This is a genomic window from Enterobacter sp. EGD-HP1 (assembly GCF_000733275.2).
Classification (GTDB): Bacteria; Pseudomonadota; Gammaproteobacteria; order Enterobacterales; family Enterobacteriaceae; genus Enterobacter.
In genome coordinates, this window is record NZ_AVOP01000034.1 from 1 (window position 1) to 55,463 (window position 55,463).

60 protein-coding genes, 3 tRNA genes and 3 pseudogenes (1 of these 66 running past the window's edge) are annotated in these 55,463 nt (G+C 52.8%); 36 read left to right on the forward strand and 30 right to left on the reverse strand.

All coding sequences use genetic code 11. The features are described 5' to 3' along the window. Positions 1-85: 85 nt before the first annotated feature. The 3 genes from araH to araF all read right to left on the reverse strand — a co-directional run bounded on the left by araH (position 86) and on the right by araF (position 3,663). Entirely contained in the window at positions 86-1,072 is a 987-nt protein-coding gene (gene araH / locus N037_RS18775; protein ID WP_023336141.1) for an L-arabinose ABC transporter permease AraH, read from the reverse strand. Positions 1,073-1,086: 14 nt separating this feature from the next. Then, the gene (araG, locus tag N037_RS18780; RefSeq protein WP_032642758.1) at positions 1,087-2,601 is read right to left on the reverse strand and encodes an L-arabinose ABC transporter ATP-binding protein AraG; all 1,515 of its coding nucleotides are present in this window, start codon (positions 2,599-2,601) and stop codon (positions 1,087-1,089) included. A gap of 72 nt (positions 2,602-2,673) precedes the next feature. Further along, positions 2,674-3,663, reverse strand: coding sequence for an arabinose ABC transporter substrate-binding protein AraF (araF, locus tag N037_RS18785; RefSeq protein WP_008500409.1), 990 nt, complete (start codon positions 3,661-3,663; stop codon positions 2,674-2,676). A gap of 788 nt (positions 3,664-4,451) precedes the next feature. Between araF and N037_RS18790 the strand changes: the two genes are divergently transcribed. Beyond that, entirely contained in the window at positions 4,452-4,955 is a 504-nt protein-coding gene (locus N037_RS18790) for a non-heme ferritin-like protein (RefSeq protein WP_032642759.1), read from the forward strand. A 396-nt stretch (positions 4,956-5,351) separates the two neighbouring features. Beyond that, positions 5,352-6,695, forward strand: coding sequence for an anaerobic C4-dicarboxylate transporter (locus N037_RS18795; RefSeq protein WP_032642760.1), 1,344 nt, complete (start codon positions 5,352-5,354; stop codon positions 6,693-6,695). Between the two features lie 42 nt (positions 6,696-6,737). Here N037_RS18795 and N037_RS18800 read toward each other — a convergent pair whose 3' ends face one another. Both N037_RS18800 and azuC read right to left on the reverse strand, forming a co-directional pair. Then, positions 6,738-6,989, reverse strand: a complete 252-nt coding sequence (locus N037_RS18800) for a DUF2766 family protein (RefSeq protein WP_008500405.1) — start codon at positions 6,987-6,989, stop codon at positions 6,738-6,740. Between the two features lie 109 nt (positions 6,990-7,098). Continuing rightward, positions 7,099-7,182, reverse strand: coding sequence for a stress response protein AzuC (gene azuC / locus N037_RS24950; protein ID WP_014884364.1), 84 nt, complete (start codon positions 7,180-7,182; stop codon positions 7,099-7,101). Between the two features lie 234 nt (positions 7,183-7,416). On the opposite strand from azuC, the gene yecR reads away from it, so the two are divergent. The 3 genes from yecR (at position 7,417) to tyrP (ending at position 9,920) form a co-directional block, all read left to right on the forward strand. Next, entirely contained in the window at positions 7,417-7,755 is a 339-nt protein-coding gene (gene yecR, locus N037_RS18805; protein ID WP_023336145.1) for a YecR family lipoprotein, read from the forward strand. Positions 7,756-7,959: 204 nt separating this feature from the next. Then, the gene (gene ftnA / locus N037_RS18810; protein WP_023336146.1) at positions 7,960-8,457 is read left to right on the forward strand and encodes a non-heme ferritin; all 498 of its coding nucleotides are present in this window, start codon (positions 7,960-7,962) and stop codon (positions 8,455-8,457) included. Positions 8,458-8,768: 311 nt separating this feature from the next. Further along, positions 8,769-9,920 carry a tyrosine transporter TyrP gene (gene tyrP, locus N037_RS18815; RefSeq protein ID WP_231686699.1) on the forward strand — a complete coding sequence of 384 codons (1,152 nt, stop codon included), beginning with the start codon at positions 8,769-8,771 and terminating at the stop codon, positions 9,918-9,920. A 36-nt stretch (positions 9,921-9,956) separates the two neighbouring features. Here the strand turns inward: tyrP and N037_RS18820 are convergent, their stop codons facing one another. Then, positions 9,957-10,625 (reverse strand): YecA/YgfB family protein, encoded by a 669-nt coding sequence (locus N037_RS18820; protein WP_023336148.1) that lies wholly within the window; start codon positions 10,623-10,625, stop codon positions 9,957-9,959. A gap of 425 nt (positions 10,626-11,050) precedes the next feature. On the opposite strand from N037_RS18820, the gene N037_RS18825 reads away from it, so the two are divergent. The 5 genes from N037_RS18825 to N037_RS18845 all read left to right on the forward strand — a co-directional run bounded on the left by N037_RS18825 (position 11,051) and on the right by N037_RS18845 (position 16,057). Beyond that, positions 11,051-12,172 (forward strand): branched-chain amino acid ABC transporter substrate-binding protein, encoded by a 1,122-nt coding sequence (locus tag N037_RS18825; protein ID WP_023312277.1) that lies wholly within the window; start codon positions 11,051-11,053, stop codon positions 12,170-12,172. 99 nt (positions 12,173-12,271) lie between these two features. Continuing rightward, positions 12,272-13,186, forward strand: a complete 915-nt coding sequence (locus tag N037_RS18830) for an ABC transporter permease subunit (protein ID WP_023336149.1) — start codon at positions 12,272-12,274, stop codon at positions 13,184-13,186. 11 nt (positions 13,187-13,197) lie between these two features. Beyond that, the gene (gene livM, locus N037_RS18835; RefSeq protein ID WP_032642762.1) at positions 13,198-14,472 is read left to right on the forward strand and encodes a high-affinity branched-chain amino acid ABC transporter permease LivM; all 1,275 of its coding nucleotides are present in this window, start codon (positions 13,198-13,200) and stop codon (positions 14,470-14,472) included. Continuing rightward, complete coding sequence (locus N037_RS18840) at positions 14,469-15,344, forward strand: ATP-binding cassette domain-containing protein (protein WP_023336151.1); 876 nt, start codon at positions 14,469-14,471, stop codon at positions 15,342-15,344. Before livM ends, N037_RS18840 begins: the two co-directional genes overlap by 4 nt. Next, entirely contained in the window at positions 15,341-16,057 is a 717-nt protein-coding gene (locus N037_RS18845; RefSeq protein WP_032642763.1) for an ABC transporter ATP-binding protein, read from the forward strand. Before N037_RS18840 ends, N037_RS18845 begins: the two co-directional genes overlap by 4 nt. 83 nt (positions 16,058-16,140) lie before the next feature. Here the strand turns inward: N037_RS18845 and N037_RS18850 are convergent. The 6 genes from N037_RS18850 to uvrY form a co-directional block, all read right to left on the reverse strand. Continuing rightward, positions 16,141-16,227: transfer RNA gene (locus N037_RS18850), tRNA-Leu, on the reverse strand. An 11-nt stretch (positions 16,228-16,238) separates the two neighbouring features. Next, a tRNA-Cys gene (locus N037_RS18855) sits at positions 16,239-16,312 on the reverse strand. 46 nt (positions 16,313-16,358) lie between these two features. Beyond that, a tRNA-Gly gene (locus tag N037_RS18860) sits at positions 16,359-16,434 on the reverse strand. Positions 16,435-16,586: 152 nt separating this feature from the next. Next, positions 16,587-17,135 (reverse strand): CDP-diacylglycerol--glycerol-3-phosphate 3-phosphatidyltransferase, encoded by a 549-nt coding sequence (gene pgsA, locus N037_RS18865; protein WP_032642764.1) that lies wholly within the window; start codon positions 17,133-17,135, stop codon positions 16,587-16,589. A gap of 56 nt (positions 17,136-17,191) precedes the next feature. Then, positions 17,192-19,024 carry an excinuclease ABC subunit UvrC gene (gene uvrC, locus N037_RS18870; protein WP_032642765.1) on the reverse strand — a complete coding sequence of 611 codons (1,833 nt, stop codon included), beginning with the start codon at positions 19,022-19,024 and terminating at the stop codon, positions 17,192-17,194. After that, positions 19,021-19,677, reverse strand: coding sequence for a UvrY/SirA/GacA family response regulator transcription factor (gene uvrY, locus N037_RS18875; protein WP_013096026.1), 657 nt, complete (start codon positions 19,675-19,677; stop codon positions 19,021-19,023). The genes uvrC and uvrY overlap by 4 nt, the downstream gene beginning before the upstream one ends. Positions 19,678-20,144: 467 nt before the next feature. Between uvrY and N037_RS18880 the strand changes: the two genes are divergently transcribed. Further along, the gene (locus N037_RS18880) at positions 20,145-20,369 is read left to right on the forward strand and encodes a DUF2594 family protein (protein WP_008500345.1); all 225 of its coding nucleotides are present in this window, start codon (positions 20,145-20,147) and stop codon (positions 20,367-20,369) included. Positions 20,370-20,435: 66 nt separating this feature from the next. Here the strand turns inward: N037_RS18880 and sdiA are convergent, their stop codons facing one another. The 9 genes from sdiA to N037_RS18925 form a co-directional block, all read right to left on the reverse strand. After that, positions 20,436-21,158, reverse strand: a complete 723-nt coding sequence (sdiA, locus tag N037_RS18885; RefSeq protein ID WP_023336160.1) for a transcriptional regulator SdiA — start codon at positions 21,156-21,158, stop codon at positions 20,436-20,438. 221 nt (positions 21,159-21,379) lie between these two features. Further along, the gene (gene tcyN / locus N037_RS18890; RefSeq protein WP_023336161.1) at positions 21,380-22,132 is read right to left on the reverse strand and encodes an L-cystine ABC transporter ATP-binding protein TcyN; all 753 of its coding nucleotides are present in this window, start codon (positions 22,130-22,132) and stop codon (positions 21,380-21,382) included. Continuing rightward, positions 22,129-22,797 (reverse strand): cystine ABC transporter permease, encoded by a 669-nt coding sequence (gene tcyL, locus N037_RS18895; RefSeq protein WP_014884380.1) that lies wholly within the window; start codon positions 22,795-22,797, stop codon positions 22,129-22,131. Before tcyL ends, tcyN begins: the two co-directional genes overlap by 4 nt. Before the next feature lie 21 nt (positions 22,798-22,818). After that, positions 22,819-23,805: a D-cysteine desulfhydrase gene (dcyD, locus tag N037_RS18900; protein ID WP_032642766.1), complete on the reverse strand. Its 987-nt coding sequence runs from the start codon at positions 23,803-23,805 to the stop codon at positions 22,819-22,821. 106 nt (positions 23,806-23,911) lie between these two features. Then, positions 23,912-24,712 (reverse strand): cystine ABC transporter substrate-binding protein, encoded by an 801-nt coding sequence (gene tcyJ / locus N037_RS18905; RefSeq protein ID WP_023336163.1) that lies wholly within the window; start codon positions 24,710-24,712, stop codon positions 23,912-23,914. A gap of 86 nt (positions 24,713-24,798) precedes the next feature. Then, the gene (gene fliZ, locus N037_RS18910) at positions 24,799-25,350 is read right to left on the reverse strand and encodes a flagella biosynthesis regulatory protein FliZ (protein WP_008500339.1); all 552 of its coding nucleotides are present in this window, start codon (positions 25,348-25,350) and stop codon (positions 24,799-24,801) included. A 54-nt stretch (positions 25,351-25,404) separates the two neighbouring features. Further along, positions 25,405-26,124 carry an RNA polymerase sigma factor FliA gene (locus tag N037_RS18915; protein WP_014170714.1) on the reverse strand — a complete coding sequence of 240 codons (720 nt, stop codon included), beginning with the start codon at positions 26,122-26,124 and terminating at the stop codon, positions 25,405-25,407. Positions 26,125-26,253: 129 nt separating this feature from the next. Beyond that, complete coding sequence (gene fliB, locus N037_RS18920; RefSeq protein ID WP_032642767.1) at positions 26,254-27,459, reverse strand: flagellin lysine-N-methylase; 1,206 nt, start codon at positions 27,457-27,459, stop codon at positions 26,254-26,256. 62 nt (positions 27,460-27,521) lie between these two features. Then, positions 27,522-28,334 carry a flagellin N-terminal helical domain-containing protein gene (locus N037_RS18925; protein ID WP_032642768.1) on the reverse strand — a complete coding sequence of 271 codons (813 nt, stop codon included), beginning with the start codon at positions 28,332-28,334 and terminating at the stop codon, positions 27,522-27,524. A 401-nt stretch (positions 28,335-28,735) separates the two neighbouring features. Between N037_RS18925 and fliD the strand changes: the two genes are divergently transcribed. From fliD to amyA, 4 genes are read left to right on the forward strand one after another with little or no spacing between them, the layout of a single operon-like run. Continuing rightward, complete coding sequence (fliD, locus tag N037_RS18930) at positions 28,736-30,160, forward strand: flagellar filament capping protein FliD (RefSeq protein ID WP_032642769.1); 1,425 nt, start codon at positions 28,736-28,738, stop codon at positions 30,158-30,160. Between the two features lie 21 nt (positions 30,161-30,181). Further along, the gene (fliS, locus tag N037_RS18935; RefSeq protein ID WP_023312296.1) at positions 30,182-30,586 is read left to right on the forward strand and encodes a flagellar export chaperone FliS; all 405 of its coding nucleotides are present in this window, start codon (positions 30,182-30,184) and stop codon (positions 30,584-30,586) included. A gap of 5 nt (positions 30,587-30,591) precedes the next feature. After that, positions 30,592-30,966: a flagella biosynthesis regulatory protein FliT gene (gene fliT, locus N037_RS18940; RefSeq protein ID WP_032642770.1), complete on the forward strand. Its 375-nt coding sequence runs from the start codon at positions 30,592-30,594 to the stop codon at positions 30,964-30,966. A 51-nt stretch (positions 30,967-31,017) separates the two neighbouring features. Then, positions 31,018-32,505, forward strand: a complete 1,488-nt coding sequence (gene amyA / locus N037_RS18945; protein WP_032642935.1) for an alpha-amylase — start codon at positions 31,018-31,020, stop codon at positions 32,503-32,505. A gap of 43 nt (positions 32,506-32,548) precedes the next feature. Here amyA and yedD read toward each other — a convergent pair whose 3' ends face one another. From yedD to N037_RS24955, 4 genes are all read right to left on the reverse strand, one after another. Further along, complete coding sequence (yedD, locus tag N037_RS18950) at positions 32,549-32,962, reverse strand: lipoprotein YedD (protein WP_023336171.1); 414 nt, start codon at positions 32,960-32,962, stop codon at positions 32,549-32,551. A gap of 97 nt (positions 32,963-33,059) precedes the next feature. Further along, positions 33,060-33,188 carry a hypothetical protein gene (locus tag N037_RS25345; protein ID WP_269432647.1) on the reverse strand — a complete coding sequence of 43 codons (129 nt, stop codon included), beginning with the start codon at positions 33,186-33,188 and terminating at the stop codon, positions 33,060-33,062. 97 nt (positions 33,189-33,285) lie between these two features. Further along, positions 33,286-34,476, reverse strand: coding sequence for an acyltransferase family protein (locus N037_RS18955; RefSeq protein WP_032642771.1), 1,191 nt, complete (start codon positions 34,474-34,476; stop codon positions 33,286-33,288). A gap of 59 nt (positions 34,477-34,535) precedes the next feature. Further along, on the reverse strand, positions 34,536-34,745 hold the full coding sequence (locus N037_RS24955) for a hypothetical protein (protein WP_156369743.1): 210 nt from the start codon (positions 34,743-34,745) through the stop codon (positions 34,536-34,538). 385 nt (positions 34,746-35,130) lie between these two features. Between N037_RS24955 and N037_RS24700 the strand changes: the two are divergent. Continuing rightward, a pseudogene (locus N037_RS24700) lies at positions 35,131-35,298 on the forward strand (SOS response-associated peptidase); the annotation flags it as partial. 299 nt (positions 35,299-35,597) lie between these two features. On the opposite strand, the gene N037_RS25120 reads toward N037_RS24700, so the two are convergent. Next, a complete protein-coding gene (locus N037_RS25120; RefSeq protein ID WP_197278585.1) occupies positions 35,598-35,765 on the reverse strand; it encodes a hypothetical protein in 168 nt (55 codons plus the stop codon). A gap of 116 nt (positions 35,766-35,881) precedes the next feature. Here N037_RS25120 and N037_RS18960 point away from each other — a divergent pair, with 116 nt between their 5' ends. The 3 genes from N037_RS18960 to N037_RS18970 are packed head-to-tail and all read left to right on the forward strand — an operon-like array spanning position 35,882 to position 38,639. Further along, complete coding sequence (locus N037_RS18960; protein ID WP_032642937.1) at positions 35,882-36,244, forward strand: GtrA family protein; 363 nt, start codon at positions 35,882-35,884, stop codon at positions 36,242-36,244. Further along, complete coding sequence (locus tag N037_RS18965) at positions 36,241-37,152, forward strand: glycosyltransferase family 2 protein (RefSeq protein ID WP_032642772.1); 912 nt, start codon at positions 36,241-36,243, stop codon at positions 37,150-37,152. Before N037_RS18960 ends, N037_RS18965 begins: the two co-directional genes overlap by 4 nt. A 14-nt stretch (positions 37,153-37,166) precedes the next feature. Beyond that, the gene (locus N037_RS18970) at positions 37,167-38,639 is read left to right on the forward strand and encodes a hypothetical protein (RefSeq protein ID WP_032642773.1); all 1,473 of its coding nucleotides are present in this window, start codon (positions 37,167-37,169) and stop codon (positions 38,637-38,639) included. Positions 38,640-38,776: 137 nt separating this feature from the next. On the opposite strand, the gene N037_RS18975 is transcribed toward N037_RS18970, so the two are convergent. Then, positions 38,777-39,748 carry an acyltransferase gene (locus tag N037_RS18975; RefSeq protein ID WP_032642774.1) on the reverse strand — a complete coding sequence of 324 codons (972 nt, stop codon included), beginning with the start codon at positions 39,746-39,748 and terminating at the stop codon, positions 38,777-38,779. Positions 39,749-40,361: 613 nt separating this feature from the next. Between N037_RS18975 and N037_RS25290 the strand changes: the two are divergent. Then, positions 40,362-40,522, forward strand: a pseudogene (locus tag N037_RS25290) (integrase); the annotation flags it as partial. Between the two features lie 81 nt (positions 40,523-40,603). On the opposite strand, the gene fliE reads toward N037_RS25290, so the two are convergent. Further along, a complete protein-coding gene (gene fliE / locus N037_RS18980; RefSeq protein WP_008500329.1) occupies positions 40,604-40,918 on the reverse strand; it encodes a flagellar hook-basal body complex protein FliE in 315 nt (104 codons plus the stop codon). Between the two features lie 228 nt (positions 40,919-41,146). Between fliE and fliF the strand changes: the two genes are divergently transcribed. The 14 genes and pseudogenes from fliF to rcsA all read left to right on the forward strand — a co-directional run bounded on the left by fliF (position 41,147) and on the right by rcsA (position 52,678). After that, a complete protein-coding gene (gene fliF / locus N037_RS18985) occupies positions 41,147-42,823 on the forward strand; it encodes a flagellar basal-body MS-ring/collar protein FliF (protein ID WP_032642775.1) in 1,677 nt (558 codons plus the stop codon). Continuing rightward, the gene (fliG, locus tag N037_RS18990) at positions 42,816-43,814 is read left to right on the forward strand and encodes a flagellar motor switch protein FliG (RefSeq protein WP_008500327.1); all 999 of its coding nucleotides are present in this window, start codon (positions 42,816-42,818) and stop codon (positions 43,812-43,814) included. The genes fliF and fliG overlap by 8 nt, the downstream gene beginning before the upstream one ends. Next, positions 43,807-44,514 carry a flagellar assembly protein FliH gene (gene fliH / locus N037_RS18995; protein ID WP_023336181.1) on the forward strand — a complete coding sequence of 236 codons (708 nt, stop codon included), beginning with the start codon at positions 43,807-43,809 and terminating at the stop codon, positions 44,512-44,514. The genes fliG and fliH overlap by 8 nt, the downstream gene beginning before the upstream one ends. After that, a complete protein-coding gene (fliI, locus tag N037_RS19000; protein WP_023336182.1) occupies positions 44,514-45,884 on the forward strand; it encodes a flagellar protein export ATPase FliI in 1,371 nt (456 codons plus the stop codon). Before fliH ends, fliI begins: the two co-directional genes overlap by 1 nt. Before the next feature lie 21 nt (positions 45,885-45,905). Beyond that, a complete protein-coding gene (fliJ, locus tag N037_RS19005; RefSeq protein WP_023312304.1) occupies positions 45,906-46,349 on the forward strand; it encodes a flagellar export protein FliJ in 444 nt (147 codons plus the stop codon). Next, positions 46,346-47,578, forward strand: coding sequence for a flagellar hook length control protein FliK (fliK, locus tag N037_RS19010; protein ID WP_032642776.1), 1,233 nt, complete (start codon positions 46,346-46,348; stop codon positions 47,576-47,578). Before fliJ ends, fliK begins: the two co-directional genes overlap by 4 nt. Before the next feature lie 106 nt (positions 47,579-47,684). Next, entirely contained in the window at positions 47,685-48,155 is a 471-nt protein-coding gene (gene fliL / locus N037_RS19015) for a flagellar basal body-associated protein FliL (protein WP_023312306.1), read from the forward strand. A 4-nt stretch (positions 48,156-48,159) separates the two neighbouring features. Next, positions 48,160-49,164: a flagellar motor switch protein FliM gene (gene fliM, locus N037_RS19020; protein WP_023336184.1), complete on the forward strand. Its 1,005-nt coding sequence runs from the start codon at positions 48,160-48,162 to the stop codon at positions 49,162-49,164. Further along, a complete protein-coding gene (gene fliN / locus N037_RS19025; RefSeq protein WP_023312308.1) occupies positions 49,161-49,574 on the forward strand; it encodes a flagellar motor switch protein FliN in 414 nt (137 codons plus the stop codon). The genes fliM and fliN overlap by 4 nt, the downstream gene beginning before the upstream one ends. A 2-nt stretch (positions 49,575-49,576) precedes the next feature. Then, on the forward strand, positions 49,577-49,951 hold the full coding sequence (fliO, locus tag N037_RS19030; RefSeq protein WP_023312309.1) for a flagellar biosynthetic protein FliO: 375 nt from the start codon (positions 49,577-49,579) through the stop codon (positions 49,949-49,951). Continuing rightward, positions 49,951-50,688 (forward strand): flagellar type III secretion system pore protein FliP, encoded by a 738-nt coding sequence (gene fliP / locus N037_RS19035; RefSeq protein ID WP_023336186.1) that lies wholly within the window; start codon positions 49,951-49,953, stop codon positions 50,686-50,688. The genes fliO and fliP overlap by 1 nt, the downstream gene beginning before the upstream one ends. 9 nt (positions 50,689-50,697) lie before the next feature. Beyond that, positions 50,698-50,967: a flagellar biosynthesis protein FliQ gene (fliQ, locus tag N037_RS19040; protein WP_008500315.1), complete on the forward strand. Its 270-nt coding sequence runs from the start codon at positions 50,698-50,700 to the stop codon at positions 50,965-50,967. Between the two features lie 7 nt (positions 50,968-50,974). After that, positions 50,975-51,767, forward strand: a pseudogene (fliR, locus tag N037_RS19045) (flagellar biosynthetic protein FliR); the annotation flags it as partial. Positions 51,768-52,054: 287 nt separating this feature from the next. Beyond that, positions 52,055-52,678, forward strand: coding sequence for a transcriptional regulator RcsA (gene rcsA, locus N037_RS19050; protein ID WP_008500313.1), 624 nt, complete (start codon positions 52,055-52,057; stop codon positions 52,676-52,678). 106 nt (positions 52,679-52,784) lie between these two features. On the opposite strand, the gene dsrB is transcribed toward rcsA, so the two are convergent. Beyond that, positions 52,785-52,973, reverse strand: coding sequence for a protein DsrB (gene dsrB / locus N037_RS25125; RefSeq protein WP_008500312.1), 189 nt, complete (start codon positions 52,971-52,973; stop codon positions 52,785-52,787). Positions 52,974-53,102: 129 nt separating this feature from the next. Here dsrB and yodD point away from each other — a divergent pair, with 129 nt between their 5' ends. Then, positions 53,103-53,330 (forward strand): YodD family peroxide/acid resistance protein, encoded by a 228-nt coding sequence (gene yodD, locus N037_RS19060; RefSeq protein WP_013097742.1) that lies wholly within the window; start codon positions 53,103-53,105, stop codon positions 53,328-53,330. Between the two features lie 301 nt (positions 53,331-53,631). Continuing rightward, complete coding sequence (locus N037_RS19065; protein ID WP_023336187.1) at positions 53,632-54,432, forward strand: mannosyl-3-phosphoglycerate phosphatase-related protein; 801 nt, start codon at positions 53,632-53,634, stop codon at positions 54,430-54,432. Here N037_RS19065 and dgcQ read toward each other — a convergent pair. Next, positions 54,417-55,463 carry the 3' portion of a cellulose biosynthesis regulator diguanylate cyclase DgcQ gene (gene dgcQ / locus N037_RS19070; protein WP_023336188.1) on the reverse strand. The gene runs 654 nt beyond the window's last position, so only the last 1,047 of its 1,701 coding nucleotides appear in the window; the start codon falls outside the window, past its right edge; it ends in the stop codon at positions 54,417-54,419. The genes N037_RS19065 and dgcQ overlap by 16 nt on opposite strands.

A 55,463-nucleotide genomic window follows, 5' to 3' on the forward strand; every position in this document is an offset into this window, starting at 1 on the left:
ACACCCGCCCCGCCAGTAAAACTGGCGGGGCGGTTCTGGGGTCAACTAAGGTTATGAGTTGTGCAATAAAAACGCAGCGCTGGCGTTACACGGTGCGCTTCGCTTTTTGCTTGTAACGGTCGAAAATCACGGCTGCCAGCAGGATCAGACCACGCACGACGTACTGCGAGAACGGCGAAATATTCAGCAGGTTCATGGCGTTCTCCACCGTCCCCAAAATCAGGATACCGGCCACCACATATGAGATTTTTCCGATGCCGCCCTTGAGGGAAACGCCCCCTAAAACGCAGGCCGAAATGACGATCAGCTCGTAACCGATAGAGGTCATCGGCTGGCCGCTGGTCATACGCGAAGCCAGAATAATCCCCGCTGCGGCCGAAACCAGCCCTGAGAGCACAAAGATAATAATCTTGGTTCGTACCACCGGCACCCCGGCCAGGCGAGCGGCCTCTTCGTTACCGCCAATCGCCAGCGTATTACGGCCAAAGGTGGTCCGGTTAAGCAGGAAGCCGAACAGGATCAGGCAGGCCACGGTCAGCCAGATAGGCGCGGGCAGACCCAGCCAGTTGGCATAACCCAGCGTAAAGAAGCGCTCGTCTTCAATCCCCACCGCTTTACCGTCGGAGATGATATAGGCCAGCCCGCGGACAATTTGCATCGTCGCGAGCGTCGTAATCAGGGCGTTAATCTTCAGGCGGGCGATAACAAAACCGTTCACCAGACCGCTGATGACGCCGAGTAGCAGACCGGCCAGAACGCCTATCCACAGGCTTTCCGTCATGTTGATCACCACTGCCGTCGTGACGCCCGCACAGGCAATCACCGACGCCACCGACAGGTCAAAATCGCCGGAGGCCAGACAGAACAGCATCCCGCAGGCCACCATCCCGGACATGGAAATGGCCAGCCCCAGCCCCTTCATATTAATGAAGGTGGCAAAATTAGGGACAAAGATCGCGCAGGCAAGGAATAACGCGGCAAAAACCACCAGCATGCCGTACTGATCCCAGATGCGCCCAAAACTCAACGCCGACTTCGACTTCGGCACTCCGGATGTAGTAACAGAGGACATCATTAACTCCTTACTCAGGCGACAGCCTGGCTGACTTTAGGCATGGCGAGGTTCAACGCCTGTTGTTCATTCGCCTGTTCATGAAGTAATTCGCCGGCAATTTCGCCTTCACGCATCACCACAATGCGGTCGGCCACGCCAAGCACCTCCGGCAGATCGCTGGAGGCGAAGAGCACCGCCACGCCGCGTTTTGCCAGCTCATAGATCACGTTATAAATCTCGTGTTTTGCCCCCACATCGATACCGCGCGTCGGCTCGTCCAGTAAAATGACCTTCATATCTTCTGACAGCCAGCGGCCTAAAATCGCCTTCTGCTGATTTCCGCCTGACAGATTCATGATCAGCTGTTCCGGACCCGGCGTTTTGATATTCAGCGAGCGAATATGGTGGTCGGCATTGCTCGACTCCCAGCTATCGTTTATCAGGCAGCCTGCGCGAATAAACTTGCGGCGGGCGGAAATATTGATGTTGTCGCGTACCGAATGCACGGGAATAATCCCTTCGGCTTTACGGTCTTCCGGGCAGAGCATCATGCCCGCCTTGATCGCATGGGCCGGTTTCTGGATATCTATCCGTTCGCCGTCAATGGAGACCTGCCCATCGGTAATGCGGGTACCGCCGAACAGGCCTTTCATCAGCTCGCTGCGCCCCGCCCCCACCAGGCCAAATAGCCCGACGATCTCCCCGCTGCGCACGGATAACGAAACCGGCGTTCGTACGCCCGGCGCTTTGACGTTGTCCAGTCGCAGGCGTTCAGGGCCGTACTCCCTGGGTTTCCAGTGATAGATATCGCCCAGGTCGCGGCCGACCATCGCCTGAACAAGCTGGTCATGGTTAACCTGCTGCATATCGGTAAAGGTGCGCACATAGCGGCCATCTTTAAAGACGGTGATGGCATCGCTCAGAGCAAATATCTCTTCCATGCGGTGCGAGACATACAAAATCGTACGGCCTTCCTGACGTAATTCACGGATCACGCGGAACAGATTGTCGATTTCGCGCGCGGAGAGCGAACTGGTAGGTTCATCGAAGGCAATAACCCTGGCGTTACGCGCCAGCGCCTTGGCAATTTCAACCATCTGCCACTGGCCGATGGAGAGGTATTTCAGCGGCGTCTGGGGATCAACGTCCAGACCCAGGTGCTTAAGCTGCAGCCCCGCTTCATAATTAAGTAGCGAACGATTCACCACGCCGCCTTTGTGCGGGAGCTGTCCTAAATAGATGTTTTCCGCCACGGTCATCTCAGGAATGAGGTGCAGCTCCTGATAGATAATCGCCACCCCGGCATTGAGCGCCGCCGTGGTATCGGCAAAGGCCACCTCTTCACCGCGCAGAGCCAGCGTGCCGGTCGTCGGCGTATAGTTGCCGCTGAGAATTTTCAACAGCGTGGATTTTCCGGCACCGTTTTCCCCCATCAGGGCGTGAACCTGGCCGGCATAGCAGTCGAAGCTGATATCGGTCAGCGCGTTAACACCGGGGAAGGTTTTCCCGATGCCGCGAAAAGAGAGATACGGATTAGACTGTTGCATAACGACTCCGTGATTCCTGTAGTGTGTACGTCAGGCCCCTCACGATGCATGAGGGGCACAATCACAGCGTATTTACTTACCGCCCAGTCCTTTTTTCGCCAGCTCCTCTTTGAAGTTGTCGCGGGTAATCAGCACCACGTCGGTCACTTCGGTAAATTTCGGCGGTTCAGCCCCTTTGGTTACCCAGTTGTAGAGCATCTCACTGGATTTGTAGCCGTGAACGTCCGGGCTTGGCAGCAGAGAACCGTAGAACCCGGTAGCCTGCGCTTTGGACAGCTCGCTTACGGCGTCAACGCCGTTGATGCCAATCCCGATCACGTCAGGCGCTTTGAAGCCCTGGCCTTCCGTCGCACGAACCCCACCCAGCACGGTGTTGTCGTTCATGCCGACCACCAGCCAGTGTTTAACCTCCGGGTGCTGGACCAGCATCGAGTTCGCGGCGTCGAAAGCCCCCGGGATATCGTTGGATTTAGTTGGGACTTTGTAGATCTGTTTTTCCGGGAAGCCGGCCGCTTTCAGCGCGTCCATTGAACCAGTAGTACGACGACGTGCAGTGTCCAGCTCGTCAGCCGTGATAGCCATCACCGCGGTCTCTTTGACATCCCAGCCGCGTTTCTGCATCTCTTTATAGAGTTCCTGGCCCTGGCGTTCACCGATTTTGGTTGCCGCCATCATGACCAGCGGTACGCTGTCCATCGGTTTGCCTTTGGCGTTAACGAACTGATCGTCAACCGCGATGACCTTCATATCGTAACCGCGCGCTTTCGCCGCGATTGCCGATCCCAGCTTTGGATCCGGGGTACAGATAACGAAACCTTTTGCGCCGCTGGCCGCCAGGCTGTCGATGGCGTTCAGGGTTTTTTCACCGTCAGGCACGGCGATTTTAATGACTTCAAAACCTAAATCTTTCCCGGCTTTATCGGCGAATTTCCACTCAGTCTGGAACCAGGGCTCTTCGGGCTGTTTTACCAAAAAACCAAGTTTTAAATTCTCAGCGATAGCGGATTGTGACATAACGGCAGCCAGACCGATGGCCGCCAGCGCTTTAGTAAATTTGTGCATGGTAAACTCCAGCTTTAGCATTCTTTTCTGTAGGGAATATGTGCGTGCTTCTTATTTAATCGGACTTAAAACAAGGCATTAGCGCTTACCTCGTCATAAGCGTTATTGCTGGTGATAGTTTTAGCGGGAAATTAATCATCCATAAGAGAGCCCCATCACACCGCAGAATTACAGTAATTGCGTACATAAATTCAGCGAAAAATGACATAAAAAAGGCAGGATTTGTCAGACAAATGGAATGGGGTTAAGCAGAATTATCCATAAGATTAGCTAAGATATCCCTGATCCTCCTCAGCGGGCAAAACGACACCTGGCGTTAAAGGGGTTTAATATGTTTTTCATCAAAAATGCATGAGTCACCTGAAAAACCGCTATTTCGCAGAAATTGATTTAGCGCAATTTTATTGGCACATCATATATTCGAAACGATTAAACCGTATTTCTCTTTTTCTCGGAGTAATATTCCAACTTAATATTTCCGAAAGAGTAACCATGTATCTCAGCAACAAAAACCGTTAACTATCAGTCCATTAAACAATGTTTAATTCATGGCTAGCTAATTGCATTTCTGTACTATATTAAAGTTTGTAATGTATGGTAAACACAGCCTAATTAAGAGTTTTCTTAGACCAAAGACAAGGGTATGCTTATTTATATCGAACACAGGAAGTGAATTTCGGTCGACTTCGGTCACGGCAGTATCTGTATTTCTGCTCTTTTCTTCGTATTTGCCTGACGCTCAGGTTATGCAACGGACATCACGTCCCACAGTCAATAAGGATATGAGTATGGCTACCCCAACGATGATGCAAAAACTTAACGCGCAGATGAACCTTGAGTTCTACGCCTCGAATCTGCACCTTCACTTAAGTGCGTGGTGTGCCGAGAATAGCCTCACGGGATCTGCCACGTTCTTTCGCTCTCAGGCGCAAAGTAACGTCACCCATATGATGCGTGTCTTTAACTTCCTGAAAGCCTCAGGGGCAAATCCTGTCGTTAAAGCCCTTGATGGGATCAATGAAAACTACTCTTGCCTGGAAGAGCTGTTTCAGAAAACGCTTGAAGAGTATGAACAGCGCTGCAGCACCCTCAGCAAGCTGGCCGATGAAGCCAAAGCGCAGCAGGACATTACGACGCTTAAATTCTTACGCGATATGGACAAAGAGCAGCAGCAGGACGGCATGCTGCTGAAGACGCTGGCGGATGAGATCCATAATGCGCAGCAGGCGGGTTTATGTCCTGAGCAAACCGACCGTCATCTGCTCGATATTGTGGCCGTGCAGCACCACTGAGTTTTTAATCTGCTCCAACCGGGCTGAGGGTTTCCCAGGAATTTATTAACCTGAAGCGATGAAATAAGCTGAGGGAACCGCGAAGCGGCGATTGAGCCGCCCCGGCACGTTCACCGGTCATGTCGTTACAGAGTAGCAAGGAACATGAAGTGAACGGAATGACCACCACAGCCGTATGTTCCCCCTCACCCCAGCCCTCTCCCTCAAGGGAGAGGGCGTCGTCCGTGCAGGCATTGTTTTGTGGGGATCCCTCCTCCCACCTGAGGCAGGATTCCTTTTCCCCCCTCCAACCTCCTGCTTATGCTGAAATTTAACAAATCAGATCTGGCTCCCAATGATTAACCACACAACGTGTGATGATTTATTTAGTTACATAATCATTGACGAGGGAGCATCATGATCACCATTGAGTTTGTTGTCATTCTCCTCTGCCTGCTGACGGGTACGCGTTTCGGCGGTATGGGGCTTGGGTTAATCAGCGGTATTGGTCTTTTTATTTTATGTTTTGTCTTTGGTCTGCAACCGGGTAAGCCGCCGGTAGACGTTATGCTGACCATCCTCGCGGTGATTGGTTGTGCCGCTACGCTGCAGACCGCCGGCGGCCTCAACGTCATGATGCAGTTTGCTGAACGTCTGCTGCGCAAACACCCACAGCACATCACCCTGCTCGCCCCTTTCACCACCTGGATGCTGACCTTTCTGTGCGGCACCGGGCATGTGGTCTACACCATGTTCCCCATCATTGCGGATATCGCCCTGAAAAAAGGGATCCGTCCCGAGCGCCCCATGGCCGTGGCCTCGGTGGCATCACAGATGGCGATTACGGCTTCCCCCGTTTCCGTTGCCGTCGTGTCGCTGGTCTCCATCCTGGCGGCCCAGCATGGGATCGGCCACGCGTGGGGGATCCTGGAAATTCTCGCCGTGTCGGTTCCCGCTTCGCTTTTCGGCGTGGCCATTGCGGCCCTGTGGAGTTTACGCCGCGGAAAAGATTTGGCTGATGACGTGGAGTTTCAGGAAAAGCTGAAAGATCCTAAGCAGCGCGAGTTTATCTACGGCGGTACGGAGACGTTAATGAATCAGCGTTTCCCTAAACAGGCCCACTGGTCCACGTGGATTTTCTTTGCCGGTATTGCCGTGGTTGTCCTGCTGGGGGCATTCCCTGAACTGCGCCCCGCCTTTGAGCTGAAAGGCAAAATGACGGCGCTGTCGATGAACCTTGTCATTCAAATGATGATGTTAATTGCGGGCGCCGTGATGCTGATGGCCTGTAAGGTCAATGCGTCGGCGATTTCCAACGGTGCGGTGTTTAAGGCCGGTATGGTGGCGATCTTCTCGGTGTTCGGCGTGGCGTGGATGAGCGATACCTTTTTCCAGGCGCATCTTGATGAGCTAAAGCTGGCGCTGGAAGGCGTGGTGAAAAGCCACCCGTGGACGTATGCCATTGTGCTGTTTCTGGTGTCAAAACTGGTGAACAGCCAGGCGGCTGCGCTGACGGCCGTTGCGCCTATGGGCCTGATGCTCGGCATCGACCCGAAAATGCTGATCGCCTTTTTCCCAGCGTCATACGGCTATTTTGTCCTGCCGACCTATCCAAGTGATTTGGCCTGCATCGGCTTTGACCGTTCAGGCACGACCCGCATCGGCAAATTTATCATCAACCACAGCTTTATTCTGCCAGGGCTGATTGGGGTAAGCTGCGCGTGCGCGGCGAGCTACCTGCTGGTCCAGACGTGCTTCTAACCGCATCAAAGGGCGACACAGGCCGTCGCCCATTTCCCTGCTTTAGTGGGACTCACCCTGCGGGGTGAATCGCAGCTCAATCAGCGCGATGGCTTTCTGGATCGCACGAAGCGTGACCGGGTCAGCGGCAGCAGGATGGCTGGCGAAATCGATGTTTTTCAGCTGCGTAGACATCTTCTCGCGCACTTCAACCGGCGCAATCACGTCCAGAACATCAAGAATTTGTTTGATCACCAGCTGACAGGCGACAACGTCAGAGACCAGTTCCTGATCGGCGCTCAGGTTTTGTGACATGGGGGTTTTCTCCTTATTTAAAGGCCGCCATAGTATCAAAACACGCCCCCTGACATCTTCCCTTCGTCGCCTGCAGGCACAAAAAAACCCGCCGAAGCAGGTTTTTTTATCAGAACATGGCGCCCGGCGGCACGTCTTTGAACGTGCGGCAGTAATTGGCCCACATGCTTTTCAGGATTTTGCGCAGTTTCACGATGGTGCTCCATTAACTTGTTATACAACTTTATCGTCAACGTGCTTATAATATGACCATTATCACAAAAATCAACATTTTTGTGATGCACATCACATTTCTATCAGGACATGGTCTGAAAGCGCTGACCTTTGACCCGTTGCGAAGAGTGAGGGCAGATTGTCCGGCTATTCCAGGCATTGCAGTGGGCATCTGCGGGTACGATAACGTATTTCCATCCACTCAGAGCGAACCATGAAAAGAGTCATTGTAGCCGGCACAATCCTGCTGCTCGCGGGGTGTAGTATCAACCGCCAGGCTGAAGTCAGCAGCCTCGACGCGCCGAACGGCATCGTCCGCCTCGACTACGGCCAGGCAGCGCTGCAAAATGCGTATTCCGATGAGTATGTAAATAACGGCACGGCGGCAAAAGCGTGTCAGAGTATGGGGTATGCCACAGCCTCAGCTTATGGTCAGCCCATTAAAACCTGCACCCTGACGAGCGGCTCTTTGTGCCTGAACGAGAGCGTGACTATCCAGTATAAATGTATGGGCTACGCCGTTAACCCTAAGTCAAATAATCCGTGGTATTAATCGAAGCTGCCAGCGTGTGCTGGCAGTTTATTTCATTACGAACAAAAACAATTCTCATTATTAGGTTATAAAAATCGCCAATGCGTTTTATTCCCATTCGTATTTTAAATAAATAAAATAAATATTTTACGTTTTGCAAATAATTAAATAACAAATTATAGTGTCGCTCATTGTGAACCAGAAATAATAATCCGGAGCGTCACCATGCTGAAAACTGAAATGATCGACAAGCTCAACGCACAAATGAATCTTGAGCTTTTTTCATCCCTGCTCTACCAGCAGATGAGCGCGTGGTGCAGCTATCACAGCTTCGAAGGCGCGGCCGCGTTTCTGCGTCGTCACGCTCAGGAAGAGATGACCCACATGCAGCGTCTGTTTGATTATCTGACGGATACGGGCAGCCTGCCGCGCATTGAAACCGTGACGTCACCGTTTGCCGAGTATAATTCTCTCGATGAACTGTTCCGCGCCACCTACGAGCACGAGCAGCTGATCACGCAGAAAATTAACGAACTGGTTCATGCCGCGATGACCAGCCAGGATTATCCAACCTTTAATTTCCTTCAGTGGTACGTCGCTGAACAACACGAAGAAGAGAAGCTGTTTAAATCCGTGCTGGATAAATTATCTCTGGTGGGGAAATCCGGCGAAGGTCTTTACTTTATTGATAAAGAACTTTCCACTCTCGATACGCAGAATTAATTTCAGCGCGGTGCCGGTTTCCGGCACCGCGTTAATTGACCTTCCCTCCCCCGCATCTAAATACCCATTTTATTCCCCGTACGCCCTGTTTACGTCACGCCTGACCGTCGCCCCACGTCGTCGAATTGCCGGCAGCGCAATACGTAAACCTTTCATTACACCCCTTGTAACGGTGGTTTGACGAATTACCCCTTTTGCCTTACTCTGCGCCGCAGATTTATTCGCGGTTAAGCATCGTTGTAGAGGAAAGCGTGAAAAACAGAACCCTGGGAAGTATTTTTATCGTCGCCGGAACGACGATTGGCGCAGGAATGCTGGCAATGCCCCTGGCAGCCGCGGGCGTGGGATTTGGCATGACCCTGCTGCTGCTGGGTACGCTCTGGGCGCTAATGTGCTACACCGCCCTGCTGCTGCTTGAGGTTTACCAGCACGTGCCCGCCGACACCGGTCTGGGTTCGCTTGCGGCACGCTATCTGGGACGCTACGGCCAGTGGATAACCGGCTTTAGCATGATGTTCCTGATGTACGCCCTGACCGCTGCCTATATCAGCGGCGCCGGGGAACTCATCGCCTCCAGCGTCAACGACTGGTTTGGCTCTGACATTACCCCGGCAACGGGGGCTATCTTCTTTGCGCTCATCGGCGGCGGCGTGGTCTGCGTGGGGACATCGCTGGTCGATCTGTTTAACCGCTTTCTGTTCAGCGCCAAAATTCTCTTCCTGATTATCATGCTGGTGCTGCTGGCACCGCACGTCCACAAGGTCAACCTGCTGACGCTGCCGCTGGAAAAAGGGCTGGCGCTTTCCGCGATCCCGGTCATTTTCACCTCGTTTGGCTTCCACGGCAGCGTGCCGAGCATCGTCAGCTATATGAACGGCGATATCCGCAAGCTGCGTCGCGTCTTTGTTATCGGCAGCGCGATCCCGCTGATCGCCTATATTTTCTGGCAGCTGGTGACGCTGGGCAGCATTGACTCCTCAACCTTTATTGGGCTGATGGCGCAACACGCTGGACTGAACGGTTTTCTGCTGGCGCTGCGCGAGGTTGTTACTTCCCCGCACGTGGAGCTGGCGGTGCACCTGTTTGCCGACCTGGCGCTGGCAACCTCGTTCCTGGGCGTGGCGCTCGGCCTGTTTGATTACCTGGCCGACCTGTTCCAGCGTCGCAATACCGCGGCTGGACGGTTGCAGACGGGGGCCATCACCTTCCTGCCGCCGCTCGCTTTTGCGCTGTTTTACCCACGCGGGTTTGTAATGGCGCTGGGCTATGCGGGGGTGGCGCTCTCTATCCTGGCCCTGCTGCTCCCTTCCCTGCTGGCGTGGAAAAGCCGCCAGGAGCATCCTCAGCAGGGATATCGCGTGGCGGGCGGAAAACCGCTGCTGTGCGTTGTGTTTGGCTGTGGGGTGGTGATTATTCTGGTGCAGGTGTTGATTGCAGCCGGGATGCTGCCGGAAGTGGGTTAAATAAAAAAAAGGGGCTATCATCAGCCCCTTTTTTTATCAGTGCAAACAGCAGCTCTTAAACTTCTTCCCGCTGCCGCAAGGACACGGATCGTTACGACCAACCTTCGTGCCGTTCACCGTCGGCTTCTTCACTTCCGGCTGCTGCGGGTTGTTAACCCAGTATTGATATAAACGCAGTGCCGCAGGCTGGATGCTTTCGATGCTGGCGATATACTCCTCTTCGGACAGTTCATCCAGCTTTTCGCTGTTCTCTTCCGTCCCGTGCAGCGCAATCACCTCAAGATCGGCCTTCAGGGCTTCCGGCAAGGCTGACCAGTCCGTCAGCGCCACGCCGCGCATATAGCCATAGCACCACTCTTCCACCACGGTATAGCTCTCACCGTCAACGTCGTTGTAACCGAACATCGGTTCAAACTGATCCGGGTACTCGCTCAGGCGCTCGGCAATATCGTTCATATGCTTAAAGCAGAGATCGATAAAACGGTTCATCTCACGATCGTTTTTCCAGCGCGGAATGTACTTCTCGCCACCCCACACCGCCACCAGCCAAGCATCTGGCTCAACGACAACAGGACCGGAAAGCACTGCGGTAAGCATGCCGTCCAGTTCGGACACGTCAATCACGGACGCGTCATCATGACCGTAAGACATTAACGTCTCTTCAAGCCACGCCATTTCGCTTTCATTCAATGGGCCTTCAGTCATCGCTGACACTCCTGCAAAAAAGGAAACGATCCTAACACATCTCTCACGCCTCTCCGGGCTGAAGTTTAGGTCTTTATTGCTGCAAAAACGTGCAAACCGTGACCTTTGCACAACTTATGGGCTTTATTGTTAACGATATGTGATCTCCGCTGTAATTTCTTCTCCTCCCGCAAGGCGGCATAACGCGGCGCTCTATACTCAAACATGTCGCATGCCCGTCAATGGGTTAACCATTCTGGCAACGTTTTTGCTTAACGTTCTTCGCGCGCCTCTGCGCAGGGAAATCTCGCCGTAATATGCAGGATGCCGTCTGTATCTTGTTCGTTTAGTGCATTTTGTTCTTGCTCGTGTTTCGGATTGGCTGCGCCGTCGGGCGTTTGGGTTTACGCCGTGGTGCAAAAACCTCTTTGCTAAGGAACATAATAATGTCGCTGAAATTTATCAGAACTCCTCTTTCTCTTGTGTTGGCCGGTTGCCTGGTGACGGCGTTTTCCGCCCGGGCAGATATTGTGATTGGCGTGGCCGGGCCGTTCACCGGTCCGAATGCCACCTATGGCGATCAGTACTGGCACGGCGCAACGCAGGCCGCTGAAGACATTAATGCCGCAGGCGGCATTAACGGCGAGAAGATCAAACTGGTTCAGGGGGATGATGCCTGCGAGCCCAAGCAGGCCGTGGCCGTGGCCAACCGTTTAGTTGACCAGGATAAAGTCAACGCCGTGGTCGGCCATTTCTGCTCCTCTTCCACCATGCCCGCCTCCGAGGTGTATAGCGACGCAGGCATTATTGCGATTACCCCCGGCTCAACTAACCCGCTGATCACCGAGCGCGGCATGAGCGACATGTTCCGCATGTGCGGCCGCGATGACCAGCAGGGTCAGGTGGCCAGCGACTTCATCATCGACAAGCTGAAAGCCAAGCGCGTGGTGATTATTCACGATAAAGACACCTATGGTCAGGGTCTGGCTGACGCCACCAAAGCGGCGCTGGCGAAACGCGGGGTTCAGGACGTGATGTATGAAGGGTTATCCCGCGGTGAAAAAGACTTTAACGCGCTGGTGACGAAGATCGGCGCGCAAAAACCGGACGTCGTGTTCTTCGGCGGCTGTCACCCGGAAGCCGGTCCGCTGGTTCGCCAGATGCGCGAACAGGGCGTGCAGGCGAAATTCTTCTCCGGCGACTGTATTGTCAACGAAGAGATGGTGACCGCCGCGGGTGGCCCGCAGTACACCAACGGTATTTACATGACCTTCGGTAAAGATCCGCGCCTGATCCCGGACGGTAAAGCGGTTATCGAGAAATTCCGCGCCGGTAAATTTGAACCGGAAGGTTACACCCTTTACTCCTATGCCTCCGTCCAGGCCATTGCCGCGGCCTTCAAGGCGACCGGCGGTAAGGACTCTGCCAAAGCCAGCGAGTGGCTGAAAGCCAATTCCGTCGACACGGTGATGGGTAAAAAAGCCTGGGACAGCAAAGGCGATCTGAAAGTGTCTGACTACGTGGTTTACCAGTGGGACGACAAAGGAAAATATAAGGAAGTACAGTAACGGGACGGAGTCACGCTCAACGTCGGCGGGGTTGCCCGTCGGCGCGTAATAAACATCAGGCTGTGCGGCTCGCGCAGCCTATAAAACGAGCGCGCTAAGATGAGTACATTCTTCCTGCAACAGTTAATTAACGGCTTAACGCTGGGCTCCGTCTACGGCCTAATCGCCATCGGCTACACCATGGTGTACGGCATTATCGGCATGATCAACTTCGCCCACGGCGAAGTATATATGATTTCCGCCTATCTCTGCGCCATTGGCCTGGCGCTGCTCTCTTTCTTCGGTCTGCAGTCGTTCCCGCTGCTGATCCTCGGGACGCTGGTGTTCACCATCGTGGTAACCGGCGTGTACGGCTGGACCATCGAGCGTATCGCCTACAAGCCGCTGCGCAACTCCACGCGCCTGGCGCCGCTGATCTCCGCCATCGGCATGTCGCTCATCCTGCAAAACTACGCGCAGCTGAGCCAGGGTCCGCGCCAGCAGGGGGTGCCGACAATGCTGGACGGCGTTATTCGCCTGCATCTGGGTGACGGGTTCGTGCAGATAACCTACACCAAGGTGTTTATTCTGATCGCCTCGTTTGCCGGCATGCTGGTGCTCACCTGGATAATCAACCATACCCGGCTGGGCCGGATGTGCCGCGCGGTGCAGCAGGATCGTAAGATGGCCTCTATTCTGGGCATTAACACCGACCGGATTATTTCGCTGGTCTTTGTCATCGGCGCGGCGATGGCCGGTCTGGCAGGCGTGCTGATCACCATGAATTACGGCACCTTCGATTTCTACGTTGGGTTCGTGATCGGCATTAAAGCCTTTACTGCGGCGGTACTCGGCGGCATCGGCTCCCTCCCCGGCGCCATGCTCGGTGGCCTTATCCTCGGCGTGGCGGAGGCCCAGTTCTCGGGCATGGTGAACTCGGACTATAAAGACGTCTTCTCGTTCGGCCTGCTGGTCATGATCCTGATTTTCCGCCCCCAGGGCCTGCTTGGGCGTCCGATTGTGGCCAAGGTGTGAGGGAGAGAATGATGACATCACACGGTTTTTCACTTAAACGCTGCATTCTGGACGCGATTTTTTCCGGGCTGATTGCGCTGATTATCTTCGGCCCCATAGCCGGCGTGGTGCTGGACGGGTACAGCTTTAACTTCGCCGGGCAGCGGCTGGCCTGGATGGTTGGCATCGTCATGCTCGGGCGTTTTCTGCTAAGCGCCTTTTTAGGTACCGCTGCGGGCGCCCGTTTCCAGGCGCGCTTCGAAGCCGATAGCGCGGGCGTATATGTCCGACCACCGGAATACAAAAGCCGCATGCGCTGGATTATTCCTCTGGTGATAACCCTAGCGATTTGCTTTCCGTTTGTCGCCACGAAATATGTGCTGACCGTCGCCATTCTCGGGCTGATCTACGTGCTTCTCGGCCTGGGTCTGAATATCGTCGTGGGTCTGGCCGGTCTGCTGGATCTGGGATATGTCGCGTTCTATGCGATTGGGGCGTACGGTCTGGCGCTGGGATACCAGTATCTCGGCTTAGGCTTCTGGAGCATGCTGCCGCTGGCGGCAATCATGGCCGCCGCCGCAGGCGCTCTGCTCGGTTTCCCGGTACTGCGCATGCACGGTGACTATCTCGCCATCGTCACCCTCGGGTTCGGGGAGATTATTCGCCTGATACTGAACAACTGGCTGACCTTCACCGGCGGCCCAAACGGCGTGTCGGCCCCTCCCCCCACCTTTTTCGGCCTGGAATTTGGGCGACGCGCGAAAGAAGGCGGCGTGCCCTTTCACGAATTTTTCCACCTGACCTACAACCCGAACATGAAGTTTATTTTTATCTACGCGGTGCTGTTCCTGGTGGTGATGCTGGTGCTCTATATCAAGCACCGCCTGACGCGGATGCCGATTGGTCGGGCGTGGGAAGCCCTGCGAGAAGACGAAATTGCGTGCCGCTCAATGGGGTTGAATCATGTTCTGGTTAAGCTGTCTGCCTTTACGCTGGGCGCGTCGACCGCGGGCATTGCCGGGGTGTTCTTCGCCACCTATCAGGGGTTCGTGAATCCAACCTCCTTTACCTTCTTTGAATCGGCGCTGATCCTCGCCATTGTGGTGCTGGGCGGTATGGGCTCGACGCTAGGCGTGGTGCTGGCCGCCTTTGTGCTCACGGTCACGCCGGAGCTGCTGCGCAGTTTCGCCGAGTACCGCGTCCTGCTGTTTGGCATGCTCATGGTGGTGATGATGATCTGGCGTCCACGCGGTTTGATCCGCATTAACCGCAGCGGGTTTGCCGTGCGTAAGGGCGTCGCGCCATGAACGGAACGATATTACGCGTTGAACATCTGATGATGCACTTCGGCGGGATTAAGGCGCTAAACGACGTCAACCTGGACGTGCAGCGCGGATCAATTACCGCCCTGATTGGGCCAAACGGGGCGGGAAAAACCACCGTGTTTAACTGCCTGACGGGCTTCTACAGAGCCTCCGGCGGCAACATTTTATTTAATACCCGCAATAAAACGACCAACGTCATTCAGGTCCTCGGACAAAAATTCCAGCCGGGCGACTGGATCAACCCCGCGCAGTTCGGGCAGCGTCTGTTCTACAAAATGTTTGGCGGTACGCATCTGGTCAACCGCGCAGGGCTGGCGCGCACGTTTCAAAATATCCGTCTTTTTCGCGAGATGTCGGTCGTGGAAAACCTGCTGGTCGCGCAGCATATGCGCGTTAACCGCAATCTGCTCGCCGGGATCTTAAATACGCCGGCATACCGGCGGGCGGAAAGCGACGCCCTGGACAGGGCCTTCTACTGGCTGGAAGTGGTGGATCTTGTGGACTGCGCCAATCGCCTCGCTGGAGAGATGTCGTACGGCCAGCAGCGGCGTCTGGAAATCGCACGAGCAATGTGCACCGGGCCGGAAATGATCTGTCTGGATGAACCCGCCGCCGGGCTGAACCCGGTTGAAACGCATAAGCTGAGCAGCATTATTCGCTTTCTGCGGGATCATCATGACATCACGGTATTACTGATTGAGCATGATATGGGGATGGTGATGGAGATTTCGGACGACATTATCGTGCTCGACCACGGCGATGTTATTGCCAGAGGAAAACCCGAACAGATCCAGCATGATGAAAAGGTCATTGCCGCTTACCTGGGTACGGACGAAAGCGAGGTCACCCTATGAGCGAACCGCTGCTGGCTTTTCGCGAGGTGGATGTATTTTACGGCGTCATTCAGGCGCTGAAGCAGGTTTCCCTCGAGGTCAATAAAGGGGAAACCGTGGCGCTGATTGGCGCAAACGGCGCGGGTAAATCGACACTGCTGATGTCCATCTTTGGCCAGCCCCGCATCCGCAACGGGCAGATCCTTTTCGGTGGTGAAGATATCAGCCATAAATCCACCCACTACGTCGCCTCCGGCGGCATTGCGCAGGCGCCGGAAGGCAGACGAATCTTCCCGGATATGACCGTTGAAGAAAACCTGCTGATGGGCACCATCCCCATCGGCAGCCAGTTTGCCGCTGAGGATATGCAAACCATGTTCGACCTCTTCCCTCGCCTTAAGGAGCGACGCAAGCAGCGCGCGATGACCATGTCCGGCGGGGAACAGCAGATGCTGGCGATCGCCCGGGCGCTGATGAGCCGTCCGAAGCTGCTGCTGCTGGATGAACCGAGCCTCGGTCTGGCGCCGATAGTGGTGAAACAGATCTTCCAGACGCTGCGCGAGCTGGCCCGCAACGGCATGACCATCTTTCTGGTGGAGCAGAATGCGCACCACGCGCTGAAGCTTTCCGATCGCGGGTATGTGATGGTTAACGGACAGATCCGGCTGAGCGGCAGCGGCGAGGAGCTGCTGGGGAATCAGGAGGTGAAGAAGGCTTATTTGGGCGGGGTGTGACTGGCGGATTTTCAGGCACAAAAAAACCACCTTTCGGTGGTTTCACGACACTGCTTATTGCTTTGATTATTCTTTGTTTCCCATGGTAGCCGGAGTGGGACTTGAACCCACACAGCGCGAACGCCGAGGGATTTTAAATCCCTTGTGTCTACCGATTCCACCATCCGGCCAGGGAAGAAAGTGGAGGCGCGTTCCGGAGTCGAACCGGACTAGACGGATTTGCAATCCGCTACATAACCGCTTTGCTAACGCGCCGTAAAACTTTTCAAACTGACACCCGCTATTGCGCATGTCTTTAATCTGGAGCGGGAAACGAGACTCGAACTCGCGACCCCGACCTTGGCAAGGTCGTGCTCTACCAACTGAGCTATTCCCGCATGTCATCAAGTAAACGTCTAACCACTTGATTTCACTATCGTCCGACTTGCTGTGCCGCCGTTCGATGCGTTGCATTCTACTGATATGACGTTATGAGTCAACGTTATTTTTTGCATCCCCGGATCGTTTGCTGAAAATTACGGCGAAACGATCACTGATCAAACAAATCCCCGCGCGCAGCGTTCAAATATTGCAGCATAGACCACAGCGTCAGCACTGCCGCAACCCACAGCAGACCAATTCCCGCCCACTCAACCCAGGCGTTTGGACGCCAGAGCATCCAGACCAGCGCTGCCATCTGCGCGGTCGTTTTGACTTTGCCAATCCACGAGACCGCCACGCTGCTGCGTTTCCCCAGTTCCGCCATCCACTCGCGCAGCGCAGAGATGATGATCTCACGACCAATCATAGTTGCCGCAGGCAGCGTCACCCACCAGGTGTGATAGTGCTCGGCAACCAGTACCATCGCGATAGCAACCATCACTTTGTCTGCCACCGGATCGAGGAAGGCACCGAAACGGGTGCTTTGATTCCAGCGACGGGCCAGATAGCCATCAAACCAGTCGGTAACCGCCGCGATCAGAAAGAGCAATGCGCAGGCAAAAGGTGCCCAGACGACCGGCAGGTAAAACGCCAGTACAAAGAACGGGATGAGTACAACACGAAAGAGAGTGAGCAACGTAGGGATATTATATTGCATAGTGACGGTAACTATTTGTTGTCAGTAAAATTTAGCTCTATGTTGCTACAGAGCCCTCAATGTTTCAACGAGTAGTAGATCTTTTCTGCCAGCCCTTGCGAAATACCCGGCACTTTTGCAATTTCCTCCACGCTGGCGTTGAGTAATCCTTGCAATCCGCCCATATATTTCAGCAGCATCTGACGACGTTTTGGTCCCACGCCTTCAATCGTTTCCAGGCTACTGGTATTTTTCACCTTCGCCCGTTTTTTGCGGTGACCGCTGATGGCATGATCGTGAGATTCATCGCGAATATGCTGGATGACGTGCAGCGCTGGAGAGTCCGGCGGAAGGCTGAAGCCCTCACCTTCCGGCTCGAAGAACAATGTCTCCAGACCGGCCTTACGATCGGCCCCTTTTGCGACGCCCAGCAGCAGCGGATGGTTTTTATCCCAACTGACGTCAAGCGATTCAAATACGGCTTTCGCCTGGCCGAGCTGTCCTTTCCCACCGTCAATCAGGATCACATCCGGGATCTTGCTCTCTTCAATGGCTTTACCATAGCGACGACGCAGCACCTGGTTCATGGCCGCATAGTCATCGCCCGGGGTGATCCCGGTGATGTTATAGCGGCGATACTCCGCGCGCAGTGGGCCATTCGCATCAAACACCACGCACGACGCTACCGTCTGTTCCCCCATCGTATGGCTGATGTCGAAGCACTCCATCCGTTTCACTTCCGGAAGCTTCAGCAGCGTCGCCAGGGCCGTTAAACGCTGGTGTACCGTCGACTGCTGCGACAGCTTAGTGGTGAGTGCCGTCGCCGCGTTGGTGCGCGCCAGCTTCAGATAACGGGCACGATCGCCGCGCGGCTTGGTCTGTACATTGACCCGACGCCCCGCCAGTTCAGAGAGCGAATCGGCCAGCAGGGTTTTATCGTCAAGATTAAAATCGAGCAGGATCTCAGAAGGCAGCGTGCGCATCTGGCTCCCCTGAAGATAGAACTGGCCAACAAAGGTTTCCACCACTTCACCCAGTTCGGTACCGCCGGGCACTTTCGGGAAATAGCTGCGGCTGCCGAGCACTTTGCCCTGGCGAATAAACAGCACGTGCACGCAGGCCATCCCGGCGTCAAAAGCCACGCCGATGACGTCGAGATCGTCACCGGTATTCGAGACAAACTGTTTCTCAGTAACTCTGCGCACCGCCTGGATTTGGTCGCGGATCCGCGCGGCCTCTTCGAACTCGAGTGCGGCGCTGGCTTTTTCCATCCGCGCGATCAGCTGCGTTAAGACCTGATCGTCTTTTCCGGCCAGGAACAGGCGCACATAATCCACCTGCTGGGCATACTCTTCTTCACTCACCAGTCCGGCCACGCAGGGGCCCAGGCAGCGTCCAATCTGGTACTGCAGGCACGGGCGCGAGCGGTTACGGTAAACGCTGTTCTCACACTGGCGGATCGGGAAGATTTTTTGCAGCAGCGCCAGCGTTTCACGCACGGCGTAGCCGTTAGGGAACGGCCCGAAATATTCGCCCTTCGCATGTTTTGCACCACGGTGCATGGCGAGGCGCGGATGGGTGTCGCCGCTCAGAAAAATAAACGGGTAGGATTTATCATCACGCAACAGGACGTTATAGCGCGGCTGATAGAGCTTTATATAGTTGTGCTCAAGCAGCAGCGCTTCTGTCTCCGTGTGCGTAACGGTGACATCAATATTCTGAATGAGTGAGACCAGCGCTTCGGTCTTACGGGAGGCCAGGTTGCTGCGAAAATAGCTGGAGAGGCGTTTTTTAAGATCTTTTGCCTTCCCTACGTAGATAACCGTACCGCCAGCGTCATACATGCGATAGACGCCAGGCTGGCTGGTTACGGTTTTCAGAAATGCTTTTGAATCGAACACATCACTCACTGACTTAACAACGTCTCCGCATTACACAAACCGTGCCGGATGGCCAGATGCGTCAGTTCGACGTCGCCATGAATGTTCAGTTTACTGAACATCCGGTAACGATAGCTGTTCACCGTTTTCGGGCTGAGATTCAGCTGTTCCGAGATCTCATTCACCTTCTGACCTTTGGTGATCATCAGCATAATCTGCAATTCACGCTCGGACAAACTCGCAAACGGTGATTCGGTTTTCTCGGGCTCGATCTGACTCAGCGCCATTTGCTGAGCGATGTCGGAAGCAATGTAGCGCTGTCCGGCAAACACGGAGCGGATTGCATTGACGACTTCCTGCGGCGCAGCACCTTTACTCAGGTAGCCCGCCGCGCCTGCCTGCATCACTTTCGCAGGCAGTGGGTTTTCGGTATGCACGGTCAGCATGATGACTTTTGTATCAACAAAGGTACGCGCGATTTTGCGTGTTGCTTCAAGACCACCGATACCGGGCATGTTCATATCCATCAGTACCACATCGGCCGAATTTGTGCGGCACCATTTTACCGCATCTTCGCCACAGCACGCCTCACCGGCAACTTTAATACCTTTAATATCTTCAAGAATGCGTCGTATCCCTGCGCGCACCAGTTCGTGGTCATCAACAAGAAGGACGTTGATCAAAGGAAATGTCTCCAGAATAGGGATAACGCTACTGAGTGATAATTTGGTTTATATTAACGGTTTTCCTCACAAGATTAAAACGTTAAAAAACCGGCAATTCGATTTCGCTCTCGTTTTTGGAAATTAGGCTGTACAGTCCGTGGAAAGAGAGCCCTTGCATACAGGGCTTTTGCAGCTTTTTTTAAGCATCTGTATTCAAAAAGTTACAAAAAACTTGCAGGCATTCCCTGCAAAAAAAACAGTTCTCAACTTTTTGTAACAATAATTAACGGCAAGTGAACCGGGCATAAACAATTAATAGCCTATAACAGCGGTTCAGTTTACCGGTACGTTCTGTTTACGCAATTAAACACCCGCGTAAAAGTACGAAAAACAACCACTGCATTTTTTGCGTTAGCTTGTGGTATACTCCGCCGCCTTGACTTTCGTCGTCGCGCTTTAGCGCCGTTAAATAATGAGGAAAATAAATGAGCACACCTGAATTTGCCACTGCGGAGAATAACCAGGAACTGGCACAGGAAGTAAACTGCCTGAAAGCGCTGCTGACGCTGATGCTGCAGGCGATGGGCCAGGCGGATGCCGGTCGTGTGATCATTAAAATGGAAAAACAAATCGCGGAGATGGAAGACCAGGCTGAATCTGCGGTATTTGCTAACACCGTTAAGCAAATCAAACAAGCCTACCGCCAGTAACAAAAAACGGCTGGATGCAGGGCATTCAGCCGTTCGCTCGTCTGTCACGCAGAACGTTTTATCCTTTCAGATCAGTCCTGTTGCCGCTGCGTAGCACGCAATCTGGGTCTTGTTAGGTGCGTTGAATTTCTTCTGCATATTTTTCTGATGGAAGTTAACGGTATTCTCGGAGATGGAGAGAATGATCGCTATTTCCGCAGACGTCTTCCCTTCCGCAGTCCATTTCAGAATTTCGCGTTCGCGTTTGCTGAATTTCATTTCGGGTGGCATGACCATCTCATCTTCAAAACGCATCAGAGAAGTTAAGGCCATTTGCACCAGCATTTGCAGCCGCAGTTCTATTTCCTCTCGGGCAAACGGTCCTTCCAGCACACTAGTACGGGAAACCGACAGAAAGCCAAGCGCGTGATTAGGCAGCATCAGGCACTGCGTTATTCCCGAACGTAAACCGTGGTCCTGCGCGCCATGCCATAATTCCTGCGCGTCAGCGAATAATGCGTCGGTCCAGGGTAAATGACCCTGAATGAAATTCTCCGGTTTTAAGACGGGATCAATAGCGAAATAGTTCGCGGATTGATAATGCGCCATCCACTGCTTTGGGTAAGTGGTATGCAGAGAGAGCTTAGGCCGGGTAAATGGCACGGGCTGACGCACGCAGAGCGAGTAGTAATCAAATTCAAGCGTCTGAGTTTGTCGCTGTAGTTCCTGATATACCTCGTCGGCACAGGTCAACTCCTGAAACCGGAGGAAGCAATCCCGTCGCCAGGTGAAAAAGTCTGAATCCTTCATACTTACTAAATGAAGCCTCTGAAAAGATAATCATTATTATGGTGAATATAACCTAACACATAAAACTTTTTTCTAACTACAAAATATCGGCAATAGCACAATTAACTTTACTATCGATACGGTTTATCCGGGCTGGATGGAATAAAAAAATACTGAACGACGCACAGGGGGAGAATAATTTGCTCCAGCCTAAATTTCTGGAGCAAATTAGTGCAAAAATGCTACTGCATCAGGAATTTTTCAAGGAACTGACGGGTTCGCGGCTGTTGAGGGTTTGCGAACAGGCTTTTCGCCGGCCCCTGCTCCACAATCCGTCCCTGATCCATAAAGATGGCTCTGTCAGCAACGTCGCGTGCAAAGCTCATCTCATGCGTTACGATCACCATCGTCCGTTTTTCCTGCGCCAGCTGGCGAATGGTGTTCAGCACCTCGCCCACCAGTTCCGGATCGAGCGCAGAGGTTGGTTCATCAAAAAGGATCACGTCAGGGCGCATAGCCAGCGCTCGCGCTATCGCCACGCGCTGCTGTTGCCCACCCGACAGGCGGCGCGGATAGCTGGTCTCTTTACCCGCCAGCCCGACTTTAGCGAGCAGTTCGCGCGCGCGCGCCGTTGCGTCCTCTTTCGACTCACCTTTTACAATGACCGGCCCTTCAATAATGTTCTCCAGCACCGTACGGTGCGGGAAGAGGTTGAAGTTCTGGAAAACGAAGCCGACATGCTGGCGCAGACGGCGAATCAACCCTTTCTGCTGGCTGATGGATTTTCCGGTATCAATCGTTATCTCTCCTACCCGAATGGTGCCGCCTTCCGGCTGTTCAAGCAGGTTAATACTGCGCAGCAGCGTCGTCTTTCCCGAACCGCTCGGTCCGATAATCGCCACGACTTCACCCTGCTCTACTTCAAGATCGATCCCGTGGAGCACCGTTTGACCGTGGAATTTTTTCACCAGGTTTTTGACGTCGATAGCACTCATTTTGGATCACGCTCCTGGCGGTTAAGCTGGTTTTCGAAGTAGTTTTGCAGAGCAGACAGCACCGTCGCCATCACCCAGTAAATCAGCGAGGCGGCCAGATACATGGTAAAGACTTCAAGCGTACGCGAGGTAATGAGCTGCGCCTGACGGAACAGCTCCGGCACCTGAATCGTTGCCGCCAGGGAAGTATCTTTCACCAGGCTGATGAAGCTGTTGCTCAATGGTGGAAGCGCCACGCGCGCCGCCTGCGGCAGAATGGCCCGGCGCAGCGTCTGCCATGGCGTCATCCCGATACTGGCCGCCGCTTCCCACTGCCCTTTGTCAATGGAGGAGATGGCCGCACGCAGGGTTTCTGAGGTGTACGCCGCGGTATTGAGCGACAAACCAATCATCGCTGCGGGGATCGGATCCAGCTCGATACCGAACTGCGGCAAGCCGTAGTAGATCATAAAGAGCTGGGCGATAAGCGGCGTACCGCGAAACACGGAGATATAAAATCGCGCCAGCCAGCGTACGGGCAGGATGGGTGACATGCGCATTAGTGCCAGCACAAATCCCAGCACCAGCCCGAAGAACATCCCGCCGATACTGAGCTGTAACGTAAATACCGCACCTTTCAGCAGATACGGCAGAGAATCAATAACCAGTTGAATACTTTCTTGCATTATTATTTTTCGACCTGATTTTTAGACATGAGGATGGTAGGCAAACAGCGCAGGCGCCCCACCGGTATGGACAAATAAAATCGGCCCTTCATCCTTAAAGCGTTTCTGCGCAATGCCGTCAATCAGTCCGGCCATCGCTTTGCCGGTATACACCGGATCGAGCAGTATCCCCTCGAGGCGCGCCAGCAGCTTCACCGCTTCCATGCCCTCTTCGTTAGGCGTGCCGTAACCCGGCGCAAAATAGTCATCCCAGAGCAGAATATCGGCCTTTGCCTTCAGCTCCAGCTGCGCGGCTACCGCCTGCTGTAAGGTCACCACTTTTGGCTTCTGATCCGCGACGCTGCGGGACACCGTTACGCCAATCAGCTCGACGTCCGGCAGCAGTTGCTCCAGCCCTACCGCCAGCCCGGCATGCGTGCCCGCACTGCCGGACGCGACAACCACGGAGGACAGACTTACCGCACCCTCGCACTGCTGCGCGATTTCCAGCGCACTTTCCACATACCCCAGCGCGCCCAGCGCGTTCGAACCGCCGACGGGGATAACATAGGGACGGAAGCCCTGCGCTTCCAGACGCGTTGCCAGCTCATCGAGCTGGGCGGTTGGGTCGGTCAACGCATCCACCATTTCGACCTGTACATTAAACAGGTCAAGCAGCAGGCGATTACCGTTGGTCAGATAGTTTTCTGCCCGCGTGCCAATCGGGTTTTCCAGCAATGCCACGCAGTTGAGCCCGAGCTTTGCCGCCACTGCCGCCGTCTGACGAACGTGGTTGGACTGGATAGCCCCGGCAGTAATGAGCGTGTCAGCGCCTTCGCGCAGTGCATCAGCCGCCAGAAACTCCAGCTTGCGCAGCTTATTGCCCCCCATCGCCATCGGCGTCACGTCATCACGCTTAATAAAAATATCGCGCCCTAAATAATCAGAAAATCGCGGCAGGTACTCCAGCGGCGTCGGCGCGCCGATAAACTCCAGGCGGGGAAAGCGCGTTAAATTCTGTAGTGACATGGGTTCTCCGGTAACTCTGACAAAATGTGATATTTTTCATTATGCACGCAGACGCGAAAGAAATAAAAAAGGCGCTTTTAAAAGCGCCTTTTTTTACGGCAGAAACTTATTTTGTGACGTCTGCACCGAACCACTTCTCGGAGAGCGCTTTCAGGCTGCCGTCTTTTTGCATGTCTGCAATCGCGGAGTCGATCGCCTTAACCAGGTCTTCGTTGCCTTTACGAACGGCCACGCCTGATTCCTGACGAGAGAACGCATCACCCGCTACCGCCAGGGTGTTGTTGGTTTTCTTCACCAGATCCAGCGCTGCCAGGCGGTCAACCAGAATGGCGTCGATACGGCCCACGCGCAGATCCTGGTATTTCGTCGGGTCATCATCATAGGTACGGATGTCCACGCCCTGTACGTTCTGACGCAGCCACTCTTCGTAGTTAGTACCCAAACCGACACCGACTTTCTTCCCTTTCAGGTCCGCGGCAGTTTTAATCCCGCCTTCGTTGCCTTTCTTCACCAGCGCCTGAATACCGGACACGGTGTACGGCGTAGAGAAGTCATATTTCTTCTTACGCTCGTCAGAAATGGTCACCTGATTAATCACCACATCAATACGTTTGGAATCCAGCGACGCCAGCATACCGTCCCATTTGGTCGGTTTCAGTGACGCTTTAACGCCGAGGTGCTTCGCCAGCTCCTCAGCAAACTCCACTTCAAAACCGGTCAGCTTACCGTCATCGCCCTGGAAGCTGAACGGAGGATAGGTTCCTTCCAGCCCGACCAGCAGCGTACCGCGCTCTTTTACTTTATTCAGCAGGTTTTCTGCGGCGAACGTTTTCACGCTCATGCCCGCAACCAGCGCAACGGCCATAACACCCATCAGCGCCTGACGACCCAGAAGTGCAAATTTCATAAATACCCCGATATAGTGGAATTTTTACGTAGTGTAGAGAAATCGCCTGCAACGTCAAAGGCGACTGCGCTACATCTTATTCTTTTTTAATATATATCAGAAGTTGTTCCGGCGTGGGCTTTCTGCTTTATGGCACCCGGCATTTGTACCTTGTATTGCGCATACTTGCGCAGCGCAATGCGGTAGTTGTTGGTGCTGGTCGCAGGCAGCCACGGCTCCAGATTTTCATCCAGATAACCGGTTTTCAGCAGATCGCGAGAAATATTGTTGACGGTCAGATGTTGCCCAAGGCGACGCAGGCGAACCACATATTCGCGAACGGTGCCGTGGCTCATCTCCGTTTGTTCAAACAGGAATTGCTTGAAGCCGATAATGTCGAAGAAGTCGCTTTGCTCTTTGCAGTGGAGATCCCCACAGAAACGGCAAAGCGCCACCCACTCTTTTTGCTCTTCGAGCCATGCTGCTTCGTCCATCAACGTGTCGAGACGCGAGATCGCAATCTTGTTGACGATTTCGCCCCGGCGAACCAGCGTGATACGATCGAGTAACTTGTTACAGTGGGCGCAATGCGTCTGGCTGTGTTTAAAGTCTTTCAGGTAGCGGCTTAAAGGCCGTCTTTTAGATTGCTGCACCGTCATGATAACTCCTGGTTGTCAATACGTTGTGCGGCATTTTTTAGGTGAATCAATCACCTATAACTTACCCAGCTTGGTTCGTAAGCGTTTAATGGCCTGGCTGTGCAGCTGGCTCACCCGCGACTCTCCCACCTCCAGAACAGCGCCAATCTCTTTGAGGTTAAGCTCTTCCTGGTAATATAGGGTCAATACCAGCTGTTCGCGTTCAGGCAGAGCTTCAATAGCCTCCATGACGCGCTGGCGTAAATTCCCTTCCATTAAATGGTGTAACGGGTTTTCCTGCTGGTGCTCATCCGTCACCAGCTCGATGCTATCGCCATGCTCTTCGCGCCACTCGTCATAAGAGAAGAGTTGGCTATTATTGGTATCGAGCAACATCTGACGATACTCTTCAACAGCAATGCCAAGACGTTCCGCCACTTCGGTTTCCGTTGCGTTGCGTCCCAGTTCCTGTTCCAGCTGCCCCATCGCATGCGCCACTTCGCGCGCGTTGCGGCGAACACTGCGCGGCACCCAGTCGCGGCTGCGCAGCTCGTCCAGCATCGCACCACGAATACGCTGAACTGCGTAAGTCGTAAATGCCGTTCCTTGCAGAGCGTCGTATCGGTCAACTGCATTCAATAACCCGATACCGCCCGCCTGTAGCAGATCGTCGAGTTCCACGCTCGCCGGCAAGCGCACCTGGAGGCGCAATGCTTCGTGACGCACCAGCGGGACATAACGCTGCCACAGCGAGTGTTTATCCATTACACCTTCAGCGGTATAGAGTGAATTCACGATAAACAGCCCTGCGTTAGTTGAGTTATCGGCATGATTATCCGATTCTGCAGGGCGTTCAATTGGATGAAAAAGGGGGATAAAGTGAGGTTATTCTGAGGTTGCCCACAACCGGGGCAACTTTTCTGCCTAAATTAACAGTTGTAACAATGAAAGATCGTCGCCCAGTTTGACGCTATCTATATGTTGATGAAAGAGCTTTCCCGCTTCCTGATTATGCTGGCTAAGGGAGTGGAAGCTGTAAATAACATCAATGATATTATCTTGTTCAATTTTTCCCGCCACGAGAGCCTGACCGGCAAGTAACGTTTTAAGGAAATAGAACTCCGCGACGATTAAATAAAGATTATTCAACATGCTGCGGCCATTGTTCTGCGGGAAGCCCTGCTCCCACAGTTTGTATTTAAAAAAGTTCTTAAATAAATGATCGTTGGTGGCCAGGTAACTGCCCGCCATATCGCGCCAGACGGACTCGATGTTCTCCATGACCTTCTCTGCCGGCACGGTGTCACCAGCAGACTCAAACTGTTGATAAAGCTGAGTAAAATAACGGTTTAATACCGCACCGCCGCGGGCCGTCGCTTTCTTCGTGAAGTAGCTCTGGATGAGCGAAATTAACGCGAATTTCAGGCTGTAGTTCTGTTTAAATCCGCCTAATTCCGTTTTGATTTTACCGCTCACCAGTTCGTTAACCAGCGAGAAATAGACCGTTTCGAGCGTGCCGATATTCTCTTCGAGGGTTTCGAGCTTTTCAGCCACCATCAGGAATTTCACCACGGCGTAAACCTGTTCTTCAACGCTGACGTTCTCAACGCTGAAAATGTTCTGGCAAAAGAGATTGATGACCTTCGCCTTTAAATCAATCATCGGCGCATTATTGACGTCCTGCTGGACGCTGGTGGATTCCATCATCGACATAGACTCCCGATCGTTCAACAGAAGTCGGGTGACTTCCGGACACGAGAGGTTCAGCGATTTTTCGATTTCATTTTTATAGACCCGGCTTGTCCGTGGAAACGTCGAACAGGTTGGGCTTAAGGCCTGGGCGCCCATGGCGCTATGAATAGAACAGAGCTTTTCCGTATCCATAAACGGGCAGTTTTTACTTTCCGTATGGAAAATGACTTCGCCCCAGTTGCCATACTGTTTTTTAGTGACTTTTATCGCCGTTTTCGCCGTGTGACGAATCGCAGCATTTTTACTGTTCAGATAGCGATTAACGGAGGATTTATCAAACGCGATGGTCCAGCCCTGACAACAATGTTCACGGCATTCCCCACCGACACATGAAAAATCTGCGACCAGCTTTGGTTGAGTGACACTGATTTGTTTCACAGGCGGATTCTCAAATAGCAGAGATAAAAAAACCCCGCCGAAGCGGGGTTTCGTGCGTAAAATTAACGCAGCAGAGACAGAACGGTCTGTGGAACCTGGTTTGCCTGAGACAGAACAGAAGTACCAGCCTGCTGCAGGATCTGCGCGCGGGACATGTTGGAAACTTCAGTTGCGTAGTCAGCGTCCTGGATACGGGACTGAGCAGCAGACAGGTTGTTAGAGGTGTTGTTCAGGTTGTTGATTGCAGAAGTGAAGCGGTTCTGCACAGCACCCAGGCCTGAACGCGCGGTATCAACTTTAGCGATAGCTTTGTCAATGGTGTCCAGTTCAGTACCAGCCAATGCTTTCAGGTCGATACCTTTCACGCCCAGAGTTGTAGAATCAGCATTAGCGCTCAGGTCCAGATCGATGGTATCGCCGTCGTTTACGCCAACCTGAATTTTAACAGCACCAGCACTACCGTCCAGCAGTTTGATGCCGTTGAAGTCAGTTTTGCCCGCAACACGGTCGATTTCAGCCAGACGAGCGGTAACTTCATCCTGCAGAGAGGCCAGGTCAGATGCGCTGTTGGTGCCGTTGCTTGCCTGAACAGCCAGTTCACGAACGCGCTGCAAGTTGCTGTTGATTTCGTTCAGAGAACCTTCAGCAGTCTGCGCCATGGAAATACCGTCGTTGGCGTTACGTGCAGCCTGGTTCATGCCTTTAATCTGGGAGGTCATGCGGTTTGCAATCGCCTGACCAGCGGCATCGTCTTTCGCGCTGTTGATACGCAGACCGGAAGACAGACGCTCGATAGCAGTGCCCAGAGAAGACTGAGATTTGTTCAGGTTGTTCTGAGTGGTCAGGGACAACAGGTTAGTATTGATAACTGCCATAATTTTGTTTCCTTCAAAAATTGGGTTTTAGGTCCGGTGCCTAACACTCACAGCGTCTCTCACCGTCAACAAGGTTATCGACGGGTCCCCAAAAGACTTTAGAATCAATTTTGAAAAAATTATAAAGCGATGATTAACAATGGTTTTATTTTTAAAAAATCAATTAAGGTTCACGAGAGGTTTATTATTTACGCTTTTTTAACGCACAAAGAGATGTCAAAAAAGGCACACACTTATTCGTGTTTTTAATGCACTGATAATGGCCCTAAAGTGCAATCCTTTCATTTACCCCGCCAGGACGCGTCTATTCTTTGGATTATTTTTTTCTCGCCATCGTAAACTTTTACGCTGAGAGGCCGATAAGAGTCCTGAACTACTTTCGTATTTTAAGGAAAATATGCATGGCTACTATCAGTAACCTCGGGATAGGTTCTGCAGGACTCGGGGATTTATATAATCAGTTGGAAGCGGCAGAGAAAACCAAGCTGACGACGATTACTTCCCAGCAATCAACGTATAACGCACAGTTAAGCGCTTACGGCAAGCTGCAGAGCGCCATGACATCGCTGCAGACTGCCACCGCTGCACTGGGTAAAGCAACCACCTGGAACTCAACGTCCGTCAGCAGCACCAACACGGCCTTTACCGCCACGACAACGGCTGACGCGTCCGTGGGTTCCTTTGTTGTCAACGTCAACCAGGTTGCAAAAGCACAGGCGCTCACTACCGGCTCCTATGCTAACAACACGGACCTGCTGGGCGATACGACAGGTACAACGCGTAAAATCACCATCACCCAGCCGGGCACGAAAACGCCTTTAGAGGTCACTCTGGCGGATGACGATACGTCTCTGGCAGGGATCGCAAGCGCGATTAATAAAGCCAACGGCAACGTCACCGCCAGCGTCATTAAAGCGAAAGACGGTGATTACCGCCTGATGCTGTCATCTAAAACCACCGGTACGGATGGTGCGATGACGGTAAGCGTTACCGGCGATGCCAAGCTGCAAAGCGCAATTGGCTACGATTCCAGCACCAAAACGGGCGCGCTGACGGTGAACACCGACGCGCAAAACGCGATTGTGGTGGTGAACAACATCTCTATCGAGCGTCAGTCGAATACCATTACCGATGCGCTGCCTGGGGTGACCTTCTCGCTGAAAGCCGAAAGCAAAGCGGACGAAACGCTTGAGGTTACACGCGCCACGGATGCGAACCAGAAGGCGATCACGGACTGGGTTACAGCGTACAACTCGCTGCAGTCCACCATTAACAGCCTGACTAAATACGTTCCGGTAGATGCAGGTTCTGGCAGCCAGTCCACCAGCAACGGCGCGCTGGTCGGGGATGCTAACGTGCGCGGGATCCAGTCTCAGCTGCGCGGCCTGCTGACCGAAGTTCAGACCGGCTCTGTTCAGATCATGGCCCAGCTGGGCATTACCCAGGACCCGGTAAAAGGATCGGACGGTACGATCGGTAACCTGAAAGTCGATACGGATAAGCTGAAAAAAGCGCTCACCGACAACCCGAACGCCGTACAGCAGTATTTTGTCGGTGACGGAAAAACCACCGGTCTGGCGACCCAGATGAACAACACGCTGACCAACATGCTCAGCACCAGTACCGGCAGCGCCGGGGTGATCCAGAACGCGAAAGACGGGATCAACAAAACGCTGAAAACACTGGGTGAACGTTACGATGCCATGGATGCTCAAATCGAAGCCACCATGGCGCGTTACAAAACCCAGTTCACCAGTCTGGACGTATTAGTCACCAAAATGACCAGCACGGCCAACTACCTGACCCAACAGTTCTCACAAAAGTAGTCGTAGCCTTCAGGAGTGGATATGTATAAGACCTCTGGTGTTCAATCCTATCAGCAGATAGGAGTAGAAAGCGCAGTCATGAATGCCAGTCCACACCAGCTGATTGTCATGTTGTTCGACGGGGCGCATAGCGCCCTTGTCCGCGCGCGTTTGTTCATGGAAGCCGGACAAATTCGCGAGAAAGGCGAAGCCTTATCGAAAGCCATTAACATCATCGACAACGGTTTAAAAGCAGGACTGAACATGGAGGTTGAGAGCGAGTTGTCCGGTAATCTTGCCTCCTTGTACGAATATATGGTTCGACGTTTGTTGCTGGCGAATGTCAGTAACGACGTAGACGCAATTGTTGAAGTCGAGGGTTTATTAAACAACATTGCGGATGCATGGAAGCAAATTGGCCCCAATGCGTCCTCTATTTCAGGATAATTTTGATGAATAATCCCAGCGCAGCGCTTAGCCACTGGCAGGCGTTACATGCTCAGAGCATTGCTATGCTAAATCTCGCACATTCTGGTCAATGGGATGCGCTTATCGAGCAGGAAATGCATTACGTAAAATTGGTGGAAAGAATTTCTCAAACGCCCATCATGTCATGCCCTCCAGCTCAGGTTGAGCAAGCGCGTGCGCTGCTGGAAATGATCCTTGAAAATGAGAATGCGTTAAAGGCGCTGCTGAAAGTCCGCATGGACGAACTGCGCAGTCTTATTGATCAAACCGGTAAACAGCAATCCATCACTTCTACCTATGGAAAGCTGTCAGGGAATATTCTTTATCCAGAAAGTTTTACCCGCGACACACAACTATGATTTCTTCATCCATACTCCAGAAGTCTGTCAACGGCTTCTGGAGCAAGGATGATGAAAAACCCCACCCTGTTACAATGTTTTCACTGGTACTATCCTGCTGGCGGTGAATTGTGGCGAGAGGTCACGGCGTTAGCTCCCAATCTTAATGAAATCGGCATCAACATGATCTGGCTGCCGCCCGCGTATAAAGGTGCATCCGGCGGGTATTCTGTTGGCTATGACTCCTATGACCTGTTCGATCTCGGTGAGTTTGACCAGAAAGGCAGTATCGCCACGAAGTACGGCGACAAAGCGCAGCTGCTGGAGGCCATTGATGCTCTCAAAAGCAACGACATTGCCGTACTGCTCGACGTGGTGGTCAACCACAAAATGGGCGCCGATGAGAAGGAGTCCGTGCGCATTCAGCGCGTGAACGAACAGGACCGCACGCAAATTGATGACGAGGTCATTGAATGCGAAGCCTGGACTCGCTACACCTTCCCTGTCCGGGCCGGGCAATATTCGCAGTTCGTCTGGGATTACAAATGCTTCAGCGGCGTCGACCATATTGAAAACCCCAATGAAGACGGCATCTTTAAAATCGTCAACGACTACACCGGCGAAGGCTGGAACGATCAGGTTGACGATGAAATGGGTAACTTCGATTATCTGATGGGCGAAAATATCGACTTTCGCAATCACGCCGTGACCGAGGAGATCAAATACTGGGCCCGCTGGGTCATGGAACAGACGCGCTGCGACGGTTTTCGTCTGGACGCCGTCAAGCATATCCCCGCCTGGTTTTACAAAGAGTGGATTGAGCACGTCCAGGAAGTTGCCGACCAGCCGCTGTTTATCGTGGCGGAATACTGGTCCCACGAGGTGGATAAACTTCAGGCCTATATTGACCAGGTCGAAGGCAAAACCATGCTGTTTGATGCTCCCCTGCAGATGAAATTCCACGAGGCGTCACGTCAGGGCCGGGATTACGACATGAGCCAAATCTTCACCGGTACCCTGGTGGAAGCCGATCCGTTTCATGCGGTCACCCTCGTCGCTAACCATGACACCCAGCCTTTGCAGGCGCTGGAAGCACCGGTCGAAGCCTGGTTTAAGCCTCTGGCCTACGCGCTGATCCTGCTGCGGGAAAACGGCGTGCCGAGCGTCTTTTATCCGGATCTCTTTGGCGCCAGCTATGACGACACGGGAGGAGACGGTGAAACGTACCATATTGATATGCCGGTCATTGAGCAGCTTCATGAACTGATCCTAGCGCGCCAGCGTTTTGCCCACGGCGTGCAAACGCTGTTTTTCGACCATCCTAACTGCATCGCCTTCAGCCGCAGCGGCACCGATGACGATCCCGGCTGCGTGGTGGTGCTGTCGAACGGAGACGACGGTGAAAAAGTAATTTGTCTTGGGGAAAACTACGGCAACAAAACGTGGCGGGATTTTCTCGGCAATCGCGAAGAAACCATCACCACGGCGGCGGATGGAGAAGGGACGTTTACCTGTAATGGAGGGAGCGTCAGCGTGTGGGTAATAGAGGATGCGCTGTAGAAACAATGCCGGGTGTCGCTGACGCTTACCCGGCAACAAACGGCTACGGAAGCTTACTCTCCAGCGGATTTTTGCTCAGGTAATCTGCGCACTCAACCGTTGGGCGGTCGACCTTCTGCAGCTCCAGCCCGTCGTACTCAAGCACAGACCCATCGCGCTCCAGCGGATAGATATCCAGCTTACGCGTTACGTTGTAATAACTGTCTGAACGCAGCATGATTTTACCCGGCACGGCAATCACGCGCTGCCACTGACGGCAGTCCAGCGTATCGCCCTCCTCCGTCACCACCAGCGTGGCAATCGCCTTCGGGCTTACCATGTTGCTCTGCGGCCCTTTCGACTGCCAGTATCCCGCCAGATGCGCCGGGACAGGATGCTTAATCACGTCGTTGTAGTTATCGACCTGAACGCACCCGGTCAGTGCCAGCAGCGCGCCAGCAATTGCTATTTTTTTCATCATCTTTCCTGCATTCGAAGAAAAAAATATTGTGGCATTAAAGCGCTGCGGCTGCCAGCGAAGATCGACAGGTCTTAAACCTGCACCCGCTATCGCCTCACTCTCTTCCGTTATCAGCGTCTGGCCATGACGTTTCGATCACCCGGCAGTTTCCGTCGATGCCACACAGAGAATCGATGGTCAGTCTCTCTTCAATGCAGGCTGCAGCTGGGGATGGAAGTGCCATGATACACCTCCGATAAATACTGTATGCACACACGGACCAATATATGTATGAAGAAATCAACTGACATCAACAAAAAACCCGCCGAGGCGGGTTTGTGTCATGGGGCGCTTGCCGGTGCTTTTCCTGTAACCGCCTGTCCTTTAGATATAAATTTTCTTTCGATGAAGAGATAGGAAAGAGTACTTAACGCTATTATCGCAGGTATGGTGATCGCGATGGCTGCATGAAATGAAAATCCAGACTTAATCATAGTTGAAAATAGAACTGTATAAGTAATACCATGCAACAAGTACACGCTGAAGCTTATTGCTCCTAGCATTTTCATAGCGTTAAGCCTTAAAACTCCAAATATGCAATTACCACATGATACGATAAAGAATGTAATTCCAATTAAGACAATGGGTATATGTGAATAAGGAACATCAAAACCATAAACACAAACACCAAGAGCCGCAACAGCAATAACAGAGAATGCCGGTGATTTGAGCTTGATAATTAAGGCAGGATAGAATTTATACATGTGAGCACATGCTGCTCCAATGATGAAGCAGAGAACATGAGCTTGTGCCCATCTGTTAATCCCAATACCAAACCAGTAGATAAATGCCATTACGCCAAACATCAACCATAACAGTAGAGAAGATGACTTTTTGGTAACCGCAAAGACTGATAGCACCGGGAGCATAAAATAAAACATCCACTCATATGATAGCGTCCAAAAAACCCCAGCAACTATGCTTTTGCTTAATGGGTACCCGTTGATATTCGGCGTACCAAAGAAATCAAACGTAAGCCAGTAAAAGGAATCTCTAATGTAAGGGAACAATGTGAATGGGGTTTTTATTGTGGCTATTACGTAGGCAATAGAGAGGCATACCACAACGAGATACAGAGGAACTATTCTAAAGAACCTCTTAATGTAAAACCCCCGCCAGTTAACAGCATCTGAGTTACCTAGTATCTTACCCCAGAATAAAAATGCCGTAATCATGAAGAAGACTGAGACGCTCCCCTTCCCCAGATAGTCGATGATTATTTGAGGATACCCTCCACCTATATAATCAATTGACCATTTCCCATACTTTGCGTAGCCGAAAAAGAAAAAAGAATGGTGGATAGCGACTGATAAAGCCGCAAGCCCTCTTAACCCGTCAAGCGATTCATAGCGCCCGTTGTCAGCTACTTCTTCAGCAAAGCATTTCCCTGTGATTTTATATGCTACAGTCATGAAGATGATGGCTACACCCGCAACCATTAAAAGAGTAAGTAGAAAGTCCTGATGCTCCATTCATTTCGCTCGTTGTGAGTCGTGATATTCCAAGCAGTGTAGCATCTCGCAACTCGCCATTAAACGGTATACACCTGTTTTGCTTGTATTTCTGTTGATGCAGAACCAATTTTTTTCTGCACAGAAAGAATGATGTTGTAGAAGGAGACTGCCGTTCCGCCAAAGTTAATCCGAATCAGCACAGCATCGGGTGAAGATGCGCGGACCCCGTCCAAGGGCGGATTTTCATACCCTGTAATTTCATCATACGGAGCATACGCAAAGGTCACAGATACAGGCTGCAATGCGTCATTATTGCTGCAGTCTGGTTGCTGCTTACCTGATCTATACCACATGGTTTGATATGCAAAAGCTGTAAAGCCGGACTATGACTTGTAGCCACAGCAGTAAAGGAGACGGTCTTCCATCCGCGACCAACAAGAAGGCCTATGTAAGTAAGCTCGCCAGACGAAGCTTGAGCCCTTCCTGTTGCCACCTTGTATGGTGGAGTCTCAATGATATTTTTGGCTTTGTCTGACTTCACAACAGATTTGTTCAGGGACTAATTATTTCTGATTTCATCTTCATTAGACGGTGCAAGTGGCTCGCAGAGACTAATCTTTAAGCCGACAAACATACCTACGGTACTGATTTTCGCGTATTCGCTCCAGGGATTACGCGCTAGGGTGTTGGGATAAATCGCCACTGATTAATGCGTGCGTCGAAACCGCAGCCACCAGCCGAATGCTCAAGCCTCTCAGGCAGCATGGCCGGCCTGAAGGCCAGCCAATATTCATGGCAGCGATTGGCAGCATGCCGTTCGAACGAGGCGATGAAGCCGAAGAGCTCGAGAGAACGACAAACGGATCTGGCCTAACACCGTCTCGCATGATGCGTAGAACAAATTCACATCACAGAGAGCAAAGATTGCAATAGTTTCACGTAATTCTGCCAGCCTGCAGAACGCCATGATCCATACCCCGAATACTGTTTTATATACAGCACTTTGACTGAACTACTCATCAAGATGGTCAGTTTGTCTGTCGCGACTAAATTGTCGACGCTTTGCTTCTAAGCTTTTATCGCTGTTGTTTTTGGTTTGTTAATTTTGAATAGAAACGGTGTAATTTCTCAATTGAATACTACATTAAGGGGTTTTCGCCCGTGGAAACAGGGTGAATCGTATACGTAACAACGCGAATCAGGCGAACATCATCAAACGCATCTACTTCAATGGCCTCGCCACAATCAGGAATGAGCGCTTCCCCCTCCAGGCGCGCACGCTGCTGACGACCACAAACCAGATGCATAATCTTTCACCCCGCCAATTCGCTCTATACGTACACAGAATCGTCAATATTGAGGGTCGATCAAGTGATCATCTAATGCTAAACTTCCGTCCTTTCAGAATTGACTGATTTTAATGATGTTAAAATTATTTAGTCGCTACATCTCAGTAGGCGTGATTAACACTGCTCTGCACTGGGTATGCTTCGGAGCGCTTCTTCATTTCTTCGAAGCAACGCAGGCTGTTGCAAACGTGATCGCATTCTTCATTGCGGTTACGTTTAGTTTCTTCGCAAACGCAAGATGGACGTTCAAATCAAAGGTAACATCAGGCCGCTATATTGCGTTCGTCACGTTCATGGGAATAATGGCTGGATTGACGGGTTACATCGCTGATGCGATTAGCGCGCCGCCTGTTGTTACATTGGTAACATTCTCAGGATTCAGTCTGATTGCCGGTTTTATATACTCAAAATTCATTGTCTTTAGGGATGCGAAATGAAAATTTCTCTGGTCGTACCCGTCTTTAATGAAGAGGAAGCTATTCCAATCTTCTACAAAACCGTACGGGAATTCGAAGCGCTGAAGCAGCATGATGTGGAAATAGTCTTCATAAATGATGGCAGTAAAGATGCGACAGAATCAATTATAAAAGCGCTTTCAATTGCTGACCCGCTTGTCGTGCCATTGTCATTCACAAGAAACTTTGGCAAAGAGCCTGCATTGTTCGCCGGGCTTGATCATGCGTCTGGCGAAGCTATTATCCCGATTGACGTCGACCTTCAGGATCCGATTGAAGTTATTCCTCACCTGATAGATAAGTGGCAGGCTGGAGCAGATATGGTTCTGGCGAAGCGCTCAGATCGTTCTACTGACGGCAGATTGAAGCGCAAGACTGCCGAGTGGTTCTATAAACTGCATAATAAAATCAGTACACCACAAATCGAAGAGAACGTCGGTGATTTCCGTCTGATGTCGCGAGAAGTAGTTGAGAATATCAAAATGCTTCCTGAGCGGAATTTATTTATGAAAGGCGTACTGAGCTGGGTCGGTGGTAAAACTGACGTAATAGAATATTTCAGAGCGGAACGAGTTGCTGGTAGTTCTAAATTTAATGGTTGGAAGCTTTGGAATCTGGCTCTAGAAGGGATTACAAGTTTCTCTACTTTCCCCCTACGCATGTGGTCTTACATAGGATTATTCGTTGCCGGAATAGCATTTGTCTATGGTTCCTGGATGATTATCGACACCCTGGCGTTTGGCAATCCTGTTCGTGGTTACCCGTCTATATTAGTTTCAATACTTTTCCTTGGCGGAGTGCAGTTGATTGGAATCGGCGTTCTTGGCGAATACATTGGCAGGATTTATATTGAGGTCAAAAATCGCCCTCGATATGTTTTGAAAAAGTGATTTTAGGAGGCGTTATGGCGGAAGAGAAAGGATTTATTCGAGAAAAAGCTGATGTGATATTCTATCTTTTTGTTTTTGCATCCGTTTTTGTGTTTTTCGGTTTCATTCACCCAACTACCATTTTTACTGGAGATGAGTGGTATAACCTTTCATTAGGGCGCAAAGCATGGCCTGAATGGCATGGTTTTAACCCAATTAAAGTTGTTCCTGAGGTATCTTTCCCACTTCTGATCAACGCAGCGTCCTTTACGCTGATGCCGCTTGGCCTAACATTTCTTGAGTCTGTTACATTTTTCACTGCTGCGTTAGTTGCGGTTATGGTTGTTGTCTATTTAAGGCAATTCTATCTTTTTTCAATTGAGGTAATGGGCTGTTCACTGCATTCTGGGATAGTCGTATCCATCTTTCATTATTTGTGCTTGTTTGGGCTATTCAGGACTCTGAACGACAGCAAAAGCACATTTATGCTTTGGGAGCAAAACATAACATGCTATTACCACTACCTGCTTCCGGCGCTGATCAATGGATCAGTCACGCTATATTTTCTTAGGAAAGGCAAAGAGTTAAAATCAATTCTGATGACAAGCCCTGTCATTTCTGGCTTTATCATTCTTTCAATTTATTTTGCTATCTTTTCAAACATTTTTTCGAGTGTCATTCTGGCTGTAACATGCGGTTCAGTCATTCTTATTGAATTAATTAAGTCCAGATTCAAAATTGTTAGCACAGTTAAATCATATCCACTGCACGTAGTTGTTTTAGTTCTGTGGTTTATCTCTACTGTCTTTGAAGCAAACGGCGGCCGCGCTGAAAGAATGGGCAAATCATCTCTTGATATTGCAGGTTCTATTCACAATGCAGCTGACCTCCTTTCTCAAATGAGTGGAGTGTTTATAGTTGTTATTGCTGTGGGGATGATAGCTTGCGCTATTTCCTGCACCTCTAACATCAAGAGTCAAACGGATAGATGCAAAATCGTCGTAATATCATTGCTCTCCTTGCTTATCATCTTCATAGCGTTAGTAATGATAAGTGCTAAAGCAAGCCCTGGATACATCGGAAAACCTGTCGTTATGTGGGGCGTTCTTATGTATATGATTGTGCTTTCTTCATTTGGTATTGCATCATTACTGGAACATAATTCTTCTGTTTACTTAACACCTATTGTCTTATTGATACTTGTTAACGCCTGCACAAGTCAGAACCATTCATTAAAAGACCCGCAGAATAATGGCCTTACTTACAAGAAAGCTAATGCCGTTACTCAAGATATGATAACGCAGGTTGAAAATGCAGTAGCTGAAAACAAAAGAGAAATGATACTGTACGTTCCATTTAGTAAGGATGCAGATAACTGGCCTATCCCAGTAACAAGAGGCAGGGAGATATCATGGACATTAAAATCAAATGGTGTAATAGATAGAAACATAAGCATTAAAATTCAGCCAGACAGAGAAAAGAATAAACAGTTCGATATTAGTTTTTAGGATTGCGCCCCGTATGGGGCGCAATTTACACTCTAATCGGCACTGTTCAAGTCAACGCCCCAGTACTGCTCGCCATGCTACCGCTTACGCCAGGCTTAAGTGGTAGAAAAACCTATCTGAACTGCCTTCCTTGTTATTTACTTGACACTGATTCCATTCAGTTTTCGGTATGTTATCGGTAGAATTGTCTTAGCTACTATGAGTACAGCAATTGATAAAATAAAGCTAATTATTAACTTTAGCATAGAGTTGCTAGCAATATACTGACCAACATCATGCATGAGAATATAGAGAATCAAAGGGTGCAAGAGATACACACCGAGTGAATAATCTCTGCCAATTTTTGAAAAAATATTTTCGTCAATTTTCGTATTTACGCATAGGCTGAGCAGTGCTATGCATACTGGGATTGCAAACAAAGGGAATTGTCTTTCAATCATGTCAGCGTTATATACTGTGCCGAGCACATATACTTCACCGACCATCAATACAATACCTAAAATGATGACAGATACTGCAACGCCGTTTGAAATTCTATTTAGGACATTGTTCTTCGCAAAATAATAACCAAGATAAACAAGTGAAAAGGCTATTAACGTTCTCAATGCGTAGAAAATATAGATATCATAGTGGAGTGACTTTGCAAGGTCTCCATACCAGCAAGCTATTAAAATTGCTACTGAGGAGAACAAAGAAAACTTTACGCTACAATTTTTAATAAAATAGTTGGTCAATATAACACCAAGAATGAGTGCATTAATAAACCATAAATGGAAGAAAGTTCCGCCATGCAACGTATCATTGGATAGCACCTTCCCGGCTACCCGCCAAATGTCACCTTGAACCATTCTATACAGGATCGGTATATAGAGAACTGAAGACCAGAAAAGAATGCTTACCAGCTTGTTTATCTTCTTGCCAAGATCCTCATGTGCAGAGGCTCCCATAAGGTAACCTGAGGCGAGGAAGAAGAAAGGAAGCGCCCATCGTGAAGATGCCCTGAAAAGCTCACCAAAAGGCTGAGGCAACTCCGGGTAGTTACCCACGTGAACGACTATGATGAAGAAACAGGCCAGCAGTTTGGCCGCATCCAGTGCGTTATTGCGCATTTTTTGTCCGTAGTGCAGTTTATCTGGTTTATGAAGACGAAATGGTACAAAGAGAGTGTAAATTACGCAATAAAGTTGTGGGCTAATTTTGAGGTGATAGACATGATAAAACAATTACCTGGCATAAGTGATTAATACGAATGACAGAGACGCTGACCAAAGTATAAAATTTCGAGGCCGAGGCGCTGGAGGACAAGAGAGATATGGGGGATTAGTTCGGGCTTGGCGATAAATTGATGGTATCTGAAATTAAGTCCTTCACGTCTAAATTTGGAGATTTAACGTTCCGCTTCTTTTCGACTGTTATTGATAATAACCTAGTGTAAAATCAGGCCAGGTTAAATATAAAAAAACAGAAGATGATTATATTTTCCCCGTAGCGGATCTCAAGCTAGATGTTAAAGAGGAGAGTGATATTGATTCACTCAAAGAAGTAATTGTTATAGCAAAAAGATTATCAGAAATATTTTGATTGGCTGAGACAGGCGGGTTTCTGCGGTGACGCAGGTAGACCTGTTGAATGTCAGAAAGTAATTGCTCACCGGTTATCTTACTCTTAAGAGAGGGCATAAAACGCTGATTCGCTATGCTTATGTGGAATTAACTCGCTTGGGGTAAGCAGTATCAAGTTGAGGTAAAACTGCGCAAGTATGACCGTACCGATGTGCATCCGTGCACATTCGTGTTCAACCCGCAGATCGCCTCACGTGGCATCATAACGCTGTTGGCTCGATCAACCAGTCCTTTAAGCCAGCAATACGACGTTCCGGGATTCTCTAGTGAGTTTTCTCCATTCATGCCCCATTCCATGGGATCGAATGGTTATTAACTCTAAATATCACTAGGTTAAATAACCTAAACCTGCATCCCCATCACTTCCTGATACGCCGACACCAGCTTGTTACGTACCTGGATCCCCATCTGCAGGGAAACCGAGGCTTTTTGCAAATCGGTCATCACATCATTCAGCGCCACGCCCGGTTCACCGAGGGTGAACTTTTCCGCCTGAGTGCGCGCGGCGGTCTGGGTATCACTGATACGGTCAAGAGCGGCATGCAGTTGCCCTGCGAAGCTGATGCTCGGCTGCTGATCTGCCACATTCTGATTACGGGCCGTCATCGCCGTTGCCTGCAACTGACTGATTACCCCTTCAATGCCCTGTATTGCCATGACTCTCCCCTGGATGGTTTTTTACGCGGTCAAGACTAACAGCTTGTCAATAAGATAATGGCGGTAAATAGCGTGAAAAAACCAGGTTATTTGACGCATAGAAAATCACGAATCATCAAATAATGGCAGGGCCATCAATATGGAACTTTTGTCGTGTTTGCCGACCCGGGAGTCAGTTTTGTTTCTCTACACGAATAACGTAAACCACCAGGATTTAAGAGGTGCGCAATGAGTGCAACAGCATCGACAGCGCCGCAGAATAAATCACTCGAGTGGATGAACCGCCTTCGCGCGAATCCTAAAATCCCGTTGATCGTGGCAGGCGCTGCCGCAATAGCGATCCTTGTAGCGATGGTCCTGTGGGCGAAAAGCCCTGATTACCGGACGCTCTACAGCAACCTTTCCGATCAGGATGGCGGCGCCATCGTCACCCAGCTTAGCCAGATGAACATCCCTTATCGCTTTGCCGATAATGGCGGTGCGCTGGAGGTCCCGGCAGATAAAGTGCACGAACTGCGTCTGCGTCTGGCCCAGCAGGGGCTGCCAAAGGGCGGCGCGGTGGGCTTTGAGCTGCTGGATCAGGAAAAATTCGGTATCAGCCAGTTCAGCGAGCAGGTGAACTACCAGCGTGCGCTGGAAGGTGAGCTGGCCCGCACCATTGAAACATTAGGCCCGGTAAAGAGTGCCCGCGTGCACCTGGCGATGCCTAAACCTTCTTTATTTGTCCGTGAACAGAAATCACCTTCGGCATCCGTTACCGTGAACCTCGAACCTGGTCGCGCGCTGGACGAAGGGCAAATCAGCGCGGTGACGCATCTCGTCTCCAGCGCCGTCGCCGGTCTGCCGCCGGGTAACGTGACGCTGGTTGACCAAAGCGGTCACCTGCTGACGCAATCCAATACCGCCGGTCGTGACCTGAATGATGCGCAGCTGAAATATGCCGCCGATGTCGAAAGCCGTCTCCAGCGCCGTATTGAAGCCATCCTCGGCCCGGTCGTGGGTAACAGCAACGTGCACGCGCAGGTTACCGCGCAGATCGACTTTGCGAATAAAGAACAAACCGAAGAGCAGTACAGCCCGAACGGCGATGCGGCTCAGGCGGTGATGCGTTCACGCCAGATCAATTCGAACGAGCAGGTCGGCGGTGCCTACCCGGGCGGCGTGCCGGGCGCGCTGTCCAACCAACCGGCCCCGGCTAACGCGGCACCGATTTCTACGCCTCCGGCCAATCAGCAGAATGGTCAGCAAAATCAGCAGACCACCTCAACGACCAATAACGCCGGTCCACGTACCAGCAGTCGTAACGAAACCACGAACTACGAAGTGGACCGGACGATTCGCCACACTAAACTGAACGTGGGCGACATTCAGCGTCTTTCTGTTGCCGTGGTGGTGAACTACAAAACGCTGGCGGATGGTAAACCGTTGCCGCTGACCGCCGAGCAGATGAAGCAGATTGAAAACCTGACCCGTGAAGCGATGGGTTACTCCGAGAAGCGCGGCGATACTCTCAACGTGGTGAACTCACCGTTCAACTCGGTAGAAGAGACCGGTGGTGAACTGCCGTTCTGGCAACAGCAGGCGTTTATCGATCAGCTGATGTCCGCAGGACGCTGGCTGCTGGTGCTGATTGTCGCGTGGCTGCTGTGGCGTAAGGGCGTTCGTCCGCAGCTTCAGCGTCGTGCTGAAGCCGAAAAAGCGGCTCGCGAACAGATGTCTACGCGTCAGGAAACGGAAGAAGCCGTTGAAGTTCGCCTCAGTAAAGATGAACAGATGCAGCAGCGTCGTGCTAACCAGCGCATGGGCGCTGAGGTCATGAGCCAGCGCATTCGCGAAATGTCAGATAACGATCCGCGCGTCGTGGCGCTGGTCATCCGCCAGTGGATGGGTAACGAACATGAGTAATACGCTTACGGGCACCGATAAAAGCGTCATCCTGCTGATGACCATTGGCGAAGATCGCGCGGCGGAGGTGTTTAAACACCTCTCCCAGCGAGAAGTGCAAATTCTCAGTGCGGCGATGGCCAACGTGCGTCAAATCTCCAATAAACAGCTGACCGAAGTGCTGTCGGAATTTGAACAGGAAGCCGAACAGTTTGCCGCGCTCAACGTCAACGCCAACGACTACCTGCGTTCCGTGCTGGTCAAGGCGCTGGGCGAAGAGCGTGCCGCGAGCCTGCTGGAAGACATTCTGGAAACGCGCGATACCGCCAGCGGTATCGAAACGCTTAACTTTATGGAACCGCAGAGTGCCGCCGACCTTATTCGCGACGAGCACCCGCAGATTATCGCCACCATCCTTGTCCACCTCAAACGTGGCCAGGCAGCCGATATTCTGGCGCTGTTCGAAGAGCGTCTGCGCCACGATGTGATGCTGCGTATCGCCACCTTCGGCGGCGTCCAGCCGGCCGCGCTGGCGGAGCTGACCGAAGTGCTGAACAACCTGCTCGACGGTCAGAACCTCAAGCGCAGCAAAATGGGCGGCGTGAGAACGGCGGCGGAAATCATCAACCTGATGAAAACGCAGCAGGAAGAGGCCGTCATTACGGCGGTTCGCGAATTCGACGGCGAACTGGCACAGAAAATCATCGACGAGATGTTCCTGTTCGAAAACCTCGTCGAAGTGGACGACCGCAGCATCCAGCGCCTGCTCCAGGAAGTGGATTCCGAGTCGCTGCTTATCGCCCTCAAAGGCGCCGAGCAGCCGCTGCGCGAGAAGTTCCTCCGCAACATGTCTCAGCGTGCGGCCGATATCCTGCGCGACGACCTTGCCAACCGCGGCCCGGTTCGTCTGTCTCAGGTGGAAAACGAACAGAAAGCCATCCTGCTTATCGTTCGTCGTCTGGCAGAAACCGGCGAGATGGTGATTGGCAGCGGAGACGACACCTATGTCTAACGAGCTGCCGTGGAAGCGCTGGACGCCGGACGATCTGGCGCCTCCCCTCTCCGAGTTCACGCCGGCCGTCATCGCAACCGAGGAGCGTGACCCGGACGTCGAGCAGCCCGAACTGAGCGAGGAGGAGCAGCAGGCACAGATGCTGGCCCAGCTGCAAATGCAGGCGCACGAGCAGGGCTATAATGCCGGTCTGAACGAAGGCCGGCAGAAAGGCCACGACCTTGGCTATCAGGAAGGTCTGGCGAAAGGGCTAGAGCACGGCATCGATCAGGCGCGCCAGCAGCAGGCGCCAATTCATGCCCGCATGCAGCAGCTGGTCAGCGAGTTTCAGCACACGCTGGACGCGCTGGACAGCGTGATTGCCTCGCGACTGATGCAGATGGCGCTGGAAGCCGCGCGTCAGGTCATCGGCCAGACGCCCGTGGTGGATAACACTGCGCTGATCAAACAAATTCAGGGTCTGCTTCAGCAGGAGCCGTTGTTCAGCGGGAAGCCTCAGCTGCGCGTCCACCCGGACGATCTGCAGCGCGTTGAAGAAAGCCTGGGGGCGACGCTAAACCTGCACGGCTGGCGTCTGCGCGGCGACCCGTCGTTACATCACGGCGGCTGCAAAGTCTCTGCCGATGAAGGTGACCTGGATGCCAGCGTCGCCACCCGCTGGCAGGAACTGTGCCGCCTGGCGGCACCGGGAGTCGTCTGATGACTGCGCGCCTCACCCGCTGGCTCACCACGCTCGACAACTTTGAGACGAAGATGGCGCAGCTGCCATCCGTTCGTCGTTACGGGCGACTGACGCGCGCCACCGGTCTGGTACTGGAGGCCACCGGCCTGCAGCTCCCGCTGGGCGCAACCTGCGTCATTGAGCGCCAGGATGGACTGGAAACGCGTGAAGTGGAAAGTGAAGTGGTCGGATTCAACGGCCAGCGTCTGTTCCTGATGCCGCTTGAAGAGGTGGAAGGCATTCTGCCCGGCGCGCGCGTGTATGCTAAAAACATTTCTGGCGACGGGCTGCAAAGCGGGAAACAGCTGCCGCTTGGCCCTGCCCTGTTGGGCCGCGTGCTGGACGGCAGCGGGAAACCGCTCGACGGTCTGCCCTCCCCGGATACTACCGAAACCGGCGCGCTGATCACCCAACCGTTCAACCCCCTGCAGCGTACCCCTATCGAGCATGTGCTTGATACCGGCGTGCGCCCAATTAACGCCCTGCTGACCGTGGGACGCGGACAACGTATGGGCCTGTTCGCCGGGTCAGGCGTGGGCAAATCCGTCCTGCTCGGCATGATGGCGCGCTACACGCAGGCCGATGTGATCGTCGTAGGTCTGATTGGCGAACGTGGTCGTGAAGTAAAAGACTTTATTGAAAACATTCTCGGAGCGGAAGGCCGCGCCCGCTCGGTGGTCATCGCCGCGCCGGCGGATGTGTCGCCGTTACTGCGTATGCAGGGGGCAGCGTATGCCACCCGCATCGCCGAAGATTTCCGCGACCGCGGCAAGCACGTGCTGCTGATCATGGATTCCCTGACCCGTTACGCGATGGCGCAGCGTGAAATCGCGCTGGCCATCGGTGAGCCACCGGCGACCAAAGGCTACCCGCCCTCGGTCTTCGCCAAACTCCCTGCCCTCGTTGAACGTGCGGGGAACGGCATCAGCGGCGGCGGATCCATCACCGCGTTCTATACGGTGCTGACCGAAGGCGATGACCAGCAGGACCCGATTGCCGACTCCGCGCGCGCGATCCTTGACGGCCATATTGTGCTGTCGCGTCGTCTGGCCGAAGCCGGGCACTATCCGGCCATTGATATTGAAGCTTCTATCAGCCGCGCAATGACGGCGCTGATAACCGAGAAGCACTACGCCCGCGTGCGTAACTTCAAACAACTCCTCTCCAGCTTCCAGCGCAACCGCGATCTGGTCAGCGTGGGGGCGTATGCCAAAGGCAGCGACCCGATGCTCGACAAAGCGATTAGCCTGTGGCCGCAGCTGGAGGCGTTTTTGCAACAGGGCATTTTTGAACGCGCCGACTGGGAAGATTCAATTCAGGCACTGGAGCTGATTTTCCCGCAGGTGTAACACAGGTGGAGGGCGAAGGTCATGGCGCAAAACAGCGCGTTATCAACGCTGAAAGATCTGGCTGAAAAAGAAGTTGATGATGCCGCATTGCAGCTCGGCGCAATGCGACGCGGGTGCCAGCAGGCTGAAGAACAGTTGAAGATGTTGATCGACTATCAGCATGAATATCGCACCAACCTCAATACCGATATGACACAGGGCATTGGCAGCCAGCGCTGGATTAACTATCAGCAGTTTATCCAGACGCTGGAGAAGGCGATAGATCAGCATCGCCAGCAGCTTAACCAGTGGACCCAGAAAGTCGATACCGCGCTGAATTTCTGGCGCGAGAAGAAGCAGCGGCTGCAGGCCTGGCAGACTCTACAGGACCGACAGATCGCGGCAACGACCCTGGCGGAAAACCGTCTGGATCAGAAGAAAATGGATGAGTTTGCCCAGCGCGCATCAATGAGGAAACCGGAATGATCACACTGCAACAACTGCTGATGAGCGACAGCGACCTGTCAGGCGGCACGCAAACGGGGAAAGGCACCGACGGTGCACAGGACTTTCTCTCTCTGCTGGCGGGTGCCCTGTCGGACGCAACGGGCAAGGGCAAAGATGCGCCGCTGACCCTGGCTGACCTGAAAGCCGCCGGCAGTAAGCTGTCGAAAGTGGCTCAGGACGCCAAAGGGGATACTACCCTGCAGGCAAAAATTGCCGACCTGCTCTCGCGCCAGCCCGCGCTGAACGGCGATGAAACGTCGCCCGTTACGCCGCTTGATACGCTGGTTTCCGGGCTGGTGCCGCTGTCTAAGGGGGACGCACTGAAGACCCTCAATACAGCCAACAGCAAGGATGACGCTAAAAGCGAGCTGAGCGAAGAAGAGCTGGCCGGATTAAGCGCGCTGATGGCGATGCTGCCGCACCAGCAAACTACCGCCCCTCGCGCGGCAGGCAGTGACGGCGTTGCCACCACCTCAACGCTGAATTCCGCGACGCTTTCGCAAAACGGCGCGGGCCAGCCGCCCCTGAACGCGCCTCTGGTAAGCCATGATAAAGCGCAGAGTTCTACGCCTTATCAGAGCCAGGTGAAAAATAACGAGCCGGTTCTGCAGGGCAACGCACCTGCTACACCGGCCGTGGCCGCGACGGCTGAGAAGCAGGAACTCGCCAGTTCTTCCTCTTCGGCATCCCCAACGGCCACCCTGGCACCGATTATGTCCAGCCATGCGACCAGCCAGCCTGCCGCCACCGTTGCCACCGCGCCGGTGTTAAGCCAGCCTCTGGGGACCCACGAATGGCAGCAATCCCTGAGCCAGCACATCACCCTGTTCACTAAGCAGGGCCAGCAGACGGCAGAGCTGCGTCTGCACCCGGAAGATCTGGGTCAGGTGCAAATATCGCTTAAGCTGGATGATAACCAGGCGCAGCTGCAGATGGTCTCAGCGCACAGCCATGTCCGTGCGGCACTGGAAGCCGCGCTGCCGATGCTGCGAACCTCACTGGCGGAGAACGGTATTCAGCTTGCACAGAGCAGCGTCAGCAGCGAGAGCTTTGCCGGGCAGCAGCAGTCCTCATCCCAGCAGCAGCACCAGGCTTCGCGTTCCGGTAACACCGTCGGTTTTAATGAAGAGAGCGATGAACTTCTGCCTACCCCTGCCGCCCTGCAATCCGCCGCGCGCGGTAACAGTGCCGTAGACATCTTCGCCTAAACGCCAGAGGTAGCGTGATTATCCCCGTCTTTTCCACGCTTTGACGACAGCAGGACACGGGATAATCACCTTATTAAGCTGTACCGAAACAGGAAGCTCGTATCAGATGACTGACTCCGCTATCACCAAAAAAAGTAAGCGTTCCATCTGGATCCCGCTGCTGGTGTTGATCACGCTCGCCGCCTGCGCCACCGCGGGCTATAGTTACTGGCGTATGCAGCAGGAACCTACCACCGCTGCAGCCAAAGCTGAAGCGCCACCTCCGCCGGCTCCAGTGTTCTTCCCGCTGGATACCTTCACCGTCAATCTGGGTGATGCGGATCGCGTGCTTTATGTTGGCATTACGCTGCGCCTGAAAGATGAAGCCACCCGTTCACGTCTGAACGATTACCTTCCAGAAGTGCGCAGCAGACTTCTGCTGCTGTTCTCTCGTCAGGACGCTTCGGCGCTTGCCACCGATGTGGGTAAGCAAAAGCTGGTCGACGCCATTAAACAAACGCTGGCGACCCCGCTGGTAAACGGCCAACCTAAGCAGGAAGTCACTGACGTTCTGTATACAGCATTCATTCTGCGGTAACGACATGGGCGACAGTATTCTTTCTCAGGCAGAAATCGATGCGCTGCTCAACGGCGACAGCGATAACAATGATGATCCTAAACCGGGTATTGGCGGCGATAGCGATATTCGTCCCTATGACCCGAATACCCAGCGTCGCGTGGTACGTGAACGTCTGCAGGCGCTGGAGATCATTAACGAACGTTTTGCACGTCAGTTCCGTATGGGGCTGTTTAACCTGCTGCGTCGTAGCCCGGATATCACGGTCGGTGCGATCCGCATTCAGCCGTATCATGAGTTTGCCCGCAACCTGCCGGTGCCAACCAACCTTAACCTGATTCATCTGAAGCCGCTGCGCGGCACCGGTCTGGTGGTGTTTTCGCCAAGCCTGGTGTTCATCGCGGTGGATAACCTGTTCGGTGGCGACGGGCGTTTTCCGACCAAAGTAGAAGGTCGTGAATTCACCCACACCGAACAGCGCGTCATTAACCGCATGCTGAAGCTGGCGCTGGAGTCATACAGCGACGCGTGGAAAGCGATTAACCCGCTGGAAGTGGAGTACGTCCGTTCTGAGATGCAGGTGAAATTTACCAATATCACCACCTCCCCGAACGATATCGTCGTTAACACCCCGTTCCACGTGGAGATCGGCAACCTGACCGGCGAGTTCAACATCTGCCTGCCGTTCAGCATGATCGAACCGCTGCGCGAGCTGCTGGTTAACCCGCCGCTGGAGAACTCCCGCAACGAAGACCAGAACTGGCGTGAAAACCTGGTCCGCCAGGTTCAGCATTCGCAGCTTGAGCTGGTGGCGAGCTTCGCCGATATCCCGCTGCGGTTATCTCAGATCCTGAAATTACAACCCGGCGATGTTTTGCCGATAGAAAAACCCGACCGCATTATTGCCCATGTGGATGGTGTCCCCGTGCTGACAAGCCAGTACGGCACGATTAACGGCCAGTATGCGTTACGCGTTGAGCACTTGATCAACCCGATTTTGAATTCGCTGAATGAGGAACAGCCCAAATGAGTGACATGAACAATCCGTCCGATGAAAACAGCGGAGCACTGGACGATCTGTGGGCTGACGCGTTAAACGAGCAAAAAGCACCCCCGGCCAAAAGCGCAGCGGATGCCGTATTCCAGCAGCTCGGCGGCGGTGACGTTAGCGGTACGCTGCAGGACATCGACCTGATCATGGACATCCCGGTTAAGCTGACCGTTGAGCTGGGACGCACCCGCATGACCATTAAAGAGCTGCTGCGCCTGACGCAGGGTTCCGTGGTGGCCCTTGACGGTCTGGCCGGCGAGCCGCTGGATATTCTGATCAACGGTTATCTGATTGCCCAGGGTGAAGTGGTGGTGGTTGCCGATAAATACGGCGTACGCATCACCGACATCATTACCCCGTCTGAACGTATGCGTCGTCTGAGCCGTTAAGCATGAAAACCCAGGCAACAATATCACAGCCTTCTGCCGTTCCCGGCTCGCCTCTGCTCCAGGTGAGCGGGGCATTGTTCGGTATTATTGCCTTTATTCTTATCGCCGCCTGGCTGGCGAAGCGATTTGGTCTGGCGGGTAAGACCGCCGGTGCCCGCGGCCTGAAGGTCAGCGCCAGCACCACGCTGGGGCCACGGGAACGCGTGGTCATCGTCGAAGTGGACGACGCGCGCCTGGTCCTGGGCGTCACGGCCTCAAACATCAGCGTATTACATAAGCTGCCGCCCGCCCCTGTAGTGGTGGACGAGCGCGCAGACGCCCCCGCGGATTTTCAGTCCGTCATGAAGAGTTTGCTTAAGCGTTCCGGGAGATCCTGATGCGCCGTTTGTTATCCCTGACGCTTGCGGGCGTTGCCCTGTTTGCTCCCGCGGTTTATGCACAGCTGCCCGGTCTGGTCTCCACCCCTCTCGCGGGCGGCGGACAAAGCTGGTCGCTTCCTGTGCAGACGCTGGTGTTCATCACCTCGCTGACGTTTATTCCGGCCATCCTGCTGATGATGACCAGCTTCACCCGCATCATCATCGTTTTTGGTCTGCTGCGAAACGCGCTGGGAACCCCTTCCGCACCGCCAAACCAGGTTCTGCTCGGGCTGGCGCTGTTTTTGACCTTTTTCATTATGTCGCCGGTGATCGACAAGATTTATACCGACGCCTATCAGCCGTTCAGCGAAGACAAAATCTCCATGCAGGAGGCGCTGGATAAAGGCGCGCAGCCGCTGCGGGAATTTATGCTGCGCCAGACGCGCGAAGCCGACCTGGCCCTCTTTGCCCGCCTGTCCAACACCGGCGAGCTGCAGGGACCGGAATCGGTGCCCATGCGTATTCTTCTGCCCGCCTATGTCACCAGCGAGCTGAAAACCGCGTTCCAGATTGGCTTTACCATCTTTATTCCGTTCCTGATAATCGATCTCGTGATCGCCAGCGTCCTGATGGCGCTCGGGATGATGATGGTGCCGCCCGCGACCATTGCCCTGCCCTTTAAGATCATGCTCTTTGTTCTGGTCGACGGCTGGCAGCTGCTGGTCAGTTCGCTGGCGCAGAGTTTCTACAGTTAAGGAACGGCAATGACACCCGAATCGGTCATGATGATGGGCACGGAAGCGATGAAGATCGCGATTGCCGTTGCCGCGCCGCTGCTGCTTGTCGCGCTGGTTACCGGTCTGATTATCAGTATTCTGCAGGCCGCCACGCAGATTAACGAAATGACGCTGTCATTCATCCCGAAAATCATCGCCGTGTTCGTGGCGATTATCGTGGCCGGGCCGTGGATGCTGAACCTGTTGCTGGACTATATGCGCAACCTGTTTACCAACCTGCCGTACATCATCGGCTGACCTGACGATGCTGCACTTCACCAGCGACCAGTGGGTTCAGTGGCTCGGCGTCTATTTCTGGCCGATGCTGCGCATCATGGCGCTGATATCCACCGCCCCGATCCTCAGTGAGAAGTCGATACCCAAGCGCGTCAAGGTGGGGCTGGGCATTATCATCTCCATTATCGTCGCGCCCTCTCTTCCACCCGTGGATATTCCGATCTTCTCGGCGAATGCGGTGTGGGTGGCCTTGCAGCAGGTGATGATTGGCGTCGCCGTCGGCTTCACCATGCAGCTCGCCTTTGCCGCGGTCCGTACCGCTGGGGAACTGATCGGCCTGCAGATGGGGCTATCGTTCGCCACGTTTGTTGATCCCGGTAGTCACCTCAACATGCCCGTGCTGGCGCGCATTATCGATCTGCTCGCCATGCTGCTGTTCCTGTCGTTCAACGGCCATCTGTGGCTTATCTCCATGCTGGTGGATACGTTCCATACGCTGCCGATTGGCGAAAATCCGGTGAACAGCAACGCCTTTCTGGCACTCACTCGCGCTGCGGGGCTGATATTCCTGAACGGGCTGATGCTGGCGCTGCCGATCATCACCCTGCTGCTGACCGTCAACCTGGCATTAGGTTTACTCAACCGAATGGCGCCGCAGCTTTCGGTGTTTGTCATTGGTTTTCCGCTGACGCTGACGGTTGGGATTTTATTAATGTCATTACTGATGCCACTTATCGCTCCCTTCTGTGAACATTTATTCGGCGAGATATTCAACCTGTTAGCAGATATTGTCAGCGAGCTGCCACGTAAATAATAGCCCTCACTGTTGCTATTGTCTTTCTGAGGATATTCCTAAAATAAAACACGTAAAACATCTTCCAGGATATATCTGACGCGGTTTAATTGTTTCTAACCACCTCACAATACTTAATATTTACTTTACTTTAAGAAGATTCCTGGCAAATTATACGTAACTTTACGGGATAGTGAGTCCGCCTGAAAGTCTTTGTCATGCTCACAGGTTTATTATTTTTTTCCATCCCGTATGGCTGTTTTGAGCTCTCAGGCAGATGGTGAATTATCGTTACGCATTGAGTGAGGGTATGCCATGTCAACGATCATTATGGATTTATGCAGCTACACCCGGCTAGGGTTAACCGGGTACCTGGCAAGCAGAGGGGTAAGAAAGAGAGACATCAACGATGCGCACACCGTTGACGAACTCGCAGCCGCTTGTGACGAACTAAAACCAGGCGTGGTGTTTATTAATGAGGACTGTTTCATTCACGATCCAGCCAACAGTCAGCACATTAAGCAAATCATTAATCAGCATCCAAAAACCCTGTTTATTGTTTTTATGGCGATCGCAAATATCCATTTCGATGAGTATTTGTTGGTCCGTAAAAATTTATTGATCAGTTCTAAATCGATTAAACCAGAGTCGCTGGATGACATTCTGGGTGATTATTTGAATAAAGAAGTTAAGAATGTAGGAGCGGTTAACTTACCCACCTTATCATTAAGCAGGACTGAATCAAGTATGCTGCGAATGTGGATGGCGGGACAAGGAACTATTCAGATCTCGGACCAGATGAATATTAAAGCGAAAACCGTTTCGTCACACAAAGGAAATATTAAAAGGAAAATTAAAACGCATAATAAGCAAGTGATCTACCACGTGGTACGCCTGACCGATAATGTGACGAACGGGATTTTCGTCAACATGCGTTAGTCGCTTAAGAAAAGACCCTGTGCACCCTACCTTTGATCTCTGGCCTGGCCAGAGATTTTTGCTTCTATGAGGTTGTCGGGCACGCGCTGTGCTACCCGACGCCGTGCTAGTCTGCTTTCTCAACAAAAATGCCGTCCGGATGCCCCAGCTCGTTAAAAAACCAGATGCCGAGCGGGTAGTCTTCGAGTGATACCAGATACATTGTGCCTTCACTAAACTCTTCAATTGCCAGCACCACACCCGGGCGGCGCGGCCCACCGTCCGTTTTAACCGTTACCCGATCGTTAACCTTCATACATTCCTCCTCTGGTTTTGAGCCAGTGTAGAACAAAACGCAAAAACACACATCGCTACCCGGTGTGAATGGCGTTTTTATACACAGTCTATACTTACCGTTGGACACGGTTGAATGAGGAACCCCGTAATGAAAACCGATAAAGAGTACAGCGACACCATCAAGCGCGAGGTTGAGGTGGATGTCGATGCCCTGCTGGCCGCTATCAATGAGATCAGTGAGTCAGAAGTCCGCCGGACGGACGACAATTCGGACCGCGTCATTGTCAATGGAAGGGATTATCACACCTATCGTGAGCTGGCCGAGGCTTTCGAGCTTGATATTCACGACTTTAGCGTGTCTGAAGCCAATCGGTAGGGCGAAAAAAATCCCGGTCATGGGGATGGCCGGGATCAAAACTTGCTTATGCAAGAAGCACTTGAAAATTCGTTACACCAGGAAATCTGATGTACACGCCACACTATCCCCAACGAATTTGCCTGACAAGCATATATTCTTATGATGAATATAATATTTTTAACATAATGCTTTTTGTTATGAGCAATAATACACGCCGAATGCGGGTTTGCCAGGGAATACTCTCATTTCTCCTGTTAACAATTCGGTTATTTTTTAGGAATTTTCTTAGATCGAAACGAAGCCGTTACCAGGAGTCACTATGCCTTCACTGCGGGATACATTGCTGATTTTTTCTGACCTGGATGGCTCGCTGCTGGATATTCATACCTATGACTGGCAACCCGCAATGCCCTGGCTGGACAGGCTGGTGGATCACCAGGTGCCGGTCATACTCTGCAGCAGCAAGACCGCGGCAGAGATGCTGGATATCCAGCAGGATTTGGGGCTGGAAGGCTTGCCTTTTATTGCCGAGAACGGCGCGGTGATTCAGCCTGACGTGCGCTGGGAGAAGGTTCAGCGCCAGATAAGGGGGATGACGCACCGGGATATTCGCCCGCGGATCGAGCAAATTCGTCTGCAAACGGGCTTTAAATTCACCACCTTCGACGACGTGGATGAGCATGTCATCGGCGAGTGGACCGGACTGACGCGCTACCGTTCAGCGCTTGCCCGCAAGCATGAAGCGTCCGTCACGCTCATCTGGCGCGATACCGACGAGAAAATGGTCCAGTTTGAAGAGGAGCTGGCGCACAGCGGCCTGCAATGCCTGCAGGGGGCGCGCTTCTGGCATATTCTGGACGTCCGCTGTGGTAAGGACGTGGCGGTTAACTGGCTGATTGCGCAGTACCGCGAGCAGGAAGAGATCGAACCCACCACGCTGGGGCTCGGCGACGGCCCTAACGATGCGCCGCTGCTCGACAGCGTTGACTTCGCGGTGGTGATTAAGGGCATTAACCGCCAGGGTATCACGCTACGGGATGATAACCCCGCCCGGGTTTATCACACCCGACAGCCCGGCCCGGCGGGCTGGCAGGAGGGGTTGGATCACTTCCTGTCATAATCCTGCCAGACGACCCGGTTACGGCCGCACTGTTTGGCCTGGTACAGTCGGGCGTCCGCCACGGACTGCAGCTGTTCAAACTCGTAGTTACCCGCTTCATCCGCGCTGCTGACCCCCAGCGACGCGCTGATGCGCAGCGTCGTGCTCTTCTTCACCAGGATCTCCTTGCTGTTGATCCGGCAGCGAATACGGTCCGCCACGCTTCTCGCCTCTTCCAGGCCAATCCCCGGCAGGACGACGCAAAATTCTTCCCCGCCTACACGACCGGCCACATCGTTCTTGCGTAACGCGCTGGCAATCAGTCCGGCCGTATGCGATAGCACCTTATCACCGGCCTGATGGCCGAAGCGGTCGTTAATGTTTTTAAAATGGTCAAGATCGATCTGAATCACCGAGAACGGCAGCGACTGCTGGCGGCAGGTTTCCGCCAGCAATTTTGCGCGGTCGAACAGCGCGCCGCGGTTATTCAGCCGGGTAAGCGGGTCATGCCAGGCCTGCCACTGGAGCGAGTGCTGAAGCGTGTACATGTTACTCACCATGCGGCGGATCACCAGCCACGAGATCAATAGCATGGCGGTAAAGAGCGCCCACAGCAGCGCCAGCACGATGCTGATGCTGCCGAAGTCGTCCTGGACCCCTTCGTGCAGGGTGTGGATCCGCAGGACAACACCGTCGAAGTGATCGAGCCGCTCCCAGCTAACAAAACGGCTTCCGAGGCGGATCCCGCCGCCGGTCGCGTGCTCAATCGCCTGCGCAATCTGCGCCGTTTCGCGTTCGTCAAAATGGTTAACCGCATTTTCCGCGTGGGCTGAGGTGGCAATCAGATTGAGCCGGGTATCGTACAGCTGATACTCCCCTTCCGTTCGGTCTTCCGTTGCATCGGCCAGCAGACGCTGCATCGTGCTCAACGTAAAATCCATCGCCACGACGCCATACCAGTAATGATCGAAATAGATGGGCACGCTGGCGGTGATCATCCGTTCATCATGGGTCCAGGATGACGGGGTAGAGATAAACCAGCGCACCGCGCG

What these genes read in the sequence shown, in the direction of transcription:
- araH (WP_023336141.1), bottom strand. Translation starts at nt 1,072, where the DNA reads ATGTCCTCTGTTACTACATCCGGAGTGCCGAAGTCGAAGTCGGCGTTG.
- araG (WP_032642758.1), bottom strand. Translation starts at nt 2,601, where the DNA reads ATGCAACAGTCTAATCCGTATCTCTCTTTTCGCGGCATCGGGAAAACC.
- araF (WP_008500409.1), bottom strand. Translation starts at nt 3,663, where the DNA reads ATGCACAAATTTACTAAAGCGCTGGCGGCCATCGGTCTGGCTGCCGTT.
- N037_RS18790 (WP_032642759.1), top strand. Translation starts at nt 4,452, where the DNA reads ATGGCTACCCCAACGATGATGCAAAAACTTAACGCGCAGATGAACCTT.
- N037_RS18795 (WP_032642760.1), top strand. Translation starts at nt 5,352, where the DNA reads ATGATCACCATTGAGTTTGTTGTCATTCTCCTCTGCCTGCTGACGGGT.
- N037_RS18800 (WP_008500405.1), bottom strand. Translation starts at nt 6,989, where the DNA reads ATGTCACAAAACCTGAGCGCCGATCAGGAACTGGTCTCTGACGTTGTC.
- yecR (WP_023336145.1), top strand. Translation starts at nt 7,417, where the DNA reads ATGAAAAGAGTCATTGTAGCCGGCACAATCCTGCTGCTCGCGGGGTGT.
- ftnA (WP_023336146.1), top strand. Translation starts at nt 7,960, where the DNA reads ATGCTGAAAACTGAAATGATCGACAAGCTCAACGCACAAATGAATCTT.
- tyrP (WP_231686699.1), top strand. Translation starts at nt 8,769, where the DNA reads ATGCTGGCAATGCCCCTGGCAGCCGCGGGCGTGGGATTTGGCATGACC.
- N037_RS18820 (WP_023336148.1), bottom strand. Translation starts at nt 10,625, where the DNA reads ATGACTGAAGGCCCATTGAATGAAAGCGAAATGGCGTGGCTTGAAGAG.
- N037_RS18825 (WP_023312277.1), top strand. Translation starts at nt 11,051, where the DNA reads ATGTCGCTGAAATTTATCAGAACTCCTCTTTCTCTTGTGTTGGCCGGT.
- N037_RS18830 (WP_023336149.1), top strand. Translation starts at nt 12,272, where the DNA reads ATGAGTACATTCTTCCTGCAACAGTTAATTAACGGCTTAACGCTGGGC.
- livM (WP_032642762.1), top strand. Translation starts at nt 13,198, where the DNA reads ATGACATCACACGGTTTTTCACTTAAACGCTGCATTCTGGACGCGATT.
- N037_RS18840 (WP_023336151.1), top strand. Translation starts at nt 14,469, where the DNA reads ATGAACGGAACGATATTACGCGTTGAACATCTGATGATGCACTTCGGC.
- N037_RS18845 (WP_032642763.1), top strand. Translation starts at nt 15,341, where the DNA reads ATGAGCGAACCGCTGCTGGCTTTTCGCGAGGTGGATGTATTTTACGGC.
- pgsA (WP_032642764.1), bottom strand. Translation starts at nt 17,135, where the DNA reads ATGCAATATAATATCCCTACGTTGCTCACTCTCTTTCGTGTTGTACTC.
- N037_RS18880 (WP_008500345.1), top strand. Translation starts at nt 20,145, where the DNA reads ATGAGCACACCTGAATTTGCCACTGCGGAGAATAACCAGGAACTGGCA.
- sdiA (WP_023336160.1), bottom strand. Translation starts at nt 21,158, where the DNA reads ATGAAGGATTCAGACTTTTTCACCTGGCGACGGGATTGCTTCCTCCGG.
- tcyN (WP_023336161.1), bottom strand. Translation starts at nt 22,132, where the DNA reads ATGAGTGCTATCGACGTCAAAAACCTGGTGAAAAAATTCCACGGTCAA.
- tcyL (WP_014884380.1), bottom strand. Translation starts at nt 22,797, where the DNA reads ATGCAAGAAAGTATTCAACTGGTTATTGATTCTCTGCCGTATCTGCTG.
- dcyD (WP_032642766.1), bottom strand. Translation starts at nt 23,805, where the DNA reads ATGTCACTACAGAATTTAACGCGCTTTCCCCGCCTGGAGTTTATCGGC.
- tcyJ (WP_023336163.1), bottom strand. Translation starts at nt 24,712, where the DNA reads ATGAAATTTGCACTTCTGGGTCGTCAGGCGCTGATGGGTGTTATGGCC.
- fliZ (WP_008500339.1), bottom strand. Translation starts at nt 25,350, where the DNA reads ATGACGGTGCAGCAATCTAAAAGACGGCCTTTAAGCCGCTACCTGAAA.
- N037_RS18925 (WP_032642768.1), bottom strand. Translation starts at nt 28,334, where the DNA reads ATGGCAGTTATCAATACTAACCTGTTGTCCCTGACCACTCAGAACAAC.
- fliD (WP_032642769.1), top strand. Translation starts at nt 28,736, where the DNA reads ATGGCTACTATCAGTAACCTCGGGATAGGTTCTGCAGGACTCGGGGAT.
- fliS (WP_023312296.1), top strand. Translation starts at nt 30,182, where the DNA reads ATGTATAAGACCTCTGGTGTTCAATCCTATCAGCAGATAGGAGTAGAA.
- fliT (WP_032642770.1), top strand. Translation starts at nt 30,592, where the DNA reads ATGAATAATCCCAGCGCAGCGCTTAGCCACTGGCAGGCGTTACATGCT.
- amyA (WP_032642935.1), top strand. Translation starts at nt 31,018, where the DNA reads ATGAAAAACCCCACCCTGTTACAATGTTTTCACTGGTACTATCCTGCT.
- yedD (WP_023336171.1), bottom strand. Translation starts at nt 32,962, where the DNA reads ATGAAAAAAATAGCAATTGCTGGCGCGCTGCTGGCACTGACCGGGTGC.
- N037_RS25345 (WP_269432647.1), bottom strand. Translation starts at nt 33,188, where the DNA reads ATGGCACTTCCATCCCCAGCTGCAGCCTGCATTGAAGAGAGACTGACC.
- N037_RS18955 (WP_032642771.1), bottom strand. Translation starts at nt 34,476, where the DNA reads ATGGAGCATCAGGACTTTCTACTTACTCTTTTAATGGTTGCGGGTGTA.
- N037_RS25120 (WP_197278585.1), bottom strand. Translation starts at nt 35,765, where the DNA reads ATGCATCTGGTTTGTGGTCGTCAGCAGCGTGCGCGCCTGGAGGGGGAA.
- N037_RS18960 (WP_032642937.1), top strand. Translation starts at nt 35,882, where the DNA reads ATGTTAAAATTATTTAGTCGCTACATCTCAGTAGGCGTGATTAACACT.
- N037_RS18965 (WP_032642772.1), top strand. Translation starts at nt 36,241, where the DNA reads ATGAAAATTTCTCTGGTCGTACCCGTCTTTAATGAAGAGGAAGCTATT.
- N037_RS18970 (WP_032642773.1), top strand. Translation starts at nt 37,167, where the DNA reads ATGGCGGAAGAGAAAGGATTTATTCGAGAAAAAGCTGATGTGATATTC.
- N037_RS18975 (WP_032642774.1), bottom strand. Translation starts at nt 39,748, where the DNA reads ATGCGCAATAACGCACTGGATGCGGCCAAACTGCTGGCCTGTTTCTTC.
- fliE (WP_008500329.1), bottom strand. Translation starts at nt 40,918, where the DNA reads ATGGCAATACAGGGCATTGAAGGGGTAATCAGTCAGTTGCAGGCAACG.
- fliF (WP_032642775.1), top strand. Translation starts at nt 41,147, where the DNA reads ATGAGTGCAACAGCATCGACAGCGCCGCAGAATAAATCACTCGAGTGG.
- fliG (WP_008500327.1), top strand. Translation starts at nt 42,816, where the DNA reads ATGAGTAATACGCTTACGGGCACCGATAAAAGCGTCATCCTGCTGATG.
- fliH (WP_023336181.1), top strand. Translation starts at nt 43,807, where the DNA reads ATGTCTAACGAGCTGCCGTGGAAGCGCTGGACGCCGGACGATCTGGCG.
- fliI (WP_023336182.1), top strand. Translation starts at nt 44,514, where the DNA reads ATGACTGCGCGCCTCACCCGCTGGCTCACCACGCTCGACAACTTTGAG.
- fliJ (WP_023312304.1), top strand. Translation starts at nt 45,906, where the DNA reads ATGGCGCAAAACAGCGCGTTATCAACGCTGAAAGATCTGGCTGAAAAA.
- fliK (WP_032642776.1), top strand. Translation starts at nt 46,346, where the DNA reads ATGATCACACTGCAACAACTGCTGATGAGCGACAGCGACCTGTCAGGC.
- fliL (WP_023312306.1), top strand. Translation starts at nt 47,685, where the DNA reads ATGACTGACTCCGCTATCACCAAAAAAAGTAAGCGTTCCATCTGGATC.
- fliM (WP_023336184.1), top strand. Translation starts at nt 48,160, where the DNA reads ATGGGCGACAGTATTCTTTCTCAGGCAGAAATCGATGCGCTGCTCAAC.
- fliN (WP_023312308.1), top strand. Translation starts at nt 49,161, where the DNA reads ATGAGTGACATGAACAATCCGTCCGATGAAAACAGCGGAGCACTGGAC.
- fliO (WP_023312309.1), top strand. Translation starts at nt 49,577, where the DNA reads ATGAAAACCCAGGCAACAATATCACAGCCTTCTGCCGTTCCCGGCTCG.
- fliP (WP_023336186.1), top strand. Translation starts at nt 49,951, where the DNA reads ATGCGCCGTTTGTTATCCCTGACGCTTGCGGGCGTTGCCCTGTTTGCT.
- fliQ (WP_008500315.1), top strand. Translation starts at nt 50,698, where the DNA reads ATGACACCCGAATCGGTCATGATGATGGGCACGGAAGCGATGAAGATC.
- rcsA (WP_008500313.1), top strand. Translation starts at nt 52,055, where the DNA reads ATGTCAACGATCATTATGGATTTATGCAGCTACACCCGGCTAGGGTTA.
- dsrB (WP_008500312.1), bottom strand. Translation starts at nt 52,973, where the DNA reads ATGAAGGTTAACGATCGGGTAACGGTTAAAACGGACGGTGGGCCGCGC.
- yodD (WP_013097742.1), top strand. Translation starts at nt 53,103, where the DNA reads ATGAAAACCGATAAAGAGTACAGCGACACCATCAAGCGCGAGGTTGAG.
- N037_RS19065 (WP_023336187.1), top strand. Translation starts at nt 53,632, where the DNA reads ATGCCTTCACTGCGGGATACATTGCTGATTTTTTCTGACCTGGATGGC.